We start from the raw sequence: 55382 nt of genomic DNA on the forward strand, positions 1-55382 counted from the left end.
TCGCGCAGCCGCAACACCAAATCCTCATAGACACCCTGGCTCCAGCGCGCCAGCTCCGTCACCGCGTCGGGGTAACGCCAGGGATAGAGCGGCGACAGTATGCCGCCACCGGCCCAGGACGACGCCCGCCCCACCGCCCCCTGTTCCAACAGGCGCACCTTCGCGCCGGCGGCCGCCAGTTCCCGCGCCGACAACAGGCCAATAATCCCGCCACCTACCACCACGCAATCAGACAACTCGGACACTCCCATCAATCCTGCGGTCATTGCCTTGCAACAACCGACCTACAACAGCAGCCGCAGGGTAAAACAATCCACCGCCGACCGGTAGCTCATCGGCCCCGTCCACCCGTCGCGCCAACCGCGCCGCCCGTCGACTGCCCATTCCACCGCCGAACCACTGTGCTAGTGTTCTGCTCATGAAAAACGTACGCGGATTTACCATGGTCGAGCTGATGGTCACCCTGGTGGTGCTGGCCATCGTACTTTCGCTCGCAGTCCCCAGCTTCAACTCCTTGATCCAGGACAACCGCATGACAACACGTGCGAACGACGTGGTCACGGCACTGAATCTAGCGCGCAGCGAGGCCATCAAGCGTGGCGCAAACGCCACTGTCACAGCGACGGGCGGCAACTGGAATAACGGCTGGACCGTTGCGGCCGACGGCACTGATCTTCGTGTATTTCCCGCCGTCGCCGGCACCATAACCATCACGGGGAACGCAGCCGCCATCACCTATCGCGGCAGTGGCATGGCCAGTCCACTGACCGTTACGGTCTGCGATAGCGGCCGTACCGGCGAAACCGGCCGCCAAATAACCGTCGCGGCTGCCGGCCGGGTAACCATGGCCAATTTCGTGTGTAACTAACGACCCGATGAGACAGACACCGACCATGAATCGTCAGAATCCGCGCATAGGGCAGCAAGGCTTCAGCCTGATGGAGGTCTTGGTCACGGTGCTGATCCTGGCCATCGGCCTGCTCGGCCTGGCCAGCTTGCAACTCAACGCCCTGCGCAACAACACCAGCGCCCAGGAACGCTCGCAGGCCACCGTCCTTGCCTATGAAATGGCCGACCGCATGCGCAGCAACCGCGTATCGGCCCTGGCGGGGGCTTATGATATCGGCTTGGGGGTTGCCGCCGGGACACCCACGGACTGTGCTACGGCGGCATGCTCACCCGCCCAGCTGGCAGGGTTCGATACCGCACAATGGAAAGATGATGTGGCCCGGCTACTCCCCGCCGGAGATGCTGCGGTCGGCACCGATGCCGGCGGCGTCGTCACCATCACCATCCAATGGCTCGACGATCGTGCCTCTGACGCTACCGTCACGTTCACGATGAGCACGGTACTGTGATCATGAAACAGCGGGCAATTATCCATCAAAACGGCCTCAGCCTCATCGAAATGATGGTGGCCATCGCCATCAGCCTGATCCTCCTGGCCGGCGTCATCCAGATTTTTCTCGGTAGCAAACAGAGCTACCGCCTCAATGAAAACATGTCGCGCATCCAGGAAAGTGGTCGCTTCGCCATGGAGTTTCTGGCCCGGGATATGCGCATGATTGGCTATCAGGGGTGCGCCAGCCTGGATTCCGTACAACCCAATATCATCGCTGATCCTCCTCCGCCGGGAGGCTTTAGCAACGACGTCGTTGTTACGGGCATGGATAATGTTGCCAACATCAGTATCGGTGGGCTCCCGGTCACAGACGGCACCGACATAGTCAACATCCGTCGTGGCGGTGGCTGTCAAGCACGACTGACGGGCAACATGGCGGCCAACAACGCCAACATCCAGCTCATCGCCAACCCAGCATGCTTTTCCGCTGGTGATATCTTGCTGATTACCGACTGCAAGGATGTCGATATCTTCCGCGCCAGCAACGTTTCGCAAGGCGGCGGCAGCATTACCATTGCCCACGCTCAAAACGTCAACATAACCAACTTTCTTTCCAAGGCCTATAACACCGAGGCCTTCGTGATGAAGTTCATGGATTTCAATTATTTTATTTCTGGTGAAACACTGTACCGCGACACCCAGCCACTGGTCGATGGGGTGGTCAACATGCAGATACTCTACGGTATAGACACCGACAATGATCGCGCTCCCAATCAATACGTCGCGGCGGGCGCCGTAGCGGATTGGAGCACCGTGGTCGCCCTGCGTGTCAGCCTGTTGCTGGCCGGTCCTGACAACGGCGTAGTGCCCGCTGCCCAAACCGTCTTCTACGATGGACTGGATCAAGTCATGCCCGATCGGCGCCTGTACCGAACCTTCACCAACACTGTCGGCATTCGCAACCGCCTGCCCTGAGGTATGACGACATGGCCCCGCTTAACAAAACCCGCTTTCCGCAGTACACGCCGGTCTATCGCGCCCAGACCAGGCAAAAGGGCGCCACACTGGTTGTCGCACTGATTATCCTATTGCTTATGACCATCATCGGCACCGTCGCCATGCAGGGGACAACCCTGGAAGAACGCATGGCCGGTAACACCCGCGACATGAATCTTGCCTTTCAAGCCTCCGAGGCCGCATTGCGCGCCGGCGAAGGCTGGCTGAATAGCACCGCCAATCTGGCAAGCGCCGAAACCGCTACCCCGTTGCGTTGCCCCCTCAACTGTCCGGATCCGGAGAACTGGAATGGCGCCACCCCTGCGCCCACCGGCTCGGTGGCCGGCATCGGCTCTGTCGCGGCAGACCCTGTATATCATGTCGGACCACCCGTCCTGATACGCGTCAATCCAGGCGCCCTGCCACCAAAGTTTCGCAAGCGTTATGAAGTTACGGCCTACGGTGTGGGTGGCAGCGCAGCGACTATCGCCATCGTGCAATCGTCCACCATCGATCCCTAATCTCGCATTACCGGGGCCATCTAACGCCGACCCCCGATTCAAAGCGCGTTTTCAAGGAGAAGCACCATGAAGACCCCTATCACCCATCTCCGTCGTCTCAAGGGGCTGACCCTGGGTCTGGCCCTGGGCCTCGCCACCCTCGCCCCGGCGCAGGCCCAGGTCGATATCGCCAGCTCGCCGCTGTTCGTCACCTCGAGCATCGAGCCGAACATCATGTTCGTCCTCGACGACTCCGGTTCCATGCATTGGGAAAATATGCCGGACGAGCATATTTCGAACGAGTCGTACTACATGTACGGACGCATAGACAACCTATACAGCACTGGCAACTACACCAACCGCGCCCCCAGCTTTGCAGATACCCATGTGTATGGTGCGTTCACCCGTACACCGCAATTCAATACCGTGTACTACAACCCAGCCATCACCTACACCCCTTGGCCCCAGGCCGCCAACAACGGCACGCTAATGCCTGCTGCCGTCCCCACGGCGGCCTTCCACAACCCGCTACGCCCTGCACTTGGTACACGTAATCTGACTGCGAACAACACGAGAAACTCTAGCTGGGCTAACTGTACCGGCATCACCCGTAACGCGGTTACCAATGTTTTTTCGTTCTCCGGTTGCACAACCTTCACTGCCAGTCAGACCTTCTATCCGGCCGTTTACTTTTGGCACGATGGCAGTGCCAATTACGCCTGGGCCAATTTCACCAGAGTTGAAATCCGCAACACTACCCCCACGTACACCGGCCATGGCCGCGAAAACCGTTCTGACTGCGCTGCCGCACCGACCTGTACCTATGACGAGGAAATCCAGAACTTCGCCAACTGGTACACCTACTATCGCTCTCGCATCCTGGCCGCCCGTGGGGGCATCAGCCGTGCCTTCGCCCAGCAGGGCGAGGGCATGCGTGTGGGTTATGCCACTATCAACGCCGGTAGTTCTACCGTGGATGGTGTTTCCACCGCCAAAATCGTACGTGGCGTGAGGCGATTTGCCAGCACGGCCAGAACAGACTTTTTCAACCTGCTTTATGATCGCGATATCCCCGCGTCAGGTACACCACTGCGCCAAACATTGCAGGCAGTCGGCAACTATTTCAGCCGCACCGATAACCGTGGCCCATGGGGCGCCAATCCGGGCACCAATGACACCACACCACACCTACAATGCCGCCAGAGTTACTCCATCCTGATGACCGACGGTTATTGGAACGGCCCCGATCCCTCCCCCTCCATCGGCAATTCCGACAATAGTAACGGCCCGATCCATACTGCACCGGATGGCAGCACATTCCAGTACATCCCCAAAGACCCGTACCGGGATGGACGGACCAATACGCTGGCCGATGTCGCCATGCAGTATTGGAAAACCGACCTGCGTACGGACCTCGCCAACGAGGTCCCCACCAGCCCGCAGAATGAGGCCTTCTGGCAGCACATGGTTACCTACGGCGTGGGCCTGGGCGTAACTGGCTCAGTCGACCCGCAGGAAGCCTGGGATGCAGTGGCCAACGGAACGGCCATCAGCTGGCTGGATCCCTATTCCACTAATCCAGCCAAAATTGACGATTTGCTGCACGCCGGCATCAATTCGCGCGGCGGCTTCTTCAGTGCCGGCGATCCGGAGACCTTTGCCACAGAGCTTAGCGGCGTACTGGACGCCATCGTGGCCCGCGTGGAGAGTTCTGCCACGGCCGCCGCCGCCAGCTCGGCATTCCTGCACACCGGCACCAAACTCTATACCGCCGGCTTCCGTAGCGGCGACTGGTCCGGCATGCTGTCCGCACACAACATCAATCCTGACGGAAATCTGGGCGGATTGGCGTGGGATGCGGAAACACAATTGCGGGCGACAACACCTGCCGCACGCAATATTTTCACGCGCAACAGTACCACCAACACCACCGTTGCCCTCGAGTTGGCCAACCTGAGCACCGCGCAGCAGACTGCACTCAACCGCTCTTTGACCAATACTGTGGACGGCTTAGGCGCCAACCGTATCGACTGGCTGCGCGGCAACGACACGGCCCACGTCTCCTTCCGCAGCCGTTCGGGCAGTGGCGAGTTGCGTCGTATGGGTGACATCATCAACTCCAATCCCCAGTTTTCCGGCAACATCGACTTTGGCTATCGTCTGCTGCCGGGTACCGAGGGTACGAGTTACATCACCTTCCGTACCACCGCTCCCATCACCACTCGCCCGGACATGATCTATGTGGCGGCCAATGACGGCATGCTGCACGCCTTCCACGGCGATACGGGCGCAGAAATCTTTGCCTACATGCCTAGCTCCCTGCTCCTGCCGGAAGGGGCGGATACGTTTGCCCGCATCAACCGCCTGATGGATCCCAACTATACCCATCGCTATTTCATGGATGGTACGGCGGCGGTCAGCGACGCCTACGCCACCTCCTGGGCCAACGGCGGTAGCGGCGGCTGGCGTACCGTGCTGGTGGGATCCATGGGTGCCGGCGGACGTACCGTCTACGCACTCGATGTCACCAATCCCACCGCCACGGGCAACAAGGTGCTGTGGGAGTTCAACGATGCGGATCTCGGTTACAACGTCGGTCAACCCGCCATCGTGCGCATGAACAACGGTGATTGGGCCGCCGTGTTTGGTAATGGCTACAACAGCGACAATCATCGTGCCGTGCTGTACATCGTGCGCCTGCGCGATGGCGCGTTGTTGTCCAAAGTGAATACCGGCGTCGGCAGCGCCGCCGCTCCCAACGGGTTGGCCTCGCCGCTGGCCTCCGACTGGACCGAGGATGATCTGATTACCCGCCGCATCTACGCTGGCGACCTGCAAGGCAATCTGTGGCGCTTTAACGTATCCGCTACCAACGCCAACTCCTGGAACCTCGCGGGTAACCGCATGGTTCTGTTCCAGGCCAGGGATGCCGGGGGAACACCGCAGCCCATCACCACACGGCCTGGCGCACGCCCGCTGCTGAATGTTGAATACAATCCGCTGATGATCGTGTTCGGTACGGGTAGTTTCTTCCGCGATCAGGACAGCACCTCAACCCAGGTGCAGACGCTGTACGGCGTCATCGATACCGCGACCCTGGTCAATCGCAACGAGTTGCTGCAACAGGAGATTACTTGGCAGGGCAATGTCACGTTTGACAGCTACAACTACACCGTACGCTCGGTGTCCAGCAATGATGCCTCGGTGACCCATAAGGGCTGGTATCTCGACCTTATATACGCCGGTAATGCCGAGGGTGAGCGCGTGATCAGTGCACCCACCTTCCCGACCGGGCTAACCCAGAATCGGGTCCGTTTCAGCACCTTGATCCCGAACGAAGACCCCTGCAGCAGCGGCCGCAGCGGCTTCATCATGGACCTCATGCTGGCCGATGGCGGCGCCAACCAGTTCGCTGTGTATGACCTGAACCGGGATGGCTACTTCACCGCCAATGAAAACTACAGTGGCCTGGGTGGTGGTACCGGTGAGGAACTGGTCACCATCCGCGATGCTGGTATAGAGCGTGGCTATCTAGGCGACGGTACGGTCTTGCCGCCCATGAGCATCGGCGGTAAGGAGGGGCGCGAGTCCTGGCGACAGCTGCGCCCGGCCATTGATGATTAATCTGGAGCTTGGCGCGGAAACCATACGCACACACGGTGTCATTGAGGATACATATCATGGTCAAATTGGGGATCGCACTAGCCGCACTGCTCTGCTTCATATCGGTGAGCGTGCTGGCGCAACCGAAGCTGCTAGGCGAGTTGGAAGCCTCGGACAGCAAACAACGCATCATTCAGGTAGGTGGTGAGTCGTTTAATGTTGCTAGAGGCGTCAAGGTAACGGCGGAAGACGGTCGGATTGTCGACCCATTCTTGCTGCGGGCGGGTCAGCCCATCGGGCTTTCGTGGCGTGAGTCAGATACCACCAGGACGATTACACATATCTATGTATTTGATCGGTTGCCACAATAGGAATGTATTACTCAGCCCACTCTTAAGGTGTAGGTCTCATGAAAAACAGACAGCGCGGATTCACCCTGATTGAATTGATGATCGTCGTGGCCATCGTCGGCATACTCGTCGCCATCGCCTACCCTGCCTACACGGAGCAAATACGCAAATCGAGACGCGCCGATGCGCAAGCTGCCCTGATGGGGCTTGCCAACGCCATGGAACGCCATTTCACGGCCAACAGCACTTATGCGACCGCAGCAGATGGCGCGGGGGTTCCACTGGTTTATGCGACTCAGGTTCCCATTGACGGAGGCACCGCCTATTACAACCTGCGTGTCACTGCCGCCAACGGTACGACTTACACACTACAGGCCACAGCCGTCGGCAGCATGGCCAGTGACGCGGATTGCGGCAATCTGACCCTCACATCGACGGGCGTTCGCGGCAAGTCAGGCTCGAAAGACTTGGATTACTGCTGGCGGCGTTAAAGGGTATCGTTCTGCGCAGGGGCTTGGTGAGCGCAGCTACGCCAGGCGTAGACCAACAACCTGTCGAGTAACAAGAACCGGGCCGCAAGGCCCGGTTTCTTTTCAAGCAGCGCAAAATTGGCAAACATCCTGCGGCAAGATCAGCCCTTGCGCAGTTCCTTGGGCAGCGGAAAGGCATGACTCTCCGTCACGCCGGCGTCTATTGCGAACTCATCGGCCCCTAGGGCACGCAGACGATCAAGCACCTGCTGCACCAGTATTTCCGGTGCCGAAGCGCCGGCAGTGACCCCGATTACGCTTTTTCCCTGCAACCACTCTGCCCGCAGTTCGTCAGCGGTATCGATGAGATAGGCTGGCGTGCCGCTGCGCGCAGACACCTCGCGCAGGCGGTTGGAATTGGAGCTGTTGGGTGAGCCGACCACCAGCACCACGTCGCACTGTGCCGCCAATCTCTTCACCGCATCCTGCCGATTCTGGGTGGCATAGCAGATATCGTCCTTGCGCGGCCCCTGGATGGCCGGGAAACGCTCGCGCAGGGCGCCGACTACGGCGGCGGCATCATCCACCGAAAGCGTCGTCTGGGTAACATAGGCCAGGTGCACCGGATCCTTCACCCGCAGTTTGGCGACATCAGCGGCATTCTCCACCAGATAGATAGCGCCCTTGTCGCCCCCTTCGTACTGTCCCATGGTGCCCTCCACCTCGGGATGTCCAGCATGGCCAATCATGATCACCTCATGGTGGGCATGGGCGTGACGGTCCACCTCGATATGCACCTTGGTCACCAGGGGACAGGTGGCGTCGAATATGCGCAGGCCGCGCCGCTGCGCTTCCTGCTGTACGGCGCGGGGCACGCCGTGAGCGCTGAATATGACCGTGGCGCCATCCGGCACCTCGTCCAGTTCCTCCACGAACACGGCGCCCTTGGCACGCAGGTCATCCACCACATAACGGTTGTGCACCACTTCGTGGCGCACATAGATGGGTGAGCCGAACAACTCCAGCGCGCGCTCAACGATGTCGATGGCGCGATCGACGCCGGCACAGAAGCCGCGTGGACTGGCGAGAATGACCTTCACGACGCCACCGCCAGGATTTCCACCTCGAAGGTCAATGTGTGTCCCGCCAGAGGATGGTTGAAGTCCACCGTCACCCGCGCCTCGTCGATCTCGATCACCGTGCCCGGCACCTCGTCGCCTGCGGGCGTGGCAAAACCTACGATCACGCCCGGCGCCAAGTCCATCTCAGCGGGAAAATCGTCGCGTGGCATCACATGCACTGCCTCCGCGGCGGGATAACCGAAACATTGTTCCGGGCTGACGCTGTATGTGGCGCGCTGACCGGCCTGCATGCCGAGTAAAACGTGTTCCAGTCCTTCCAGCATGGTGCCATCACCCAGGGCAAAGGCCAGCGGCTCACCGTCGCGGCTGCTGTCCGCCTCGGTGCCGTCCTCCAGGGTAATGGTGTAGTGCAGCGTGACGTGGCTGCCAGGGGCGATTACCGGGGCCGTATTCATACGCGACTCCAACGAGTTATGTGCAGCAGAGTATAGATGGGCAACCAGACCTCACCAGGCAGCTATGACTTGTGCTCACCACGAAAGGCGTCGACCAGCAACATAATGGCCCCGACACTGATGGCAGAATCGGCCACATTGAAGGCGGGCCAGTGCCAGTCACCATAGTAGACGTCGACGAAATCCACGACGTAGCCCAAGGTGACGCGATCCCACACGTTACCCAACGCGCCGCCGAGCACCAGCGCCAAGGCCACCGCCAACCACAACTGGTTGCGCCGCAATTGGCGCAGCCACCAGGCCAGCGCCACGCTCACCGCGATGGCGACGGCGACGAAGAACCAGCGCTGCCAGCCCCCGGCCTGGGCGAGAAAACTGAAGGCGGCACCGGAATTGTGCATCAGGGTCAGGTTGAACAGCGGCAGCACCGGCACCGGTTCGTGCAGCACCAGATGGGCGCTGGCCAGTGCCTTGGTGATCTGATCGAGCGCGATCACCGCGACGGAAAGCCACAACCATTTCAGCATCGCCTACCTCAAACTGCCGCAGAATGGGTTGGTGAACAGGTTCACGCGAAACGCCGCACTTCACCGCTACCGGCGACGTTGTCGATACAGCGACCGCACAGCTCCGGATGCTCGGCGTGGCTACCCACATCCTCGCGCAGGTGCCAGCAGCGTACGCACTTCTGATGCGCCGACGGTGTCACCCGCACCCACATCTCATCCTTGCCGGTCAGAGTGAAATGCACCGCATCGGCCGGCGGCATATCCGCCAGATGGATACGGGCGTAGGAGGTGATCAGCACGAAACGTAGCTCATTGCCCAACTTGGCGAGGGCATCGTGGAGTTCGCGGCCGCACCACAGATCCACCTCCGCCTCGAGGCCGGAGCCGATGCCGCCGGCCACACGCACTCGCTCCAGCTCCTTGTACACCAGTTCACGCACCTCCATCACCAGCGCCCAGTACTCCATGCCCATGCCCTGCTCGTCGCCCAGTGCAGGGAAGTCATACCAAGTGGCGAGGAACACCGACTCGCCGCGCCGCCCCGGAACCGCCGCCCAGATCTCCTCGGCGGTAAAGCTGAGGATCGGCGCCAACCAGCGCGTCAACGCCTCGACGATGTGATACAGCGCAGTCTGCGCGGAACGGCGCGCCAGCGAGTCACGCTGGGTGGTGTACTGGCGATCCTTGATGATATCCAGATAGAAGGCACCCAGGTCCACCGAACAGAAGTTGTGCACCTTCTGGTAGATGAGGTGGAACTCGTAGTCGTCATAGGCCTGTACCACTTCCTGCTGCAACTGCGCCGCACGCGCCACCGCCCAGCGATCCAGCGGCAACAGCTCGCTGGCCGCGATGGTATCGCGTGCCGGATCGAATCCGGCCAGGTTGGCGAGCAGGAAGCGCGCCGTGTTGCGGATACGGCGGTAGGCATCGGCGGTGCGCTTGAGGATTTCGTCGGAGACGGTCATCTCACCGCGGTAGTCGGTGGACGCCACCCACAGGCGCAGGATGTCGGCGCCGAGACTGCTCACCACCTTCTGCGGCGCCACCACATTGCCCTTGGACTTGGACATCTTCTGGCCCTTGGCATCGACGGTGAAGCCGTGGGTCAGCACCTGTTCATAGGGCGCGCGGCCGTGGATGGCGACCGCGGTGAGCAGCGAGGACTGGAACCAACCGCGGTGCTGATCGGAGCCTTCCAGATACAGGTCGGCCGGCCAGCGCAGATTATCGCGCCGCTCCAACACGCAGGCATGGGTTGCACCGGAATCGAACCATACATCCAGCGTGTCGGTCACCTTATCGTAGTTGGCCGCCTCGGCGCCGAGCAATTCAGCGGCATCGAGATCGAACCAGGCATCGATACCCTTTTGCTCCACGCGCCTGGCCACCTCCTCGATCAGGCGCGAGGTATCCGGATGCAGTGCGCCGGAGGTCTTGTGCACGAACAGGGCAATGGGCACGCCCCAGGTGCGCTGGCGCGAGATGCACCAGTCGGGCCGCTTGTCCACCATGCCCTCGATACGCGCCTGGCCCCAGTTCGGGATCCAGCGCGTCGCCTTGATGGCATCCATGGCGCCGTTGCGCAGGCCATTCTGCTCCATGCTGATGAACCATTGCGGCGTGGCGCGGAAGATGATCGGCGTCTTGTGACGCCAGCAATGCGGATAGCTGTGGCGCAGGGCATGGGCATGCACCAGTGCGCCGCGCGTGCGCAGCACCTCCAGCACCGCATCGTTGGCCTTGAACACGTGCTGGCCTTCGAACAGCGGCGTACCGGGTAGGAACTTGCCGTCACCGCCCACCGGATTGTCCACCTTGAGGTTGTAGCGCGAACCGACCACGTAGTCTTCCTGGCCATGACCCGGCGCCGTATGCACCGCACCGGTACCGGCCTCGAGGGTGACATGCTCGCCGACAATGATCGGCACCTCGCGCGCGTAGAACGGGTGTTGCAGTTTCAAGCCTTCCAGCGCGGCGCCCTTGCAATAGGCGATGACACGATAGTCGGCCACGCCGTAGCGCGCCATGGCATCCTTCACCATCGGCTCGGCCAGCACCAGCCGCTCCGGGCTATGCTCGCCGACGCCGTCGCACTGCACCACGGCATAATCGAATTCGGCGTTGAGCGCCACCGCCTGATTGGCGGGCAGGGTCCACGGCGTGGTGGTCCAGATCACCACGCTGATCGGCCCCTTACCCTCATGCTCAGCCACATGATGGGCGCGCGCCATGAAGGCCACTTCATCCAGCACGGCGAAACGCACATCGATGGCCGGCGAGGTTTTGTCCTCGTATTCAACCTCGGCCTCGGCCAGGGCCGAGCCGCAGTCCACGCACCAGTGCACAGGCTTGGAGCCCTTGTGCAGATGGCCGCGTTCGATGATGCGGCCGAGGGAACGGATGATGTCCGCCTCGAACTTGAAGTCCATGGTGAGATAGGGATTGTTCCAGTCGCCGAACACACCAAGGCGCTTAAAATCCTCGCGCTGGCCGTTCACCTGCTCCGCGGCATACTCACGGCAGGCCTTGCGAAAGGCCGCCGGCGTCACCGCCACACCGGCCTTGCCGATACTCTTCTCCACCTGCAGTTCGATGGGCAGGCCGTGGCAGTCCCAACCCGGCACGTACGGCGCATCGAAGCCGCTCAGGGTGCGCGCCTTGACGATGATGTCTTTCAGTACCTTGTTCACCGCATGACCAATATGGATGCTGCCGTTGGCGTAGGGCGGACCGTCATGCAGGATGAACTGGTCGCGGCCCCGCCCCGCCTGGCGCAGCTTGCCGTACAGGTCCATCGTCTCCCAGCGCTTGAGCATGTCCGGCTCGCGCTTGGCGAGATCGCCGCGCATGGGGAAATCGGTTTCCGGCAGGTTCAGTGTGTGCTTGTAGTCGCTCACGGTATGTCACTCATTGCTTGCCGGCAGACGTGGTGTCCTGCCAGGAGAAAAATTCGCGCGCCTGTTGCGCGTCCAGTTGTATCTGTTGCTTCAAGGCATCGAACGACTCGAAGCGCTGCTCGTCACGTATCTTGTGCAGAAAATCCACGTACACGTGGCGACCGTAGAGGTCGCCGTTGAAATCGAACAGGTGCACCTCCAGCAACGGCCGCAATCCCTGTACTGTCGGCCGCACGCCGACGTTGGCTACGCCACGCCACGGCTCCCCCTCGACGCCGAACAGTTCCACCGCGAACACGCCGCTGATGGGCGAGGCCTTGCGGTGCAGGCGGATGTTGGCGGTGGGAAAACCGATGGTGCGGCCGCGCTTGTCGCCGTGGGCCACACGGCCGCACATGCGGTAGGGCCGCCCCAGCAACTGCTCCGCCTGCTCCATCTCGCCGCGTGCCAGTGCCTGGCGGATGCGCGTGCTGGATACCCGCTCGCCGGCCAGGGCGAAGGTGTGCATGTGCGCCACCTGAAAACCATATTTCTCGCCCGCCGCCTGCAGCAGGGAGAAATCACCACGCCGCCCAGCACCGAAGCGGAAGTCGTCGCCCACCACCAGATAGCGCACACCGAGCCCCTTGACCAGGATGCGTTCGATGAACTCCTCCGCCGGCAGCGTCGCCAGCAGACGGTTGAACGACAGACACAGCACCCGATCCACCGAAAAACGGCGCAGCGCCAGCAGTTTCTCGCGCAGCCGCGTCAGCCGCGGCACCGCATTGTTCGGCGCGAAATATTCCTGCGGCTGCGGCTCGAAGGTGATCACCGTGGTGGGCACGCCGTACTCGTCGGCCTTCTCCGCCAACTGCCCCAGCACCGCCTGGTGGCCGAGGTGCACGCCATCGAAATTGCCGATCGTGGCGACGCAGCCGTGGTGACGGGAGGAGAGATTGTGCAGGCCGCGAATAAGCTCCATGACGGACAACGGAAAATTAAGGGGGAATGATTATAAAGGAGTTTGCCGTCAACCGCGCCCCAGCAGTTGCCGCGGTCGCACGCCGAGCAGCAACAGCACGACGCAATAGACGGCGGCACCGAGCGGCACCCACAGCAGCAACTGCCCCACCCGCACCGCGGTATCCCACACAACCCACTGCTCGAGACTGCCCAGCCCCCACCACAGCAGCGCCCCCATGGCCAGCGCCGCCAGCAGCACCTGGCCGACGAGCCGCCCCCAGCCGGGCTGGGCGCGATAGACGCCGTCGCGGCGCAGGTGGTGGAACAGCAGGCCGGCATTGAGGTAGGCCGCCAGCGAGGTGGCCAAGGCCAGACCGGCATGCGGTCCCTCCCAGCCGGCCAGCACCATGGGCACCACCAGACTCAGGTTGAGCACCATGTTCGCCGCCATGGCGTAGATGCCGACACGCACCGGCGTGCGCGTGTCCTGGCGGGCATAAAAACCGGGGGCCAGCACCTTCACCAGAATGAAGGCGGGCAGGCCGGCACCAAAGGCCATCAGGCTGAGGGTCGCCATGCGCACATCGTGCGCGCCGAACTCGCCATGCTGGAACAGGGTGGTGAGCAGCGGTCCGGCCAGCAGGATCAGGCCCACGGTGGCCGCCGTGCCGATGAGCACCACCCAGCGCAAGGCCCAATCCAGGGTGCGGGCGAAGGCCTCCGGGTCGGCGGCGGCGTGTTTCTGCGACAGGCTGGGCAGGATCACCGTCGCCAGGGCGATACCGAACACGCCGAGGGGAAACTCCACCAGCCGGTCGGAGTAATACAGCCAGGACACGCTGCCGCTGACCAGAAAGGAGGCGATGATGGTGTCGAGCAGCAGATTGATCTGCACCACCGAGGAGCCGAAGATGGCCGGCAGCATCAGCTTGAGGATGCGCTTCACGTCCGGGTCATTCCAGCCCCAGCGTGGCCGCGGCAACAGGCCAAGACGGGCCAGGAACGGCAACTGGAACAGCAACTGCACAACACCAGCAGCAAACACGCCCCAGGCCAGCGCCATGATGGGCGTCTCGAACAGGGGCGCCGCCCACCAGGCGGCGGCGATCATGCACACATTCAGCCACACCGGGGTAAAGGCCGGCACCGCGAAGCGGCCGTAGGTGTTGAGGATACCGCCCGCCAGGGCGGTGAGGGAAATGAACAGCAGGTAGGGGAAGGTGATGCGCAGCATCTCGCTGGTGAGCGCAAACTTCGCCGGCTCGTCCAGAAAACCCGGCGCAAACAGCGTCACCAGCCCCGGCGCCGCCAGCAGCGCGATGGCCGTGATCAGCACCAGGACCAGCCCCAGCGCACCGGACACATCGGCCACCAGCCGCCGCACCTCGGCCTGGCCGCGCTGGGTCTTGACCTCGGCCAGCACCGGCACGAAGGCCTGGGAAAAGGCCCCCTCGGCAAACAGGCGACGCAGGAAGTTGGGGATCTTGAAGGCGACGAAGAAGGCATCGGTGCCGCTGCCGGCGCCGAACACGTTGGCGAACACCATGTCGCGCAACAACCCGAGCACCCGCGACAGCAGGGTCATCACGCCCACTACCGCGGTGGATTTCAACAACTTGGCGCTCATGGTGGGCTGATTTCGGCCTATTCCGCAAAAGCGGCTATACTACCGCGCCGACCCGCCGCTCCGCCAATTTTCTCGTGCCGTGGCATTGACAGCGGGGGCCAAAAAAAGCATATTATGCGCCCTTCGACTTTTTGACCGTTTTTCGGGAGTACCGTCTTGGCCAATTCCGCACAAGCAAAGAAGCGCGCGCGTCAGGCTGAAAAGCACCGCGAGCACAACACCGCCCAGCGTTCCGCTATGCGTACCTTCGTCAAGAAGGTGCTGAAGGCGATCGGCAGCGGCGACAAGGCCCAGGCCGAGGCTGCCTACAAGGAAGCCGTTCCCGTGGTGGACAAGATGGCCGGCAAGGGCCTGATCCACAAGAACAAGGCCGCCCGCTACAAGAGCCGCCTGAACACCCGCATCCGCGCCCTGTAAGTTTCAGCGCATGCGCCATAAAAAAGCCGGTCTCTGACCGGCTTTTTTGTTTGTGCTTCTGGCAAGACGGGCGCCCGCCGCACGGGCATGAATCAAACCAGGATCAGGTTGTCGCGGTGGATCAGCTCCTCTTCATCCACATAACCGATCAATTCCTGGATACGACTGGTGGGCTGCCCCATCAGCTTGGCGGTTTCCTCCGCGCTGTAATTCACCAGCCCGCGTGCCACCTCCTGGCCCTGTTCGTCCACGCAGGACACCATCTCGCCACGCAGGAAGCGCCCCTCTACTGCCTTCACGCCCACCGCCAGCAGACTGCGGCCTGAGTCGCGCAGCACGCGCACCGCACCGGCATCGAGAATCAGCTTGCCGCGCAATTGCAGGTGGCCGGCCAACCAGCGCTTGCGCGCCACCATGGGCTCCAGATCGGGGGTGAACAGGGTGCCCAGCAGCTCGCCACCGATGATGCGATCCAGCACCTTGTCCTCACGCCCGTAGGCGATCACTGTTTCGGTACCGGAACGGGCGGCGAGGCGTGCGGCGCGCACCTTGGTCAGCATGCCGCCGCGGCCCAGGGCGCCGGCACTGCCGCCGGCCATGGACTCCAGCGTCGGATCGCCGGCCTGCACCTCATGCAGCAGTTTCGCGTCGGGATTGTTGCGTGGGTCCTTGTCGTACATGCCGGCCTGATCGGTGAGGATCACCAGCAGGTCGGCCTCGACCAGATTGGCGACCAGGGCCGCCAGGGTGTCGTTGTCGCCGAAGCGGATCTCGTCGGTGACCACGGTGTCGTTCTCGTTCACCACCGGCACCACGCCCAGTTCCAGCAGGGTGCGCAGGGCACTGCGGGCGTTGAGGTAGCGTTTGCGGTTCGACAGGTCGTCGTGGGTGAGCAGGATCTGCGCGGTGTGCAGGCCGAAGTTCTTGAAGCGTGACTCGTAGGCCTGCACCAGACCCATCTGCCCCACCGCCGCCGCCGCCTGCAATTCGTGCAGTGCCTGCGGCCGCTTCTTCCAGCCCAGCCGGGCCATGCCCTCCGCCACCGCGCCCGACGATACCAACACCACCTCGATGCCACGCTGGCGCAGGGCGGCCATCTGCTCCACCCAGGCGCTGATGCCGTCGAGGTTGAGACCGCGTCCGTCGTTGGTCAACAGGGCGCTGCCGATCTTCACCACCCAGCGTTTGGTCTGGGCAAGTTGCTGGCGTCGGTTCATGACTTTAAGAAGTGCTTACTCCGGTTCAGGAGCGGAATCGTTCGGTTCAGTCGCTACCGGCGGCGGCGCGGGCGGCAGCAGCTTGGCCCGCTCCTCCTCCAGATGTTCCATGATGCGGTAGGTTAGCTCGCGGGTTCCTTCGGCGGCAATGGCCGCCACACGGAACACCGGTCCGTTCCAGCCCAGACGCTGCACGATGTCACTGCAGTACTCGTCGCGCAGCTCTTCCGGGATCAGATCCAGCTTGTTGATCACCAGCCAGCGCTCGCGCGCCGCTAGTTCCGGATTGAATTTCTCCAATTCGCGCTCGATGACCTTCACCGCCGCTACCGGATCGGAATCATCCGGCGGCAACACATCCACCAGGTGCAGCAACAGATGGGTGCGCGCCAGGTGCTTGAGGAACTGGATACCCAGGCCCGCGCCTTCCGCAGCACCTTCGATAATGCCCGGGATGTCAGCGATGACAAAGCTGCGGTGCAGACCCACGCTGACCACGCCTAGGTTGGGATACAGGGTGGTGAAGGGATAGTCGGCCACACGCGGACGGGCCGAGGAGACCGCACGGATCAGGGTGGACTTGCCAGCGTTGGGCAGGCCGAGCAGGCCTACGTCCGCCAATACCTTCAGCTCCAGACGCAGGTTGCGGATCTCGCCCGGCGTGCCCGGCTTGGATTCACGCGGCGCACGGTTGACGCTGCTCTTGTAGCGCAGATTGCCGAGACCGTGGAAGCCGCCCTGGGCCACCTTGAGCAGTTGACCCGCCTCGACCAGGTCACCCAGCATCTCGCCGGTATCCTCGTCGTACACCTCGGTACCCACCGGGACATTGATGATCAGATCGGGGGCACTGGCACCGGTCTTGTTGTTGCCATAACCGGGCTCGCCATTCTGTGCCTTGAAACGGCGCTCGAAACGGAAGTCGGCCAGGGTATTGAGGCCGCCATCGGCACACAAAAATACGCTGCCGCCGTCGCCGCCGTCGCCGCCATCCGGGCCGCCGAAGGGGATATATTTTTCGCGACGAAAGCTGACACAGCCGTTGCCGCCCTTGCCGGCCTCGACGCGTATGGTGGCTTCGTCAACGAATTTCATGATGGGGAGATATCAAGTTTCAGGTTGCAAGGTAGTAACAGGGGCGGGCGGATGGGGCCTTTTCTTGTCACTAGCGACTTACAAAACAAAAAACCCCGCCATGAGAGACGGGGCTTTCTGCGCTGCCATCCACTGCCGTTTTACTCGGCGGTGATGACGCTCACGAACTTGCGGTTGTTCGGCCCCTTGGTCTCGAACACCACACGGCCATCCGCCTTGGCGAACAGGGTGTGGTCCTTGCCACAACCGACGTTCAGGCCCGGGTGGAAGTGGGTACCGCGCTGACGCACCAGGATGTTGCCGGCGGTAACCAGCTGGTCACCGAAACGCTTCACGCCGAGGCGCTTGGCGATGGAATCGCGGCCATTACGAGTGGAGCCGCCTGCCTTTTTATGTGCCATTGCTATTTACTCCCGCGTTCAACCGGCCTTGATGCCGGTGATCTGCAGCTCGGTGTAGTACTGACGGTGGCCCTGCTGCTTGCGATGGTGCTTGCGGCGACGGAACTTGATGATCATCACCTTGTCGTCGCGTCCCTGGGACTTGACGCTGGCGGTCACCTTGCCACCGGTCACATAGGGCGCGCCGATCTTGATGTTGTCGCCGTCGGAGACCATCAGGACCTGCTCGAATTCGATGTTGCCACCCGCATCCACGGGGAGCTTTTCCACTTTAAGGGTCTGACCTTCGGTCACCCGGTACTGCTTGCCGCCGGTTACGAATACCGCGTACATGACTAAATCTCCACAAGACCAACCCGTCCCCGGGCCGGAACCTAATCGAAAGACCGGCGATTTTAGCGACTTCACCCCCGCAGGTCAAACACTCTGTGGGGCCAAAAAGCGACTGCAGCCGGCGGGCGGGAAGTATAGCGCCTCGCAACGTGGCTTGACACTCCCCCGGGCCTTACCTAGCATGCCCTGCTTCACTTTACTTCACTTCCCAAAGACCCCAAACCGCCCGCCATGGAAATCCAAGACGTTCTGGACCTGATTGCCGACGACAAGCAGGCCGTCGACCGGCTGATCCAGGCCCGTCTGGCCTCCAATGTGGTGCTCATCGACCAGATCAGCCACTACATCATCAACAGCGGCGGCAAGCGCCTGCGCCCGGTGCTGGTGCTGCTGGCGGCCCGCGCCCTGGGTTACCAGGGCACGCACCACATCGACCTGGCGGCAGTGGTCGAATTCATTCACACCGCCACCCTGCTGCACGACGATGTGGTGGACGCCTCCGAGCTGCGCCGCGGCCAGCAGAGCGCCAATGCGGTATTCGGCAACGAGGCCAGCGTGCTGGTGGGCGACTTCCTCTACTCCCGCGCCTTCCAGATGATGGTGGATGTGGGCAGCATGCGGGTGATGCAAATCCTGTCCGATGCCACCAACACCATCGCCGAGGGCGAGGTGCTGCAACTGCTCAACTGCCACGACCCGGACACCACCGAAGAGCGCTATATGGACGTGATCCATTACAAGACCGCCAAGCTGTTCGAGGCGGCCTGCCAGCTGGGTGCCGTACTGGCCGGACGGCCGGCCGATGAGGAACAGGCCATGGCCCGCTATGGCATGCACCTCGGCACCGCCTTCCAGCTGATTGACGACGTACTGGACTACAGCGCCTCCAGTGAACAGCTGGGCAAGAACATCGGCGACGACCTGGCCGAGGGTAAGCCCACCCTGCCCCTGATCTACGCCATGCGCCATGGCAGCCCGGAACAGGCCGCGCTGATCCGCAGCGCTATCGAAAACGGCGGCCGGGAAAACATGGCGGAGATCACCGCGGCCATTGAATCCACCGGAGCCATCGCGTACACTTCGCGCTCCGCACGGCAGGAAGCCGATCGCGCCTTGGCCGAGCTGGCGAATTTCCCGGATTCGCCCTACAAACAGGCCCTGGCAGCGCTGGCGGAATTCTCGGTCGCTCGCGCGTACTGATTTGATTTTCGGGGTGTAGCTCAGCCCGGTAGAGCACTGCGTTCGGGACGCAGGGGCCGTAGGTTCAAATCCTATCACCCCGACCAACACCGTCGTCTTGGCCTTCCCTGGCCGTTGCGACACAAGTCCATCCGTGGACACAAAAAACCCGCTGTCTTGCGACAGCGGGTTTTTTATTTCCGGTCCGATGAAACCCATGCCGCGGGGGACGCCAGCGGCACGGGGCTTGCGCCGACTAGAACGGGATATCGTCGTCGAAATCGTCGAAGTTACTGCCGCCACTGCTGGCAGGGGCGCTCCGCCCCCCCTGCGCCTGCTGGCGTGCCGGTTGCGGCGCCGCCGCCTCCTGCTCCTGGTTGAAATCGGCGCTGGAGGCACCGCGGCCGCCGGCGCTGCCGAGCATCTGCATTTCGTTGGCGACGATCTCGGTGGTGTAGCGGTCCTGGCCACTCTGGTCCTGCCACTTACGGGTCTGCAGACGGCCCTCGATATATATCTGGGAACCCTTTTTCAGGTACTCACCGGCGATCTCGCCCAGACGACCGAACATCACCACCCGGTGCCATTCGGTACGGTCCTGCATCTGGCCGGTCTGCTTGTCCTTCCACTGATCCGTGGTGGCGATGGTGATGTTGGCGATGGCGCCGCCGTTGGGGGTGTAGCGCACTTCGGGGTCACGGCCCAGATTGCCGACCAGAATTACTTTGTTCACGCCTCGTGCCATGCTGCTGTCTCCGCTAAAACCTTGGTTGATTGTGTGCCCGTTCCCTGGGCCTGAGCCAGGATTGTATCAGGACTCCGGCAGCGAATACCGCTCCAGGGCCGCACGATCCAGCTGCTGGTCGTCGACCTTCAGGTAAGCCACACCTTCCGCGCCATTCACCACGGCCTCCGTCACGCCACGCACCCCGCGCAGCTCGCTGGCGAGCACGGCAGCCTGGGCCGGGTCCAGAACCCCGACCTTGAGGAGATGGCTGGCCAGGTAACGCGGCTGGCGCATGCCCAGGGCCGCCAGCCACCACAGGCCCAGGGCCGCGGCACAGAACAGGAACACGCTGTGCAGGCCATAGTGGCCGTGGAGCCAACCGCCGCTGGCGCCGCCGATGAAGGCGCCGACGAACTGTGAACTGCTGTACACCCCCATGGCAGTACCGCGGGCGTCGGCCGGGGCAAACTTCGACACCAGCGACGGCAGCGTGGCCTCCAACAGGTTGAAGGCGGTGAAGAACAACAGCAGCAACAGTGCAAGGCTGCCCAGACCGTCACCCAGCGTCCCCATGCCCGCCATGGCCAGCGCCAGCGCCGCGATCGCGCCCAGCAGCACCTGTTTCAGCTTACGCTTCTTCTCCGCCACGATGATGAAGGGAATGGCCAGGGTAATGGCCAGCACCATCACCGGCAGGTACAGCAGCCAGTGCCGCGCCGGGGCAAAGCCGATGTCACGCAACACCAGCGGCACCACCACGAAACTGGCCGTAAGCACCATGTGCAGCATGAAAATGCCGAAATCGATGCGCAGCAACTGGCCATCGCGCAGGATGCGGCCAAACTGTCCGGCCACCGGCTCGGCATCCGGGTGCCGCTGCGTGACCTGGGGGTTGGGTACGACGACAAACAGCAGGGCGATACCGCCCAGGGCCAGGGCGGCGGTGAGCCAGAAGATACCCGGCACACCAAACCACTGATTGAGCACAGGACCCAGCACCATGGCCACCACAAAGGACAGACCGATGCTCATGCCAATGAAGGCCATCGCCTTGGTGCGGTGCTCCTCACGGGTGAGATCGGCCACCAGCGCCATCACCGCCGCCGCCACCGCGCCAGCGCCCTGCAGGGCGCGGCCGATGATGACGCCCTGGATGGAGTCGGCTGTCGCCGCCACCACGCTGCCCACGGCGAAGATCACCAGGCCGGCGGCGATCACCGGCTTGCGGCCTAGGCGGTCGGAGGCCATACCGAAGGGGATCTGCAACAACGACTGGGTCAGGCCGTAGATACCGATGGCCACACCGATGAGCAGCGGCGTGACATCCTCCAGGTGTTCGGCATACAGGGCAAACACCGGCAGGATCATGAACATGCCGAGCATGCGCACGGCGAAAATACCGGCCAGCGCGGCGGCGGCGCGGCGCTCCAGCGCCGTCATGGAAGTTGAAATCATTGCTAGGTGGTTTCCTGACCCTGCGTAACCGTATTTATTACAGGGTATTGCTTTGCGTCGTGGAATGGCTCGGGCGTATATTAACAAGTTCTTTTGCACCCGGAAAACGGCATGGACACTATACGCATACGCGGCGCGCGCACGCACAATCTGCAAAACATCGACATCGAGTTGCCGCGCGACAAGCTCATCGTCTTCACCGGCCTATCCGGTTCCGGCAAATCCTCTCTGGCCTTCGACACCATTTACGCCGAAGGCCAGCGTCGCTACGTGGAGTCCCTCTCCGCTTATGCGCGCCAGTTTCTCTCCATGATGGAAAAGCCCGATGTGGATCACATCGAAGGGCTGTCACCGGCCATTTCCATCGAGCAGAAATCCACCTCACACAATCCGCGCTCCACCGTCGGTACCGTCACCGAAATCCATGACTACCTGCGTCTGCTCTACGCCCGCGCCGGTGAACCGCGCTGCCCCGAGCACGACACCGTGCTGGAGGCACAGACCGTCAGCCAGATGGTGGACCAGGTGCTGGCGCTGGCGGAAGGCACGCGCCTGATGCTGCTCGCCCCCATCGTGCAAGATCGCAAGGGCGAACACCTGCAACTGCTGGATGAATTGCGTTCCCAGGGCTTCGTGCGCGCCCGCATCAACGGTGAGGTGGTCGAACTGGATGCGGCACCAAAACTGGACCTGCGCCGCAAACACACCATTGAGGTGGTGGTGGATCGTTTCAAGGTGCGCGCCGATGTGGCGCAACGTCTAGCCGATTCGTTCGAAACCGCGCTCAAGCTGGCCGATGGTATCGCCCGCGTAGTGTTCATGGACGGCGAACAGGACGATCTGATGTTTTCCGCCCGCTTCGCCTGTCCGCTGTGCGGCTATGCCCTGAGTGAACTGGAGCCGCGCCTGTTCTCGTTCAACAATCCTGCCGGTGCCTGCCCCACATGCGATGGTCTCGGCGTAAAACAGTTCTTCGATCCGGCGCGCGTAGTGGTGCATCCCGAACTGAGTCTGGCCGAAGGTGCGATCCGCGGCTGGGATCGTCGCACCGTCTATTATTTCCAGTTGCTCAGCGCGCTCGCCGATCATTACGGCTTTGACATCGACACGCCGTTCAACCAGCTCACCGCCGAGGTGCAGCAGGTGATCCTCTACGGCAGCGGCGAGGAAGAGATCGAGTTCACCTATTTCTCCGAGCGCGGCTTCAGCCGCCAACGCCGTGAACCCTTCGAGGGTGTGCTGCCCAACATGGAGCGACGCTACCGCGAAACCGACTCCAATGTCGTGCGCGAGGAGCTGGCCAAGTACCTGAGCCAGAAACCCTGTCCCGACTGCCACGGTACGCGCCTCAACCGCTCGGCACGCTACGTGTATGTGGCCGGCATGAGCCTGCCCGAGGTCTCCGCCATGGCGGTGGGCCGCGCGCGCGAATTTGTCAGCACCCTGACCCTGCCCGGACGGCGCGGCGAGATCGCTGCCAAGATCCTTGCCGAGATCGGCGCCCGCCTCACCTTCCTGGTCAACGTGGGACTGGATTACCTGTCACTGGATCGCAGCGCCGACACCCTCTCCGGCGGCGAGGCGCAACGCATCCGCCTTGCCAGCCAGATCGGTGCCGGCCTGGTGGGTGTGATGTACATCCTCGATGAACCGTCCATAGGTCTGCACCAGCGTGACAATGAGCGACTGCTGGAGACGCTGACCCGCCTGCGCGACCTCGGCAATACCGTCATCGTCGTAGAGCACGACGAAGATGCCATCCTGCGTGCCGACCATGTGGTAGACATCGGTCCCGGGGCCGGCGTGCACGGCGGCCGCATCGTGGCCCAGGGCACGCCCAAGCAGGTGATGGCCAACAGGGATTCGCTCACCGGCCAGTATCTCTCCGGTGCCCGGCGCATCCAGGTGAGCGGCGGCCGTACCGCACCCGATCCGCAGCGGCAACTTGCCATTCGTGGCGCCAGTGGCAACAATCTCAAAGGCGTGAATGTCGACATCCCCGTTGGCCTGCTCACCTGTGTCACCGGCGTGTCCGGCTCGGGCAAATCCACCCTGATCATCGACACCCTTTACCGCCACGCCGCGCTGGCCCTGAACGGCAGCGGCGAAGACCCCTCACCCTGCGCCGAAATCCTCGGCCTGGACCAGTTCGACAAGGTGGTGGACATCGATCAGAGTCCGATTGGTCGCACGCCGCGCTCCAACCCGGCCACCTACACCGGCCTGTTCACCCCCATCCGCGACCTGTTCGCCGGTACCCAGGAGGCGCGCGCCCGCGGCTACAACCCTGGCCGCTTCTCGTTCAACGTCAAGGGCGGCCGCTGCGAGGCCTGCCAGGGCGACGGCCTGATCAAGGTCGAGATGCACTTCCTGCCCGACATCTACGTGCCGTGCGACGTGTGCAAGGGCAAGCGCTACAACCGCGAAACGCTGGAGGTTCGCTACAAGGGCAAGAACATCTACGAGGTGCTGGAGATGACGGTGGAGGATGCGCGCGTGTTCTTCGATGCGGTGCCACCCATCGCGCGCAAGCTGCAGACCCTGATGGACGTGGGACTCACCTACATCAAGCTGGGCCAGAGCGCCACCACCCTGTCCGGCGGCGAGGCCCAGCGCGTCAAGCTGGCCCGTGAGCTGTCCAAACGTGACACCGGCAACACCCTCTACATCCTCGACGAACCCACCACCGGCCTGCACTTCCACGACATCCAGCAGTTGCTCGATGTGCTTCACCGCCTGCGCGAGCACGGCAACACCATCGTGGTGATCGAGCACAACCTGGATGTGATCAAGACCGCCGACTGGCTCATCGACATGGGTCCGGAGGGCGGCGACAAGGGCGGCACCCTGGTCACGGCCGGCACGCCGGAACAGGTGGCCGCGTGTCCAGACTCACACACCGGTCGCTTCCTCAAACCACTGCTGGAACGGGAACGCCCAGCGCGCAAGAAAAAATAGAGGCTTAAGGGTGGCAGATATCTAGGGAAGATATGAATAAGTCCATCCTGGACTTCTCAGCCCACGCGAATCGAACAGTGTGCTTTTCGATTCGCGTCATGTGCCAACGATTTATGGTCGTTGGAACATGGCGGCACATCCCTGTGTCGCGGAAGCTCTGAACTTATTCAGGGCTTCCCCGGGCGCGGTCGTTGTCCAGTCGGATGCGCGCCCCGATGGCAAGACCGAGCTGCTGGGCGGCGCTGCCCTGATTTACGGCCAGCTCGATCAGGCCATTGGCGTTTTCGTACCAAAAGGCCGCGCCCGACGCCACGGCGCCGAAGGTGCGGGCATAGCGTAGTTGCCGTCCACCCGCGCTGATGAGGGTGGCGGGAGATACCGTGGCCGCGCGCAGCCCGGTCATGGCATTGCCGAAGTGGTCGACATAGATCGCCTCGGCCAGATCATCGGGCCAGTCGTTGTGCGAACACGCCATCGACTCACCCGGAGGCGTCTCACCGCGCGCCAGCCGGGCCGCTACCGGGGCGAACAGATCACGGCCGTGGAAGCTGGCAGAGAGATGCGACGGCCGCCACGTAATCTCCCAGCAACGACAGGCGGTGGCACGGCGCCGCACCAGCTCGAACAGGCCGTTGTCCGGGCCGACATACCAACGACCATCAGCCTGCAACATCACCGGGCGACGTGCTGCCGTGCCGACCCCCGGGTCGACCACTGCGAGAAAAACGCTGCCGGCGGGAAATTCGTTCGTATACGCTGCCAGCAGATAGGCGCTGGCGCGCGGATTACAGCGCGGCGCATCGTTGAACAGGGTGACCACCGGCACGCCAGGCGCCTCGCGATACAGCACCGCCTGCATCTGCCCCATATACGGACCGGTGGGTCCGAAATCGGTCATCAATACCAGCATCATTGCCCCCCTGGCCACCACTCCCACACAAACAAAAAAGCCGGGCAGAGCCCGGCTTCTTCTCAGCGCAAAACCAACACGCTTATTCCTCGCTAGCCTCGACCACCTCGCCGGCCTGTTCCGGACGGTCGACCAGCTCGACGATGGCCATCGGCGCAGCGTCACCGGCACGGTAACCGCACTTGAGGATACGCAGGTAACCGCCCGGACGGGCCTGGTAGCGCGGACCCAGCTCATTGAACAGCTTGGTCACCACATCGCGGTCGCGCAGACGGGCGAAGGCCAAGCGGCGCTTGGCAACGGAATCTACCTTGGCCAGGGTGATCAGCGGCTCGGCAACGCGGCGCAGCTCTTTTGCCTTCGGCAAGGTGGTCTTGATGATCTCGTGCTGCAGCAGCGAGGCCGCCATATTCTTCAGCATGGCCTTGCGGTGGCTGCTGTTGCGGCTCAGTTGCCGACCAATATTACGATGACGCATGGGCGTATCCTTAAAATCCTAGACTAACGTTGCTGAGGTCACGCAGCCGGCTCAAGCGCCGACCTTGTCTTCATCCTTTGCTCGCAGGCTTGCCGGCGGCCAATTCTCCAGGCGCATGCCCAGGGACAGGCCACGGGAGGCCAACACGTCCTTGATCTCGGTAAGCGACTTCTTGCCGAGATTCGGCGTCTTGAGCAGCTCTACTTCGGTGCGCTGAATCAGGTCGCCGATGTAGTAAATATTTTCCGCCTTCAGACAGTTGGCCGAACGTACGGTCAGTTCCAAGTCGTCCACCGGACGCAGCAGAATCGGGTCGATGGCGGGCTCCGCCACATCTTGACGCGACTCCTTCTTGCCCTGCAGGTCGACAAAGGCCGACAGCTGCTCCTGCAGTATGGTCGCAGCACGGCGAATCGCTTCATCCGGCTCGATGGTGCCATTGGTTTCCAGCTCAATGATCAGCTTGTCCAGATTGGTGCGCTGTTCCACACGGGCGCTGTCCACCGTGTAGGACACACGGCGCACCGGGCTGAAGGAGGCATCGATCTGCAGACGGCCGATGGGACGGCTCTCATCTTCGCTGTTGAAGCGCTGGTTGGCCGGCTGGTAGCCACGCCCGGTATTGACCTTCAGCGTCATATTCAGCTCACCGGACTTGGTCAGGTGGGCGATAACATGTTCCGGGTTCAGCACTTCTACACTGTGATCCAGCACGATATCGCCGGCGGTCACGGGGCCAGGCCCTTTCTTGCTCAACTTCAGCACGGCTTCATCGCGGCCGGCCATGCGCAGGGCAACCCCCTTCAGGTTGAGCAGGATTTCAATGACGTCTTCCTGCACACCTTCGATGGTGGTGTACTCGTGCAGCACGCCATCAATTTCGACTTCAACGATTGCGCTGCCGACCATGGACGACAGCAAAATGCGACGCAGCGCGTTACCCAGGGTATGACCAAAACCGCGCTCGAGCGGCTCCAAGGTCACCTTGGCGCAGGTGTCGCTGATCTTCTCCACGCCCACCAGGCGCGGCTTGAGCAATTCTCCAACTGAGCCCTGCATGTACAGTCCTCTCTCGTATCTGCTGGACCGAATTCCAACCGGTGCCACCCCCTACTTCCGCAGGAGGCGGCCCACCCCGCCCCTTACTTGGAGTAGAGCTCGACCACCAGCTGTTCCTGAATCTCCGCGGGCAGCTCGCTGCGCTCCGGCTTGGCCTTGTAGACGCCCTGTAGCTTGTTCACGTCCACCTCAATCCATTCCGGGAAACCACGCTGCTGGGCCAGCTCAACGGCAGCCTTGACGCGCAGCTGCTCCTTGGCACGGGCAGCAATGGCAACGACGTCGCCCGGCTTGACCACATAACCCGGGATGTTCACCTTGTTGCCGTTGACGGTCACGCCGTTGTGACGAACAAGCTGGCGCGCCTCGGTGCGGGAGACGCCAAACCCCATGCGGTACACGACATTGTCCAGACGCGACTCCAGCAACTGCAGCAGGTTTTCACCGGTGTTGCCCTTGATACGGTCGGCTTCGGCGTAGTAGCTGCGGAACTGACGCTCCAGCACGCCGTAAATACGACGCATCTTCTGCTTCTCACGCAGCTGACGTGCGTAATCGGACAGACGGGAACGGCGCTGGCCATGCTGACCCGGCGGGAACGGGCGATTTTCGATCGCGCACTTGCTACCGAAGCACTTCTCGCCTTTGAGGAACAGCTTCTCGCCTTCGCGGCGGCACTGGCGACACTTGGAACCGATATACCTAGCCACTTTGTTCTCCTGCTTACACGCGACGCTTCTTGGGCGGACGGCAACCGTTGTGCGGAATCGGCGTCACGTCGGAAATGCTCATAATCTTGAAGCCCTTGGCATTCAGGGCACGCACAGCGGATTCACGACCGGGGCCGGGACCCTGCACACGCACTTCCAGGTTCTTCATACCGAACTCCAACGCCTTGGCGCCGCAGGTCTCCGCCGCCACCTGCGCGGCAAACGGGGTGCTCTTGCGCGAACCACGGAAGCCGGAGCCGCCAGAGGTCGCCCAGCACAGGGCATTACCCTGGCGATCGGTAATAGTAACGATGGTGTTGTTGAAGGAAGCGTGAACGTGGGCGATACCGTCCACTACATTCTTCTTTACCTTCTTACGTGTACGTGAAGCCGCTGCTGCTTTTGCCATGTGTAAGTCCTAGTTAACAGCCATGTCCGGGCCGGAGCACGGACGGTTGCCGATTACTTCTTGATAGCGCGACGCGGGCCCTTGCGGGTACGCGCATTGGTACGGGTACGCTGACCGCGCACCGGCAGTCCGCGACGATGACGCAGGCCGCGGTAGCAACCCAGGTCCATCAGACGCTTGATATTCATGGAAATCTCGCGGCGCAGGTCGCCTTCCACGGTGAACTTGGCGACCTCGGTGCGCAAACCCTCAACTTCCGCCTCGCTCAGGTCCTTGACCTTGGTTTCGGGGCGAACGCCAGCGGCGATACAAATCTTCTGGGCACGGGTGCGGCCGATACCATAGATTGCGGTAAGCGCAATCACGGCGTGCTTCTGCACCGGGATGTTAATGCCAGCTATACGGGCCATCGAGCCTATCCTCAGCTATAAAACGGACGCCACCACCCCAAGGCGGTGAAACGCGCAATGTTACTGTTGAAACCTTGCTTGGTCAAGCGCCAGCCACAGGGACCGGCGCAGTTTACCTTACCCCTGGCGCTGCTTGTGGCGGGCGTCGGAGGAACAAATCACCCGAACCACGCCCTTGCGGCGCACAATCTTGCAGTTACGGCAAACCTTCTTGACAGATGCCTGAACCTTCATCGTCGTTCTCCCAAATAAAAATGCCAGGCCGGTTTAGCGGGGGAAACCTGCGCCACCGTGCCCCTTAAGATTCGCCTTCCTCATCAGCCCCTCGTACTGGTGGGACATCAAGTGCGCCTGAACCTGCGCCATGAAGTCCATAGTCACCACCACGATAATCAGCAGCGAGGTACCGCCGAAGTAAAACGGTACGTTCCAGTACAGAATCAGGAACTCCGGCAGCAGACAGACCAAGGTGATGTAAATCGCGCCGGCCAGGGTCAGCTTGCTCAAAATACCGTCGATATAGCGGGCAGTCTGCTCACCGGGACGGATCCCGGGAACAAAGGCACCCGACTTCTTCAAGTTCTCCGCCGTGTCCTTGGGGTCGAACATCAGGGCGGTATAGAAGAAGCAGAAAAACACTATGGCTGCTGCGTAGAGCCCCACGTACAGCGGTTGCCCCGGCGACAGGGTAGCCGCCATGTCGGACAACCAGCCCATACCCTCGGCACTACCGAACATCCCACCCAGCGTGGCTGGGAAAAGGATGATACTGGAGGCGAAGATCGGCGGAATCACACCGGCCATGTTCACCTTCAGCGGCAGATGGCTGGTCTGCCCTGCGTACATCTTGCGGCCCTGCTGACGCTTGGCATAATTCACCGTAATACGCCGCTGACCACGCTCCACGAACACCACAAAGGCAGTGACCGCCAGGGCGCCAGCGAACAGCACCAGAATCAGCAGCGCATTGAGCTCGCCGGTACGGGCCAACTCCAGCGTACCGCCGATGGCGGAGGGCAAGCCGGCCACAATACCTGCGAAAATGATCATCGAGATGCCGTTGCCGATGCCGCGCTCGGTAACCTGCTCACCCAACCACATCAGGAACATGGTTCCGGTCACCAGGGTCACCACAGTGACAAAACGGAACGCGATGCCCGGATCGATAACCAGCGGCAGGTTACCCGCCCGCTGACTCTCCAGCATGATCGCCACGCCAATACCCTGGAAAGTGGCCAAGGCCAGCGTACCGATGCGGGTATACTGCGTAATCTTGCGCCGCCCGGCCGCGCCTTCCTTGTTCAGCTGCTCCAGGTATGGCGATACCTTGGTGAGCAACTGCATGATGATCGATGCCGAGATGTACGGCATGATACCGAGCGCAAATACGCTCAAACGCTCAAGTGCACCACCGGAGAACATGTTGAACATGTCCAGGATGGTGCCACGCTGCTGCTCGAACAATGCCGCCAATGCCACCTGATCGATACCCGGGACCGGGATGTGCGCACCGATACGGAAAACCAACAACGCCCCCAGCAGAAACAGGAGGCGTTGTTTGAGTTCGGTCAGCTTCCCTCCGCCGAGGGCGCCGGCCATCGCGGCACGACTGGCAGCCACTATTCTTCGACCTTGCCGCCAGCCGCCTCGATGGCTGCGCGCGCGCCCTTGGTCACGGCGACGCCCTTGACGGTGACAGCCTTCTCGACCTTACCGGAGGCAATCACCTTGACGCGCTTGATCTCCTGACCGATCACGTTGGCAGCCTTCAGGCCCAGCAGGTCAACCACGTCGCCCGCCACCTTGGCCAACTCATGCAGGCGAACTTCGGCGCTGTCGGCAGCCTTGAGCGAACGGAAGCCAATCTTGGGCAGACGGCGCTGCAGCGGCATCTGACCGCCTTCGAAACCAACCTTGTGGAAGCCGCCAGCACGCGCCTTCTGACCCTTGTGGCCGCGACCAGAGGTCTTACCAAGGCCGGAGCCGATACCGCGACCGAGGCGCTTGCCAACCTTCTTGGCCCCTTCACCGGGCTTAAGCGTATTCAGGCGCATATTCAAGCTCCTTCAACCTTCAACAGGTAGGACACCTTGCTGATCATGCCGCGGGTGCACGGAGTGTCCTCAACTTCGACCGTATGATGCATACGACGCAGGCCAAGACCAGTGACGCACGCCTTGTGAGAGGCGAGGCGACCATGGGCGCTGCGAACCAGCGTAACTTTCAACGTATTCTTCTGTGCCATGGCTTATTCCAGAATTTCTTTCACCGACTTGCCACGCTTGGCGGCAGCCTGCTCGGGAGAAGACATTGCCGCCAGCCCGTTCATGGTGGCGCGCACCACGTTGTTCGGGTTGCTCGAACCAATGCACTTGGCCAACACGTTGTGTACGCCGGCCATTTCCAGCACGGCACGCATGGCGCCGCCGGCGATGATGCCGGTACCTTCGGAGGCCGGCTGCATGAACACCTTGGCAGCGCCGTGACGGGCGGTCACCGGATGCTGCAGGGTGCCGTTGGCCACGGCTACCTGGGTCATGTTCTTGCGCGCCTTTTCCATCGCCTTGGCGATGGCAGCCGGCACTTCACGTGCCTTGCCGGTGCCGATGCCGACCTTGCCCTGGCCGTCGCCAACGACAGTCAGTGCGCTGAAGGCAAACTGACGACCGCCCTTGACGGTCTTGGACACACGATTGACCGCGATGAGCTTCTCGTTCAGGCCATCGGTGCTCGGAGTTACGTCAAATCCCGCCATAATCTAACCCTTAGAATTCCAGACCGTTTTCGCGAGCGGCATCAGCCAACGCCTTGACGCGACCATGATATTTGAAGCCGGCGCGGTCGAAAGCGACCTGCGTGATACCGGCCGCCTTGGCCTTCTCCGCCACGGCCTTGCCTACGGCGACAGCCGCTTCGATATTGCCGGTGGACTTCAGGCCGCTCTTGATGCCAGCCTCCAGCGTGGAAGCAGCAGCAACAACCTCGGAACCATTGGGCGCGATGACCTGCGCGTAGATATGGCTCGGAGTACGATGGATACAGAGGCGATAGGCACCCAGTTCCCGAATCTTGGAACGGGCACGCAGAGCGCGGCGCAAACGGGCAGTTTTTTTGTCGTTCATAGCTTAAGACCCTACTTCTTCTTGGCCTCTTTGCGGATGATCTTCTCACCCGCGTACTTGATACCCTTGCCCTTGTACGGCTCGGGGGGGCGATAGGCGCGAATGTCCGCGGCCACCTGCCCTACCTTTTGCTTATCGGAACCCTTGACCACGATCTCAGTCTGGCTCGGGGTTTCGATGGTGATACCTTCCGGCGCGTCATACTTGACCGGATGAGAGAAACCGAGGGTCAGATTCAGGGTCTTGCCCTGAGCCTGAGCGCGGTAACCCACGCCGACCAGCTCCAGCTTGCGCTCGAAGCCCTGGGTAAGGCCGCGGAAGATATTGGCCACCAGCGCGCGGGTGGTACCCACCATGGCGACGTTGGCTGGAGTCTGGCTGTGCGGGGCAAAGCGCAGCTCGTTACCTTCCATCTTGATGCTGACGTCACCGCGCACCATATGAGTGACGGCACCCTTGCTACCCTTGATGTTGAGCGCCTGTCCTTCGACGGCCACCTGCACACCGGCAGGGATCACAACAGGATTGAGAATTCTTGCCATGTCACGCCACCCTTAAGAGACAAAGCACAGGACTTCGCCGCCGTGGCCAGCCTTGCGGGCGGCACGGTCGGTCATCAGACCGGCTGAAGTGGAAACAATGGCGATACCCAGACCGCCGCGCACCTTCGGCAGCTCATTCTTGGCCTTGTACTGACGCAGGCCAGGACGGCTGATGCGGCGCAGCTCTTCGATGACCGGCTTGCCCTGGTAATACTTGAGGGCGATCTTCAGCACCGGCTTGCCGGCGGAGGCATCCACCGAGAAATCGGTGATATAGCCTTCGTCTTTCAGCAGCTGGGCGATATTCACCTTCAGCTTGGAGGAAGGAATCGAAACCTCATGCTTCTGCGCACCCAGGGCATTGCGGATGCGCGTCAGCATATCGGCTATCGGATCAGTCATACTCATTGTATCGATATCCCTTAGTTAAGTAATTCTTACCAACTGGCCTTGCGCAGACCAGGCACGTCACCACGCATGGTGGCTTCACGCAGCTTGTTGCGGCCCAGGCCGAACTTGCGATAGAAACCGTGCGGGCGACCGGTCAGGCTGCAGCGATTGTGCTGACGCACCGGACTGGAATCACGCGGCATCTTCTGCAACTGCAACTGCAGGGCGTCGCGCTCTTCAAAGCCGAGATCCGGATTCTGCAGCTTGGCCTTGATGTCGGCGCGCTTGGCGGCGTACTTGGCTACCAGCTTGGCGCGCTTCAGCTCGCGCATCTTCATGGAGGTCTTCGCCATGACTTGTGCCCCTTAAGACTTGAACGGGAAGTTGAAGGCACGCAACAGGGCGCGGCCGTCATCATCATTAGTGGCGGTGGTGGTGATGGTGATATCCATGCCACGCAACGTGTCGATCTTGTCGTAATCGATTTCCGGGAAAATGATCTGTTCCTTCACGCCCATGCTGTAATTACCCTGGCCGTCGAAAGACTTGGCGCTCACACCGCGGAAGTCTCGCACGCGAGGGATCGCAATGCTGATCAGCCGATCCAGAAACTCATACATACGATCGCCCCGAAGGGTCACCTTGCAACCAATGGGCCAGCCTTCACGAATCTTGAAGCCTGCGACGGATTTGCGCGCCTTGGTGGCAACCGGCTTCTGACCGGCAATCTTGGTCATGTCAGCCAGGGCGTGCTCCAGCACCTTTTTATCGGCGGCAGCTTCACCCACACCCATGTTCAGGGTGATCTTGGTGATACGCGGCACCTGCATGACGTTGGCATAGCCGCGCTCCTGCATCAGCTGCGGCACAACCGTATCTTTGTAAAACTGCTTCAGTCTAGCCATCATTGCCTACCCGACTCACGCGTCCACGACTTCGCCGTTGGACTTGAAGAAACGAACCTTGCGGCCGTCCTCGAGAACCTTGATCCCGACCCGATCGGCCTTGCCCGTCGCGCTATTGAACAGGGCGACATTGGACACGTGGATGGAAGTTTCCTTCTCCACGATACCGCCGGGGGCACCCTTGAGGGGATTCGGCTTCTGGTGCTTCTTCACCATGTTCACGCCCTCGACCACGACACGGTCGGTCGGCAGAACACGCAGCACATTGCCGCGACGCCCCTTATCCCGGCCGGTAAGGACGACTACTTCGTCACCTTTCTTAATCTTGCGCATCATCTCTACTCTCTGCCTTACAGCACCTCAGGTGCCAGCGACACGATCTTCATGAAACGCTCGCCACGCAGCTCACGGGTCACGGGCCCGAAGATACGGGTGCCGATCGGCTCAAGCTTGTTGTTGAGCAGCACGGCAGCGTTGCCATCAAAGCGAATCAGGGAGCCGTCGGAACGGCGCACGCCCTTGGCGGTACGTACCACCACGGCATTGTAGACCTCCCCCTTTTTGACCTTGCCACGGGGGATGGCTTCCTTGATGCTTACTTTAATAACGTCGCCAATACTGGCGTAACGGCGGTGCGAACCGCCCAAAACCTTGATGCACTGGACCACACGGGCGCCGCTGTTGTCGGCCACATCCAGTTTTGTCTGCATCTGTATCATGGTTGTGTCTCCACACAATCACACTGGCCGGGAATCTGAAGGGGGCGCATATTAACACCAAACGGCGCCAAGCCCAAACCTTTTTTATCTGGGCTCCGGCGCCATCCCTACCGGCAGGGTGACGGATTATCAGTCTTCAGCTAGCCTTCTCAACCACCTTGACCAGGCGCCAGGTCTTGCTCTTGGAGAGCGGACGGCATTCCTCGATGGTCACCACATCCCCTTCCTTGCACTCGTTCTGCTCGTCATGGGCATGCAGCTTGGTGGAACGCTTTACATACTTACCGTAAATCGGGTGCTTGACGCGGCGCTCGATCAGGACGGTAATGGTCTTGTCCATCTTGTCGCTGGTGACGCGGCCGGTGACGGTACGCATCACTTTGGTTTCTTCGCTCATTCTGCCTTACCTGCCTTCTGTTCCAGAATGGTCTTGACCCGGGCGATATCACGGCGCACGGCCTTCACGCGGTGCGGCTGGGACAACTGACCGGTGCCCTTCTGCATACGCAGGTTGAACTGCTCACGCAGCAGGCCGAGCAACTCCTGATTCAGTTCCTCGACACCCTTCTGCCTCAAATCATTCGCTTTCATCACAGCACCGTACGGGTTACAAATGCGGTTTTCAGGGGCAGCTTGGCAGCTGCCAGGCGGAACGCCTCGCGGGCAATATCCTCACCCACCCCTTCCATTTCATACAGCATCTTGCCGGGCTGGATCTGGGCCACCCAGTACTCGACATTACCCTTACCGTTGCCCATACGTACTTCCAGGGGCTTCTGGGTAATCGGCTTGTCCGGGAACACACGGATCCAGATCTTGCCGCCACGCTTGACGTGACGGGTCATGGCTCGACGGGCGGCCTCGATCTGGCGGGCAGTGAGACGACCGCGCTCGACGCTCTTGAGGCCGAACTCCCCGAAGCTCACCTTGTTGCCGCTATTGGCCAGACCGCGGTTGCGGCCCTTATGCTGCTTGCGGAATTTTGTGCGTTTGGGCTGAAGCATCTTCCCTACTCCTCAAAATCAGTGGGCCGCGGCCTTTTCGGCCGCTGCGCCGGCGGCTTCGCCGCGGTCAAACACTTCGCCCTTGAAGATCCACACCTTGACGCCGATGACGCCGTAAGTGGTGTTGGCTTCGGCCACGCCGTAGTCGATGTCCGCACGCAAGGTATGCAGAGGCACGCGGCCTTCACGCACCCACTCACTGCGGGCAATCTCGGCGCCGTTCAGACGGCCACCAACATTGATCTTCACGCCCAGAGCGCCCAGACGCATGGCGTTCTGCACGGCGCGCTTCATGGCGCGGCGGAACATGATGCGGCGCTCCAGCTGCTGGGCGATGCTCTGCGCCACCAGGGTGGCATCCAGCTCGGGCTTACGCACTTCCTCGATGTTGATGTGCACGGGCACCTTCATCATCTCGGACACTTCCTGGCGCAGACGCTCGATATCCTCACCCTTCTTGCCAATCACCAGACCGGGACGGGCAGTATGGATGGTGATGCGGGCATTACGCGCGGGGCGCTCAATCTGCACGCGGCTGATGGATGCCTGAGCCAGCTTTTTCTGCAGGAACTCACGAACCTTGAGATCCATGTGCAGAAACTCCGGGAAGTTCTTGCTGTCGGCGTACCACTTGGAGGTCCAGTCCTTGGTGATGCCCAGGCGGATTCCGGTCGGGTGAACTTTGTGTCCCATTGCTGCCTCTCTGTTACTTTTCCGCGACCATCACGGTGATGTGACTGGTACGCTTGCTGATCCGGTTGCCACGGCCCTTGGCGCGCGCCTGCATGCGCTTGAGAGTCGGACCCTCGTCAACGTAGATCTTGGACACCTTCAACTCGTCGATGTCCGCACCCTCGTTGTGCTCGGCATTGGCGATGGCCGATTCGAGAACCTTCTTCACCATTTCCGCTGCCTTCTTCTGGCTGAAGGTCAGGGTCTGCAGAGCACGCTCCACAGGCATACCGCGGATCAGGTCGGCGACCAGGCGGCACTTCTGCGGCGAAATCCGCGCGTAGCGCAATTTTGCTGCCACTTCCATCGTCATCACCTCTTATTTCTTCGCCTTCTTGTCGGCCGCATGGCCGCGGAAGGTACGGGTCGGCGCGAATTCGCCCAGCTTATGGCCAACCATGTTGTCGGTAACCATAACCGGCACGTGCTGACGGCCGTTATGGATGGCGATGGTCAGGCCGACCATGTCCGGCAGAATCATCGAACGGCGCGACCAGGTCTTGATCGGCTTCTTGACATTGCTGGCAGCGGCCACTTCGACCTTCTTCGCCAGATGGTGATCGATGAAAGGGCCCTTTTTTACAGAACGCGGCATTACAGTTGCCCTCTTCCGTTATTTCTGGTTACGGCGGCGCACAATCATGCCGTCCGTACGTTTGTTGTTGCGGGTCTTGTAACCCTTGGTCGGCACACCCCAGGGCGTGCAGGGGTGACGGCCACCGGAGGTACGGCCTTCACCACCACCGTGCGGGTGGTCAACCGGGTTCATCACGACACCGCGCACCGTCGGGCGCACGCCCAGCCAGCGCTTGGCACCGGCTTTGCCCAGCTTGCGCAGGTTGTGCTCGCTGTTGCCGACTTCGCCGATGGTGGCGCGGCATTCAGCATGCACCTTGCGCATTTCGCCGGAACGCAGGCGCAGGGTGGCGTAGCCGCCTTCACGGGCCACCAGCTGCACGGCGGCACCGGCGGAGCGGGCCAACTGCGCACCCTTGCCGACCTTGAGTTCGACGCAGTGCACGGTGGAACCGACCGGGATGTTGCGCAGCGGCAGGCAGTTGCCGGCCTTGATGGGAGCGGCAGAGCCGGACATGATTTCGTCGCCGGCAGTCAGACCGCGCGGAGCGATGATGTAACGACGCTCGCCATCCGCATACTTGATCAGGGCGATGTGCGAAGTACGGTTCGGATCGTATTCCAGGCGCTCTACGGTACCGGCGATGCCGTCCTTGTTGCGCTTGAAATCAATCACACGGTAATGCTGCTTGTGCCCGCCGCCCTGGTGACGCGTCGTAATACGGCCGGCGTTGTTGCGGCCGCCATTCTTGGACTTTTTCTCCAGCAACGGCGCGTGCGGCGCACCCTTGTGCAGATCGGGGTTCACCACCTTGACGACAAAGCGGCGTCCGGGGGAGGTCGGTTTGAGTTTAACAATAGCCATTTTCGACGTCCTTCAAACGTTATTCCCCACCCATGAAGGAGATCTCTTGACCTTCCTTCAGGGTGACGTACGCCTTCTTCCAGTCACTGCGCTGGCCCATACGCTGGCCGAAACGCTTGACCTTGCCCTTGACAGTGCTGACACGCACGGCATCAACGCTGACATTGAACAGATGTTCAACCGCCGCCTTGATCTCCGGCTTGCTGGCATCGGTCACGACGCGGAACACATACTGGTTATTGGCATCGGCGATGACGCTGCTCTTCTCCGACAGGTGCGGGGCCAGCAACACTTTCAACAGACGTTCCTGGTTCATGCCAGCATCTCCTCTACCTGCTTCAGCGCCGGTACCGTAATCAATACCTTCTCGAAACCGACCAGACTTACCGGATCCACGTGACGCGCCATGCAGACCTCTACGTCATGCAGATTACGGGCGGACAGGTACAGGTTGTCGCCCAGTTCATCGGTCACGATCAGCGCATTGTTGATGCCCATGGACTTCAGCTTCTCAACCAGCTGCTTGGTCTTGGGGGCTTCCATCTCGAACTTGTCAACAACGACCAGACGCTCCTGACGCACCAGCTCGGCCATGATCGAGCGCAGGGCGGCACGGTACATCTTCTTGTTGACCTTCTGGCTGAAATCGCGGGGCTTGGCCGCGAAAATCTTGCCGCCGCCACGCCACAGCGGGCTGGAGCTCATACCGGCACGGGCACGGCCGGTGCCCTTCTGACGCCACGGCTTGGCGGTGGTGTGGCTGACCTCGGCGCGAGTCTTCTGCGCCTTGGTACCGGCACGACCACCGGCCAGATAGGCGGTTACGACCTGGTGTACCAGCGCTTCGTTGAAGTCTTCACCGAACATCAGATCGGAGACCTCGACGGATTTGGTGGAAGCGCGGCCAGTCGGCGTAGTCAATTTGATTTCCATCGTCTAACCCCCTTAGGCCTTCACGCTGGCGCGCACGATGAGATTGCCGCCGCGCGGGCCCGGTACAGCGCCCTTAACCAGCAACAGGTTGCGCTCGGCATCCACGCGCACGACCTCAAGGCATTGCACGGTGCAGCGCTCGTTACCCATGTGACCGGTCATCTTCTTGCCCTTGAACACACGACCCGGGGTCTGGTTCTGGCCGGTGGAACCGGGAACGCGGTGCGAACGGGAGTTGCCGTGGGTGGCATCCTGGGTACGGAAGTTGTGACGCTTCACGGTACCGGCATAGCCCTTACCGATGGAGGTGCCAGTAACGTCGACGCTCTGGCCGGCGGCGAAGATGTCGACCTTGATTTCATTGCCCGGGGCCAGTTCAGCGCCTTCGCCCTCGGCGAGACGGAACTCGGACAGGGTACGACCCGCCTCAACGCCGGCCGCGGCAAAGTGACCGGCCATCGGCTTGGTCACGCGCACGGCGCGGCGGGTGCCGACGGTCACCTGCACGGCACGGTAGCCGTCGGTTTCCAGGGTCTTGATCTGGGTGACGCGATTGGGTTCAACCTCAATCACGGTGACCGGGATACTGACGCCGTCTTCAGTAAAGACACGGGTCATACCGGCCTTGCGTCCGATAACACCTATTGCCATTGTTATAACCTCTATCTATGCCGATTACGATTGACCGGCACCTATTTGCAAGTAACGGGAGCCGGCAACACACCGGCCCACCGCATCAGCTCAGCTTGATCTGCACATCCACGCCGGCAGCGAGATCAAGCTTCATCAGTGCGTCGACCGTCTTGTCGGTCGGGTCGACGATTTCCATCATCCGCTTGTGGGTGCGCAGCTCATACTGATCACGCGCATCCTTGTTGACGTGCGGAGAAACCAGCACGGTAAAGCGCTCGTTTTTGGTCGGCAGCGGGATCGGACCCTTGACCTGCGCACCGGTACGCTTGGCGGTATCGACGATCTCCTTGGCCGACTGGTCGATCAGGCGATGGTCGAAAGCCTTGAGGCGAATACGAATCTTCTGGTTTGCCATGTCTATTACTCGATGATCTTGGCAACCACGCCGGCGCCGACAGTACGGCCACCTTCGCGGATTGCAAAGCGCAGACCTTCTTCCATTGCGATGGGAGAAATCAGCGATACCTTCATGTTCACGTTGTCACCCGGCATCACCATCTCCACGCCTTCCGGCAGGTCGCACGCACCGGTCACGTCCGTGGTACGGAAGTAGAACTGCGGGCGGTAACCGTTGAAGAACGGGGTGTGACGGCCGCCTTCGTCCTTGCTCAGCACGTACACTTCGGCGTCGAACTTGGTGTGCGGCTTGATGCTGCCCGGCTTGCACAGAACCTGGCCGCGCTCCACTTCGTCACGCTTGGTGCCGCGCAGCAGCACGCCGACGTTGTCACCGGCCTGACCCTGGTCCAGCAGCTTGCGGAACATTTCCACGCCGGTCACGGTGGTCTTGGTGGTCGGGCGAATGCCCACGATTTCCACTTCCTCACCCACCTTCACCACGCCGCGCTCGATACGGCCGGTCACCACGGTGCCGCGCCCGGAAATGGAGAACACGTCTTCGATCGGCATCAGGAAGGCGCCGTCGATGGCACGCTCCGGTTCCGGAATGTAGGTGTCCAGGGCGTTGATCAGCTTCTCAATCGCCGGCACGCCGATGTCGGAGGTATCACCTTCCAGCGCCTTCAGCGCCGAACCCACCACGATCGGGGTGTCATCGCCCGGGAAGTCGTAGGAGGACAGCAGGTCGCGCACCTCCATCTCGACCAGTTCCAGCAGTTCCGCGTCGTCCACCATGTCGGCCTTGTTCATGAACACGACGATGTACGGCACGCCGACCTGACGGGCCAGCAGGATGTGCTCGCGGGTCTGCGGCATCGGGCCGTCGGCAGCCGACACCACCAGGATCGCGCCGTCCATCTGCGCCGCGCCCGTGATCATGTTCTTCACGTAGTCGGCATGACCCGGGCAGTCCACGTGGGCGTAGTGGCGGTTCGCGGACTCGTACTCCACGTGCGCAGTAGAAATAGTGATACCACGGGCCTTTTCTTCCGGCGCCGCATCGATCTGGTCGTAGGCCTTCGCCTCACCACCGAACTTCTTCGCCTGCACCACCGTCAGGGCCGCGGTCAGCGTCGTCTTGCCATGGTCCACGTGACCAATCGTACCGACGTTTACGTGCGGCTTCTTACGCTCGAATTTTTCCTTGGACACGGTCGTTACCCTCTAAATAGCTGAATACTGGTTTGGTTGGTTCGTCAGGCGGACTTCTTGATGACCGCCTCGGTCACGTTCGCCGGAGCATCCTGGTACTTCTTGAACTCCATGGAGTAGGTGGCACGGCCCTGGGTCTGCGAACGCAGCGAGGTCGAGTAACCGAACATCTCGGACAGCGGCACCTCGGCGCGCAGCACCTTGATGCCGGCATTGTCTTCCATGCCCAGAATCATGCCGCGGCGGCGATTCAAATCGCCCATCACGTCGCCCATGTACTCTTCCGGCGTTTCCACCTCGACCGCCATGATCGGTTCGAGCAGGACGGCACCCGCCTTCAGCGCACCTTCCTTGAAGCCCATGGAACCGGCGATCTTGAACGCCATTTCGTTGGAGTCCACGTCGTGGTAAGAACCATCGAACAGGGTGACCTTGACGTCCACCACCGGGAAGCCGGCGATAACGCCGTTCTTCATCTGTTCCTGGACGCCCTTGTCCACGGCCGGGATGTATTCCTTCGGTACCACACCACCGACGATGCCGTTGACGAATTCATAACCCTTGCCGGGCTCCTGCGGCTCCAGCTTGAGCCATACATGACCGTACTGGCCACGACCGCCGGACTGGCGCACAAACTTACCTTCTTGTTCCACCGCCTTGCGGATGGTTTCGCGGTAGGCCACCTGGGGCGCACCAATGTTGGCCTCGACCTTGAATTCACGCTTCATGCGGTCGACGATGATTTCCAGGTGCAGTTCACCCATGCCGGAGATGATGGTCTGACCGGACTCTTCGTCGGTGCGCACGCGGAAGGACGGGTCCTCCTGCGCCAGCTTGTTCAGGGCCAGGCCCATCTTTTCCTGGTCGCTCTTGGTCTTCGGCTCCACAGCGATGGAAATTACCGGCTCCGGGAATTCCATCCGCTCCAGAATGACCGGCTTGTCCAGGGAGGACAGGGTGCTACCGGTAATAACGTCCTTCAGGCCGACACAGGCCACGATCTCACCGGCACGCGCCTCCTTCAGCTCATCACGCTGGTTGGCGTGCATCTGCAGCATACGGCCGATACGTTCCTTGCCGCCGCTCTGCGAGTTGTACACGCTGTCGCCGGTCGACAGTACGCCGGAATAGACGCGCACGAAGGTGAGCGAGCCGACGAACGGATCGGTCATGATCTTGAAGGCCAGCGCAGCAAACGGCTCGTCATCGCTGGACAGACGCTCCACCGGTTCACCGGTGTTGGCGTCAACACCCTTGATCGCCGGCACTTCCGGGGGCGACGGCAGGTAATCGATGACGGCGTCGAGCATGGCCTGCACGCCCTTGTTCTTGAAGGCGGAGCCGCACAGCATCGGGAAAATCTCCAGATTGATGGTGCGCTTGCGCAGAGCCTTCTTGATCTCTTCCTCGGAAAGGTCGCCTTCCTCGAGGTACTTGTTCATCAGATCTTCTTCGGCCTCGGCGGCCGCCTCGACCATCTTCTCACGCCATTCGGCGGCGGTCGCCTGCAACTCGGCCGGGATGTCGGCGTACTCGAAGGTGGTGCCCTGATCCGCGTCGTTCCAGACGATGGCCTTCATCTTGATCAGGTCGACCACGCCCTTGAAACCTTCCTCGGCACCGATGGGGATCTGAATCGGCACGGGGTTGGCGCGCAGGCGCTCCTTCATCTGACGCACGACCTTGAAAAAGTCAGCGCCGGCGCGATCCATCTTGTTGACGAAGGCGATACGCGGCACATGATATTTGGTCGCCTGGCGCCACACGGTTTCCGACTGCGGCTGCACGCCGCCTACGGCGCAGTACAGCATGCAGGCGCCGTCCAGCACACGCATGGAACGCTCCACCTCGATGGTGAAGTCCACGTGCCCCGGGGTATCGATGATGTTGATACGGTGCTCGGGGAACTGCTGGGCCATACCCTTCCAAAAGCAGGTGGTAGCCGCGGAGGTAATGGTGATACCACGTTCCTGCTCCTGCTCCATCCAGTCCATCGTCGCGGCGCCGTCGTGCACCTCGCCAATCTTGTGGCTGACGCCGGTATAGAAAAGCACGCGCTCGGTGGTGGTGGTCTTACCGGCGTCGATGTGCGCGGAAATACCGATGTTGCGGTAACGCTCGATGGGGGTGGTACGGGCCACAGCTAAATCCTCTTCTACTTACCAGCGGTAATGGGCGAAGGCCTTGTTGGCCTCGGCCATGCGATGCGTGTCTTCACGCTTCTTCACGGCAGTGCCCTTCTGCTCATAGGCATCCATGATCTCGCCGGCCAGACGCAGGCCCATGGACTTCTCGCCACGCTTGCGGGCGGCATCCACCAGCCAGCGCATGGCCAGCGCCATACCGCGGTCATTACGTACTTCGATGGGCACCTGGTAGGTGGCACCACCGACACGACGGGATTTGACCTCGACCATCGGGCGGATGTTGCCCAAAGCCTTTTCGAACATGACCAGGGGCTCGGCCTTGCTCTTCTCGGCGATGCGATCCAGGGCGCCGTAGACGATCTTCTCGGCAACGGCCTTTTTGCCGCTCAGCATCAGGATATTGATAAAGCGGGACAGCATCTTGTTGCCGTACTTCGGATCCGGCAACACATCGCGCTTGGTGGCACTCGTTCTTCTGGACATACCCGTAATTCCTTAAACGATTAGGACTTCGGACGCTTGGCGCCGTACTTGGAACGACCCTGCTTGCGATCCTTGACGCCGGAGGTGTCGAGGGTGCCGCGCACGGTGTGGTAACGCACACCCGGCAGATCCTTCACACGACCACCGCGAATCAGGACCACGGAGTGTTCCTGCAGGTTGTGGCCTTCACCGCCGATGTAAGTGGTCACTTCAAAGCCATTGGTGAGGCGCACGCGGGCAACCTTACGCAGGGCCGAGTTCGGCTTCTTCGGGGTGGTGGTGTATACACGGGTGCACACACCGCGCTTCTGCGGGCAGCTGTCCAGCGCAGGAACCTTGCTCTTCTCTACGGGGCGTACCCGCGGCTTGCGTACCAATTGGTTAATCGTCGCCATTTGTCTCTTCGACTCCAGCCAAAATAAGCAACAGGCCGGCAAAACACCGGCCTGTGAAAAAGAAGCGGGATTCTAAGAACACGGAGGGGCTATGTCAATAGCAACCCCGCCGTCTCCGGTCCTTCCGCCGTATTTAACTACTCGCCGCTGCCGGTTTCGGCCGCCACAACCGGGGCGACCTCTTCGGTAGTCGGCATCTCGCCGGTCAGCTGATACCGCTTGCGCCGGCGCTCGTTGTGGTAGGCCAGGCCGGTACCGGCCGGGATCAGGCGTCCCACGATGACGTTTTCCTTCAGGCCGCGCAGTTCATCCATCTTGCCGGTGACCGCTGCATCCGTAAGGACGCGGGTGGTTTCCTGGAAGGACGCCGCGGAAATGAAGGACTCGGTGGACAACGAGGCCTTGGTGATACCCAGCAACTCGCGGTCGTAGGTGGCAGGCATCTTGCCCGCCCCCATGATCACCTCGTTCTCCTCCTGCACCCGGGCCAGTTCCAGCTGTTCACCCTGCAGGAACTTGGTGTCGCCGCCTTCCTTGATGGTGACCTTGCGCAGCATCTGCCGCACGATGACTTCGATGTGCTTGTCGTTGATCTTCACGCCCTGCAGACGGTAGACGTCCTGCACTTCGTTGACGATGTAGTTAGCAAGCGCTTCCACACCCTGCAGACGCAGAATATCGTGCGGCGTCGGTTCGCCTTCGACGATGACTTCGCCCTTCTCCACATGCTCGCCCTCGAACACGGTGACGTGGCGCCACTTCGGAATCAGCTCCTCATGCGGCTCGCTGCCGTCGGTCGGGGTGATGATCAGGCGCTGCTTGCCCTTGGTTTCCTTGCCGAAGCTGAGGGTACCGGAGATCTCCGCCAGGATGGCCGGCTCCTTGGGCTTGCGGGCCTCGAACAGGTCGGCCACGCGGGGCAGACCGCCGGTGATATCACGGGTCTTGGACGATTCCTGCGGGATACGGGCGACGACGTCACCCACACCCACCTCGGCACCGTCGGCCAGGTTGACGATGGCGCCGGCGGGCAGGAAGTAGTTGGCGGGCAGTTCGGTGCCCGGGATGAACACGTCATTGCCCTTCTCATCCACCAGCTTGACCATCGGACGCAGGTCTTTGCCAGTCGAGCCGCGCTGCTTGGGATCGGTGACCACCAGGCTGGACAGACCGGTGACTTCGTCGGTCTGGCGGTTGATGGTGACACCATCGACGAAGTCGGTGAAGCGCACGCGGCCGGCGATTTCCGTAATAACCGGATGGGTATGGGGATCCCAGGTAGCCACCACCTGGCCGCCCTTCACCGCATCGCCGTCGCCCACGCTGATCACCGCGCCGTAGGGCACCTTGTAACGTTCGCGCTCACGCCCGTTCTCGTCCAACACGGTCAGTTCGCCGGAACGGGATACCGCCACACGGTTGCCAGAGGCATGCTCGACCAATTTGATGTTGTGCAGACGTACCGCGCCGTTGTTCTTCACGGCGATGTTGTTGACTGCCGCCGAACGGGAGGCGGCGCCACCGATGTGGAAGGTACGCATGGTGAGCTGGGTACCCGGCTCACCGATGGACTGGGCCGCGATGACACCCACCGCCTCGCCTACGTTGACGCGATGGCCACGGGCCAGGTCACGGCCATAACAGGCGGAGCAGACACCATAACGGCTTTCGCAGGTAATCGGCGAACGCACATACAGGTGGTCGATGGACATATCCTCCAGCTTCGCCACCCACTTTTCGTCCAGCAGGGTGCCACGCGGGATGGCGACCTCGTCACTGCCGGAAACAAACACATCCTCGGCAGTCACACGGCCCAGCACGCGCTCACGCAGCGGCTCCACCACGTCGCCACCTTCGATCAGAGACTGCATGGTGATGCCCTGGCTGGTGCCGCAATCGTCTTCGGTGACGACCAGGTCCTGCGCCACGTCGACTAGACGGCGGGTCAGGTAACCGGAGTTGGCGGTCTTCAGCGCGGTATCAGCGAGACCCTTACGGGCACCGTGCGTGGAAATGAAGTACTGCAGAACCGACAGACCCTCACGGAAGTTTGCCGTGATCGGGGTCTCGATGATGGAACCGTCCGGCTTCGCCATCAGGCCGCGCATACCGGCCAGCTGACGGATCTGGGCGGCGCTACCACGGGCGCCGGAGTCGGCCATCATGAACACCGAGTTGAAGGACGGCTGACGCACGGTCTCGCCCTTGGCGTTGACCACCTCCTCCGAACCCAGCTTGTCCATCATCGCCTTGGCGACCTGGTCGTTGGTGCGAGACCAGATGTCGACCACCTTGTTGTAGCGCTCGCCGTTGGTGACCAGACCGGAGATGTACTGGTTCTCGATCTCCTTCACCTCGCTATCGGCACGGCCCAGGATATCGGCCTTCTCGTCCGGGATCACCATGTCTTCCAGACCGAACGACACGCCGGCACGAGTGGCGTAGCGGAAACCGGTATACATCAGGTGGTCGGCGAAGATCACCGTGTCCTTCAGGCCGAGGCGGCGGTAGCAGGTGTTGATCAGCTGCGAAATCGCCTTCTTGACCAGCGGACGGTTGACCAGCTCGAACGGCAGGCCGTCGGGCACGACGTCGAACAGCAGCGAGCGACCGACCGTGGTGTCCTTCAGGCTGATCTTTTCCTCACGCTCGCCCTGCTCATTGAACAGCACTTCGCGGATACGCACCTTGATGCGGGCCTGCAGTTCCACATTGCCGGTCTGATAGGCACGCAGCACCTCGGCGGTATCGGCAAAGACCATACCCTCGCCCTTGCCGTTGATGCGATCACGGGTCATGTAATACAGGCCCAGCACCACGTCCTGCGACGGCACGATGATCGGCTCGCCGTTGGCGGGCGACAGGATGTTGTTGGTGGACATCATCAGGGCGCGCGCTTCCAACTGGGCTTCCAGCGACAGCGGCACATGCACGGCCATCTGGTCACCGTCGAAGTCGGCGTTGAAGGCGGCGCAGACCAGCGGATGCAGCTGAATGGCCTTACCTTCGATCAGCACCGGCTCAAAGGCCTGGATGCCAAGACGGTGCAGGGTCGGGGCACGGTTCAGCAGCACGGGATGCTCGCGGATCACCTCAGCGAGAATATCCCACACCTCCGGACCTTCGCGCTCGACCATCTTCTTGGCCGCCTTGATGGTGGTGGCCAGGCCGCGGCGCTCCAGCTTGGAGAAGATGAAGGGCTTGAACAGCTCCAGCGCCATCTTCTTGGGCAGACCGCACTGGTGCAGGCGCAGGGTCGGACCCACCACGATGACGGAGCGGCCGGAGTAGTCGACACGCTTGCCGAGCAGGTTCTGACGGAAGCGGCCCTGCTTGCCCTTGATCATGTCGGCCAGGGACTTGAGCGGACGCTTGTTGGAGCCGGTGATGGCGCGGCCGCGACGGCCATTGTCCATCAGCGCATCCACCGCTTCCTGCAGCATGCGCTTTTCGTTGCGCACGATGATGTCCGGCGCCGCCAGATCCAGCAGGCGCTTGAGACGGTTGTTGCGATTGATGACGCGACGATACAGGTCATTCAGATCGGAGGTGGCGAAACGGCCGCCTTCCAGCGGCACCAGCGGACGCAGCTCCGGCGGCAGCACCGGCAGCACGGTCATCACCATCCACTCCGGCTTGTTGCCGGACTCGAGGAATGCCTCGATCAGCTTCAGGCGCTTGGTGTACTTCTTCAGTTTGGTCTCGGAGTTGGTGGTCGGCAACTCTTCGCGGATCTTGGTGGCCTCGGCCTGCAGGTCCATGCTGCGCAGCAGCTGGTAGATGGCCTCGGCGCCCATGCGCGCGTCGAACTCGTCACCATATTCCTCGATGGCGTCCAGATAGGCCTCGTCCGACAGCAGCTGGCCGCGTTCGAGCTGGGTCATGCCCGGATCGATCACCACGAAGCCTTCGAAATACAGCACGCGCTCGATGTCGCGCAGGGTCATGTCGAGCAACAGGCCCATGCGGGACGGCAGGCTCTTCAGGAACCAGATGTGCGCAGTGGGGCTGGCCAGCTCGATGTGGCCCATGCGCTCGCGGCGTACCTTGGCCAGGGTCACTTCCACGCCGCACTTCTCGCAGATCACGCCGCGGTGCTTGAGGCGCTTGTACTTGCCGCACAGGCACTCGTAATCCTTCACCGGGCCAAAGATCTTGGCGCAGAACAGGCCGTCACGCTCCGGTTTGAAGGTGCGGTAGTTGATGGTCTCCGGCTTTTTAACTTCGCCGAAAGACCACGAGCGGATCTTGTCTGGCGACGCCAGTCCGATGCGGATGGCGTCAAAGTCTTCAATCGGGCCTTGCTGCTTCAGAAGATTCAGAAGGTCTTTCACCGTGTGTCTCCTCAGTTGTCCGTCGCTTGCCGTTCGCTACAGCCGCCCGTAATACCGGGCGCCGCTCGCGTCGGACTAATCTTGTTCCAGCTCGATGTCGATACCCAGGGCACGAATTTCCTTGATCAACACATTGAAGGATTCCGGCATGCCGGCCTCCATGCGGTGATCACCGTCCACGATGTTTTTGTACATCTTGGTGCGGCCGTTCACGTCGTCGGACTTCACCGTGAGCATTTCCTGCAGGGTATAGGCGGCACCATAGGCTTCCAGCGCCCACACTTCCATCTCACCGAAACGCTGGCCGCCGAACTGGGCCTTGCCGCCCAGCGGCTGCTGGGTCACCAGGCTGTACGGGCCGGTGGAACGGGCGTGCATCTTGTCATCCACCAGGTGGTTCAGCTTCAGCATGTACATGTAACCCACCGTCACCTTGCGGTCGAAGGCATCGCCGGTACGGCCGTCGAACAGCGTCGTCTGGCCAGACTCGGGCAGGCCGGCCAGGCGCAGCATCTGGCGGATTTCCTCCTCGTGCACACCGTCGAACACCGGTGTTGCCATCGGCACGCCCTTCTTCAGGTTCATGCACAAGGCGATGATTTCCTCGTCACTGAAGCTGTCGAGGTCTTCCTTCTTGCCGCTGGTGTTGTAGATCTGGTCGAGCAACTTGCGCAGCTCGTCGACCTTGGCCTTCGCCTCGATCATGCGGCCGATCTTCAGGCCCAGGCCGCGCGCGGCCCAGCCCAGATGGGTCTCCAGCACCTGACCAACGTTCATACGCGACGGTACGCCAAGCGGGTTCAGCACGATATCGACCGGGGTGCCGTCGGCACTGTAGGGCATGTCCTCCACCGGAACGATCATGGAGATGACACCCTTGTTACCGTGACGACCGGCCATCTTGTCACCGGGCTGGATACGGCGTTTGACGGCGAGGTACACCTTCACCATCTTCAGCACGCCCGGGGCCAGGTCATCACCCTGGGTCAGCTTGCGCTTCTTGTCCTCGTACTGCTCCTCGAAGCTCTTGCGCAGCTGCTTGATCTGTTCCGCCACCACTTCCATCTGGGCATTGGCGTCTTCTGCCTTGAGGCGGATCTCGAACCACTTCTCCGTCGGCACTTCGGCCAGATAGGATTTGGTGATCTTGTCGCCAGCCTTCAGCTTGTTGGGACCACCGGCAGCGACCTTGCCCACCAGCATCTTCTCCACGCGCTGGAAGATGTCATCTTCCATGATGCGGCGTTGGTCCATCAGGTCCTTGCGCACCTGGGCCAGACCTTCTTCCTCGATGGCTTTGGCACGACTGTCCTTCTCCAGACCATCGCGGGTGAATACCTGCACGTCGATGACGGTGCCGTTCATGCCGGAGGGCACGCGCAGCGAGGTGTCCTTCACGTCGGAGGCCTTCTCACCGAAGATGGCGCGCAGCAGCTTCTCTTCCGGGGTGAGTTGGGTTTCGCCCTTCGGCGTGACCTTGCCCACCAGGATGTCGCCGGAGGTGACTTCGGCACCGATGTAGACGATACCGGCCTCGTCGAGACGGGCCAGGGCGCTCTCGCCCACGTTGGGGATATCGGCGGTGATTTCCTCGGGGCCGAGCTTGGTGTCACGGGCCACGCAGGTCAGCTCTTCGATATGGATGGTGGTGTAGCGATCCTCTTCCACCACGCGCTCGGACACCAGGATGGAGTCCTCGAAGTTGTAGCCGTTCCAGGGCATGAAGGCGACCAACATGTTCTGGCCCAGGGCCAGCTCGCCCAGGTCGGTAGCAGAGCCGTCGGCCAGCACGTCGCCGCGCGCAATCACGTCACCGGTGTTGACCAGCGGACGCTGGTTGACACAGGTGTTCTGGTTGGAGCGGGTGTACTTGGTCAGGTTGTAGATGTCCACACCCGACTCGCCGGCCTCGGTCTCGTTGTCGTTGACGCGCACCACGATGCGGCTGGCGTCCACCGAGTCCACCACGCCGCCACGACGCGCCACCACGGAGGTGCCGGAATCGATGGCCACGGCGCGCTCCATGCCGGTACCCACCAGCGGCTTCTGCGGGCGCAACGTCGGCACGGCCTGGCGCTGCATATTGGAACCCATCAGCGCGCGGTTGGCGTCGTCGTGCTCCAGGAACGGAATCAGCGACGCGGCCACCGAGACGATCTGCTTGGGCGAAATGTCCATGTAGTTGACCTTGTCGCGCGGCGACAGGGTGAACTCGTTCATGTGACGGCAGGACACCAGATCGTCCACCAGGTTGCCCTTGGCATCGACCTTGGCGTTGGCCTGGGCAATGACGAACTCGCCCTCGTCGATGGCCGACAGGTATTCGTATTCGTCGGTCACCTTGCCATCCACCACCTTGCGATAGGGGGTTTCCAGGAAACCGTAATCATTGGGACGCGAGAACACAGCCAGCGAATTGATCAGACCGATGTTCGGACCTTCCGGCGTCTCGATGGGGCACAGACGGCCGTAGTGGGTCGGGTGCACGTCGCGCACTTCGAAACCGGCGCGCTCGCGGGTCAGGCCGCCAGGACCCAGCGCGGAGATACGGCGCTTGTGGGTGATCTCCGACAGCGGGTTGTTCTGATCCATGAACTGTGACAGCTGCGAGGAACCGAAGAACTCCTTGATCGCAGCCGACACCGGCTTGGCATTGATCAACTCCTGCGGCATCAGTCCTTCGGACTCGGCCAGCGACAGGCGCTCCTTCACGGCACGTTCCACGCGCACCAGGCCGATACGGAACTGATTCTCAGCCATTTCACCCACGGAACGGATACGGCGGTTACCAAGGTGGTCGATATCGTCCACTACACCGTTGCCATTACGGATATCGATCAGCACCTTGAGGACATCAATGATGTCTTCCTTAGACAGCACGCCACTGCCGGTGACCTCTTTGCGGCCGACGCGACGGTTGAACTTCATGCGGCCAACAGCGGACAGGTCGTAACGATCTTCACTGAAGAACAGGCCCTGGAACAGGTTCTCGGCCGCTTCCTTGGTGGGAGGCTCGCCTGGACGCATCATGCGGTAGATCTCGACCAGCGCCTCCAACTGGGTGCGGGTCGGATCGATGCGCAGGGTGCTGGAAATAAACGGACCGTGATCCAGATCGTTGGTAAAGATCGTGCGGAAGCTGGTCACACCCGCCTGACGCATCTTGTCCACTACATCCAGGGTCAGCTCGTCGTTGGCCTGGGCCAGAACTTCGCCAGTCAAGGTATCGACCACATCGTGCGCCAGGGCCTTGCCGGCGGCAAACTCGTAGGGCACGTCGAGAGTCTTCACCTCGGCCTTGGCCATCTCGCGGGTATGACGCGCGGTGATACGGCGACCGGCCTCGACCAGCACCTTGCCCTTGATGGTGATGTCGAAATCGACGGTCTCGCCGCGCAGGCGTTCGGGCACCAGATCGACGGTCAAACCGTCCTTGCCGAAGGTAAACGTGTCGGTTTCAAAGAACATCCCGAGGATGTCCTCGTTGCTGTAGCCCAGGGCACGCAGCAGGATCGTCGCCGGCAGCTTACGGCGACGGTCGATACGTACGAATACGCTGTCCTTGGGATCGAATTCGAAGTCGAGCCAGGAGCCGCGGTAGGGAATCACGCGGGCAGAGAACAGCAGCTTGCCGGAAGAATGCGTCTTGCCCTTGTCATGCTCGAAGAACACGCCGGGGGAACGGTGCAGCTGGGAAACGATGACACGCTCCGTGCCATTGATGACGAAAGTGCCATTTTCGGTCATGAGCGGCAGCTCGCCCATGTACACTTCCTGCTCCTTGATATCCTTGACCGGCTTGGTGCCTGCAGGGGCATCCTTGTCGTAGATCACCAAGCGCACCTTGACGCGCAGCGGCGCGGCGTAGGTCATGCCGCGCAACTGGCATTCCTTGACGTCGAATACGGGGGTACCGAGGCGATAGCTCACGTACTCCAGCGCGGCATTACCCGAGTAACTGGTGATCGGGAATACCGAACGGAAGGCGGCGTGCAGACCCTGTTCACGCAGCGCCTCGGGCGCGGCATCAGGCTGCAGAAAACTACGATACGATTCCAGCTGAATGGCCAGAAGGTACGGGATATCCAGGATGCTGGGGCGTTTGCCGAAATCCTTGCGGATGCGTTTCTTCTCAGTAAACGAGTAGGCCATCAGAGTTCCTCAGCTTCGCTCATGTAGGTCCAGCAACCGCGCCGGATAGGATCCTTGCAGGCATTGCGGTTGCCGGGGGTGTTCGCTTCCGCTGCCCAGCGGAAAAAGGCCGGTGGCATATCAGCCACCAGCCGGTGTTACTTAAAGTAAAACAGCGCCATCCCTGGCGTTACGAATGAACCCATCAGGTTCCCCGTTGCTAGTCCGATAATGTCAGGTTCCCCCGACGCACGTCGTTCGTTATGGACTTCGCTTACTTCAGCTCGACCTTGGCGCCGGCTTCTTCCAGCTGCTTCTTGATGTCTTCGGCTTCGGCCTTGGACGCGCCTTCCTTCACGGTGGAAGGCACGCCTTCGACCATGTCCTTGGCTTCCTTCAGACCCAGGCCGGTGATGGCACGAACGGCCTTGATCACGTTGACCTTGTTGTCGCCGAAGCTGGTCATGATGACGTTGAACTCAGTCTGCTCCTCAGCGGCAGCAGCTCCACCGCCGGCGGCGGGGCCGGCAGCAACGGCTACAGCAGCGGTAACACCAAACTTCTCTTCCATCGCCTCGATGAGGTCAACGACCTCCATCACGGTCATGTTGGCAACGGCTTCCAGGATGTCTTCTTTGGTAACGGCCATGATACTAACCTCTGTAATTTCTGTTATCGACTGCATTCACGCAGCGGATTGAATGGTTTCCGGTTCCGAACTCAGGCAGCAGCGCCGGCCTTCTGATCGCGCACAGCGGCCAGAGTCGCGGCAAGCTTGCCCACGGGAGCCTTCATCACAGCCATCAACTGGCTGATAGCCTGCGGCTTGTTCGGGATACGAGCCAGGCGCGCCAGTTCGGCAGCCGGCAACAGCTTGCCGCCGATGGAAACAGCCCGGACCACCAACTTGTCGTTGCCCTTGACGAACTCGCTGATCACGCGACCAGCACCGCCCGGATCTTCCTGCGAAAACGCCACCATCAGGGGACCGGTCAGGGACTCCTGCAGACAAGCGAATTCGGTGCCTTCAACAGCACGGCGGGCCAGCGTGTTCTTGACCACGCGCACATACACACCTTCCTTACGCGCCTTGGTGCGCAGGTCGGTCATTTGAGCGGCGGACAGACCGGCATACTCCGCCACGACGACGGAGTGAGCCTTGCCAGCGACTTCGGCGACTTCGGCTACGATGGTCTTCTTTTGTTCAAGATTGAGAGCCACGCGAAATCACCTCTTCTCGTTACATAACGTGTACGGAGTGGGACAAGATACATCCCCTTCCGCACCACCCTTGATGGAGCCGGTCAACAACACCGGTTCCGCCTCACGGTGGCCCTCACAGGGGAACCTGACAGGGTGACACCGTCTACGCAGGCACCTCAGGGAGGCATTAAGCTTGCGCACCTGCGGTCTTCGACGTGCACCGGCGTTACTGCCGGCGGTCAAAAGTCATTACAAAGTGTTAGTGCAATCAGGCCAGTGAGGACTGATCCAGCACAATACCCGGGCCCATGGTGGTGGACACGGTGATCTTCTTCATATAGCTGCCTTTGGCGGTGCTCGGCTTGGCCTTCTGCAGGTCGGCGAGCAATGCCTGGAGATTTTCCTTCAGCGCGTTGGGTGCAAAGCCCACCTTGCCGATGGAGCAGTGGATGATGCCGGCCTTGTCGGTACGGTAGCGCACCTGACCGGCCTTGGCATTCTTCACGGCATCAGCGACGTTGGGGGTCACGGTACCAACCTTGGGGTTCGGCATCAGACCGCGCGGACCGAGGATCTGGCCGAGCTGACCGACGACGCGCATGGCGTCCGGCGAAGCGATGACCACATCGAAATCCATATTGCCGGCCTTCACCTGCTCAGCCAGGTCGTCCATACCGACGATATCGGCACCGGCGGCCTTGGCGGCCTCGGCGTTGGCCCCCTGGGTGAACACGGCGACACGCACGGTCTTACCGGTGCCATTCGGCAGTACGGTGGAACCACGCACCACCTGATCGGACTTGCGCGGATCGACGCCCAGGTTCACCGCCACATCAATAGATTCGACAAACTTGGCCTTGGGCAGCTCGTTCAACAGAGTGAATGCCTCTTCGGCAGCATAAAGCTTGCCGGGCTGCAGCTTCTCACGCACAGCCTTCATACGCTTGGTCAACTTGGCCATGGCTTATACCCCTTCCGTCTCGATGCCCATGCTGCGCGCACTGCCCGCGATGGTACGCACAGCGGCGTCCATGTCGGCGGCGGTCAGATCGGCCATCTTGGTTTTGGCGATTTCTTCCAGCTGGGCACGGCTTACCTTGCCCACCTTGTCACGATTCGGCACCTTGGATCCGGAGGTGATGCCAGCAGCCTTCTTCAGCAGAATGGAGGCCGGCGGGGTCTTGGTGACGAAGGTGAAGCTGCGGTCGCTATAGACCGTAATCACCACGGGAATGGGCAGACCCGGCTCAATACCCTGGGTCTGGGCGTTGAACGCCTTGCAGAACTCCATGATGTTAACGCCGCGCTGACCGAGAGCGGGGCCGACCGGGGGGCTGGGGTTGGCCTGTCCGGCCTTTACCTGCAGCTTGATATAAGCATCAATCTTCTTAGCCATGAGCTACTCCTAAGTGGGTGCAAGCGCCTTACGGCTCCCCTGTTACTGAATGTAAAAACGACCTAAGTCGCTACTACGCAATCAACCTTTCTCTATCTGACTGAACTCCAGGTCCACCGGAGTGGAGCGACCGAAGATCAGCACGGCAACGCGCAGGCGGTTCTTGTCGTAATCGACCTCTTCCACCACACCGTTGAAATCGTTGAACGGCCCATCGACGATGCGTACCACCTCGCCCGGCTCGAACAGCACCTTCGGCCGCGGTTTCTCGGTACCTTCCTGCACACGATCGAGAATCGCCTGGGCCTCTTTCTCGGTGATTGGCGCGGGACGATCGGCAGTACCGCCGATAAACCCCATCACACGCGGCACATCCTTGACCAGATGCCACGTCTCATCGGTCATTTCCATCTGCACCAGCACATAGCCGGGGAAAAACTTGCGATCGCTCTTGCGCTTCTGACCTTCGCGCATCTCGATCACTTCCTCGGTGGGCACCAGGATCTGACCAAACTTGTCTTCGAGGCCGGCGCGCTTCACGCGCTCTTCCAGCGAGCGCTTGACCTGGTTCTCATACCCGGAATAGGCATGGACTACATACCAACGCAAAGCCATTCCTCTACTCCCTTAACCCGTCAGCGAGCGCACCATCATGGCGAGCAAGGCGTCGAAGGCCCACATCAGCAGGCCCATGACCGTCACCATCGCCAGGATCACGAGGGTG

Annotated in this window: 64 protein-coding genes and 1 tRNA gene (2 of these 65 cut by a window edge); 11 read left to right on the plus strand and 54 right to left on the minus strand. The window is 61.5% G+C overall.

What is annotated here, in order from left to right; all coding sequences use genetic code 11:
* Positions 1 to 245, minus strand: partial view of a glycine oxidase ThiO gene (gene thiO / locus ACMV8A_RS05810; RefSeq protein ID WP_495324823.1) — the start only. The gene continues 841 nt to the left of window position 1, outside the view; the window shows 245 of its 1086 coding nt (coding positions 1-245); its start codon is at positions 243 to 245; its stop codon lies beyond the left edge, outside the window.
* A 173-nt stretch (positions 246 to 418) separates the two neighbouring features.
* Between thiO and ACMV8A_RS05815 the strand changes: the two genes are divergently transcribed.
* The 7 genes from ACMV8A_RS05815 to ACMV8A_RS05845 all read left to right on the plus strand — a co-directional run bounded on the left by ACMV8A_RS05815 (position 419) and on the right by ACMV8A_RS05845 (position 7282).
* On the plus strand, positions 419 to 868 hold the full coding sequence (locus ACMV8A_RS05815; protein WP_495324824.1) for a GspH/FimT family pseudopilin: 450 nt from the start codon (positions 419 to 421) through the stop codon (positions 866 to 868).
* A 25-nt stretch (positions 869 to 893) separates the two neighbouring features.
* Positions 894 to 1358 (plus strand): type IV pilus modification protein PilV, encoded by a 465-nt coding sequence (gene pilV, locus ACMV8A_RS05820; protein WP_495324825.1) that lies wholly within the window; start codon positions 894 to 896, stop codon positions 1356 to 1358.
* A 2-nt stretch (positions 1359 to 1360) separates the two neighbouring features.
* Entirely contained in the window at positions 1361 to 2317 is a 957-nt protein-coding gene (locus tag ACMV8A_RS05825) for a PilW family protein (RefSeq protein WP_495324826.1), read from the plus strand.
* A gap of 11 nt (positions 2318 to 2328) precedes the next feature.
* Positions 2329 to 2859, plus strand: a complete 531-nt coding sequence (locus ACMV8A_RS05830; RefSeq protein ID WP_495324827.1) for a pilus assembly PilX family protein — start codon at positions 2329 to 2331, stop codon at positions 2857 to 2859.
* A gap of 66 nt (positions 2860 to 2925) precedes the next feature.
* Entirely contained in the window at positions 2926 to 6462 is a 3537-nt protein-coding gene (locus tag ACMV8A_RS05835) for a pilus assembly protein (RefSeq protein ID WP_495324828.1), read from the plus strand.
* Positions 6463 to 6518: 56 nt separating this feature from the next.
* Complete coding sequence (locus ACMV8A_RS05840) at positions 6519 to 6812, plus strand: hypothetical protein (RefSeq protein WP_495324829.1); 294 nt, start codon at positions 6519 to 6521, stop codon at positions 6810 to 6812.
* A gap of 38 nt (positions 6813 to 6850) precedes the next feature.
* The gene (locus ACMV8A_RS05845) at positions 6851 to 7282 is read left to right on the plus strand and encodes a type IV pilin protein (protein WP_495324830.1); all 432 of its coding nucleotides are present in this window, start codon (positions 6851 to 6853) and stop codon (positions 7280 to 7282) included.
* 140 nt (positions 7283 to 7422) lie between these two features.
* Here the strand turns inward: ACMV8A_RS05845 and ispH are convergent, their stop codons facing one another.
* From ispH to murJ, 6 genes are all read right to left on the minus strand, one after another.
* Entirely contained in the window at positions 7423 to 8361 is a 939-nt protein-coding gene (ispH, locus tag ACMV8A_RS05850) for a 4-hydroxy-3-methylbut-2-enyl diphosphate reductase (RefSeq protein ID WP_495324831.1), read from the minus strand.
* Positions 8358 to 8798 carry an FKBP-type peptidyl-prolyl cis-trans isomerase gene (locus tag ACMV8A_RS05855; protein ID WP_495324832.1) on the minus strand — a complete coding sequence of 147 codons (441 nt, stop codon included), beginning with the start codon at positions 8796 to 8798 and terminating at the stop codon, positions 8358 to 8360. The genes ispH and ACMV8A_RS05855 overlap by 4 nt, the downstream gene beginning before the upstream one ends.
* 62 nt (positions 8799 to 8860) lie before the next feature.
* Positions 8861 to 9325: a signal peptidase II gene (gene lspA / locus ACMV8A_RS05860; protein ID WP_495324834.1), complete on the minus strand. Its 465-nt coding sequence runs from the start codon at positions 9323 to 9325 to the stop codon at positions 8861 to 8863.
* A gap of 41 nt (positions 9326 to 9366) precedes the next feature.
* Complete coding sequence (ileS, locus tag ACMV8A_RS05865) at positions 9367 to 12207, minus strand: isoleucine--tRNA ligase (RefSeq protein WP_495324835.1); 2841 nt, start codon at positions 12205 to 12207, stop codon at positions 9367 to 9369.
* A gap of 10 nt (positions 12208 to 12217) precedes the next feature.
* Positions 12218 to 13171: a bifunctional riboflavin kinase/FAD synthetase gene (gene ribF / locus ACMV8A_RS05870; RefSeq protein ID WP_495324836.1), complete on the minus strand. Its 954-nt coding sequence runs from the start codon at positions 13169 to 13171 to the stop codon at positions 12218 to 12220.
* 48 nt (positions 13172 to 13219) lie between these two features.
* Positions 13220 to 14779, minus strand: coding sequence for a murein biosynthesis integral membrane protein MurJ (gene murJ, locus ACMV8A_RS05875; protein ID WP_495324837.1), 1560 nt, complete (start codon positions 14777 to 14779; stop codon positions 13220 to 13222).
* Between the two features lie 156 nt (positions 14780 to 14935).
* Here murJ and rpsT point away from each other — a divergent pair, with 156 nt between their 5' ends.
* The gene (rpsT, locus tag ACMV8A_RS05880) at positions 14936 to 15196 is read left to right on the plus strand and encodes a 30S ribosomal protein S20 (protein ID WP_495324838.1); all 261 of its coding nucleotides are present in this window, start codon (positions 14936 to 14938) and stop codon (positions 15194 to 15196) included.
* Between the two features lie 92 nt (positions 15197 to 15288).
* Here the strand turns inward: rpsT and proB are convergent, their stop codons facing one another.
* The 4 genes from proB to rplU form a co-directional block, all read right to left on the minus strand.
* The gene (proB, locus tag ACMV8A_RS05885; RefSeq protein WP_495324839.1) at positions 15289 to 16413 is read right to left on the minus strand and encodes a glutamate 5-kinase; all 1125 of its coding nucleotides are present in this window, start codon (positions 16411 to 16413) and stop codon (positions 15289 to 15291) included.
* 15 nt (positions 16414 to 16428) lie between these two features.
* The gene (gene cgtA, locus ACMV8A_RS05890) at positions 16429 to 17508 is read right to left on the minus strand and encodes an Obg family GTPase CgtA (RefSeq protein WP_495324840.1); all 1080 of its coding nucleotides are present in this window, start codon (positions 17506 to 17508) and stop codon (positions 16429 to 16431) included.
* Between the two features lie 140 nt (positions 17509 to 17648).
* Positions 17649 to 17909 (minus strand): 50S ribosomal protein L27, encoded by a 261-nt coding sequence (gene rpmA, locus ACMV8A_RS05895; protein WP_495324841.1) that lies wholly within the window; start codon positions 17907 to 17909, stop codon positions 17649 to 17651.
* Between the two features lie 18 nt (positions 17910 to 17927).
* Positions 17928 to 18242 (minus strand): 50S ribosomal protein L21, encoded by a 315-nt coding sequence (rplU, locus tag ACMV8A_RS05900; protein WP_495324842.1) that lies wholly within the window; start codon positions 18240 to 18242, stop codon positions 17928 to 17930.
* A gap of 231 nt (positions 18243 to 18473) precedes the next feature.
* On the opposite strand from rplU, the gene ispB reads away from it, so the two are divergent.
* Entirely contained in the window at positions 18474 to 19442 is a 969-nt protein-coding gene (ispB, locus tag ACMV8A_RS05905) for an octaprenyl diphosphate synthase (RefSeq protein WP_495324843.1), read from the plus strand.
* A 9-nt stretch (positions 19443 to 19451) separates the two neighbouring features.
* Positions 19452 to 19528 (plus strand) — tRNA-Pro (locus ACMV8A_RS05910).
* Between the two features lie 149 nt (positions 19529 to 19677).
* Here the strand turns inward: ACMV8A_RS05910 and ssb are convergent.
* Both ssb and ACMV8A_RS05920 read right to left on the minus strand, forming a co-directional pair.
* On the minus strand, positions 19678 to 20166 hold the full coding sequence (ssb, locus tag ACMV8A_RS05915; protein WP_495324844.1) for a single-stranded DNA-binding protein: 489 nt from the start codon (positions 20164 to 20166) through the stop codon (positions 19678 to 19680).
* 66 nt (positions 20167 to 20232) lie between these two features.
* Positions 20233 to 21603, minus strand: coding sequence for an MFS transporter (locus ACMV8A_RS05920; RefSeq protein WP_495324845.1), 1371 nt, complete (start codon positions 21601 to 21603; stop codon positions 20233 to 20235).
* 111 nt (positions 21604 to 21714) lie between these two features.
* On the opposite strand from ACMV8A_RS05920, the gene uvrA reads away from it, so the two are divergent.
* A complete protein-coding gene (gene uvrA / locus ACMV8A_RS05925) occupies positions 21715 to 24561 on the plus strand; it encodes an excinuclease ABC subunit UvrA (RefSeq protein ID WP_495324846.1) in 2847 nt (948 codons plus the stop codon).
* A gap of 163 nt (positions 24562 to 24724) precedes the next feature.
* Here the strand turns inward: uvrA and ACMV8A_RS05930 are convergent, their stop codons facing one another.
* The 41 genes from ACMV8A_RS05930 to secE form a co-directional block, all read right to left on the minus strand.
* A complete protein-coding gene (locus ACMV8A_RS05930) occupies positions 24725 to 25474 on the minus strand; it encodes an SAM hydrolase/SAM-dependent halogenase family protein (RefSeq protein ID WP_495324847.1) in 750 nt (249 codons plus the stop codon).
* Positions 25475 to 25553: 79 nt separating this feature from the next.
* Entirely contained in the window at positions 25554 to 25949 is a 396-nt protein-coding gene (rplQ, locus tag ACMV8A_RS05935; RefSeq protein ID WP_495324848.1) for a 50S ribosomal protein L17, read from the minus strand.
* 51 nt (positions 25950 to 26000) lie between these two features.
* Positions 26001 to 27008: a DNA-directed RNA polymerase subunit alpha gene (locus ACMV8A_RS05940; RefSeq protein ID WP_495324849.1), complete on the minus strand. Its 1008-nt coding sequence runs from the start codon at positions 27006 to 27008 to the stop codon at positions 26001 to 26003.
* A gap of 83 nt (positions 27009 to 27091) precedes the next feature.
* Positions 27092 to 27718 (minus strand): 30S ribosomal protein S4, encoded by a 627-nt coding sequence (gene rpsD / locus ACMV8A_RS05945; RefSeq protein ID WP_495324850.1) that lies wholly within the window; start codon positions 27716 to 27718, stop codon positions 27092 to 27094.
* Positions 27719 to 27731: 13 nt separating this feature from the next.
* The gene (rpsK, locus tag ACMV8A_RS05950; RefSeq protein WP_495324851.1) at positions 27732 to 28127 is read right to left on the minus strand and encodes a 30S ribosomal protein S11; all 396 of its coding nucleotides are present in this window, start codon (positions 28125 to 28127) and stop codon (positions 27732 to 27734) included.
* 53 nt (positions 28128 to 28180) lie between these two features.
* Complete coding sequence (gene rpsM / locus ACMV8A_RS05955; RefSeq protein WP_495324852.1) at positions 28181 to 28537, minus strand: 30S ribosomal protein S13; 357 nt, start codon at positions 28535 to 28537, stop codon at positions 28181 to 28183.
* Positions 28538 to 28654: 117 nt separating this feature from the next.
* Complete coding sequence (rpmJ, locus tag ACMV8A_RS05960) at positions 28655 to 28771, minus strand: 50S ribosomal protein L36 (protein WP_239289393.1); 117 nt, start codon at positions 28769 to 28771, stop codon at positions 28655 to 28657.
* Positions 28772 to 28804: 33 nt separating this feature from the next.
* The gene (gene secY, locus ACMV8A_RS05965) at positions 28805 to 30136 is read right to left on the minus strand and encodes a preprotein translocase subunit SecY (protein WP_495324853.1); all 1332 of its coding nucleotides are present in this window, start codon (positions 30134 to 30136) and stop codon (positions 28805 to 28807) included.
* A gap of 20 nt (positions 30137 to 30156) precedes the next feature.
* Entirely contained in the window at positions 30157 to 30591 is a 435-nt protein-coding gene (gene rplO, locus ACMV8A_RS05970; protein WP_495324854.1) for a 50S ribosomal protein L15, read from the minus strand.
* A 2-nt stretch (positions 30592 to 30593) separates the two neighbouring features.
* Positions 30594 to 30782: a 50S ribosomal protein L30 gene (gene rpmD, locus ACMV8A_RS05975; protein ID WP_495324855.1), complete on the minus strand. Its 189-nt coding sequence runs from the start codon at positions 30780 to 30782 to the stop codon at positions 30594 to 30596.
* Positions 30783 to 30785: 3 nt separating this feature from the next.
* Entirely contained in the window at positions 30786 to 31292 is a 507-nt protein-coding gene (gene rpsE / locus ACMV8A_RS05980; RefSeq protein WP_495324856.1) for a 30S ribosomal protein S5, read from the minus strand.
* 10 nt (positions 31293 to 31302) lie between these two features.
* Complete coding sequence (gene rplR, locus ACMV8A_RS05985; protein ID WP_495324857.1) at positions 31303 to 31659, minus strand: 50S ribosomal protein L18; 357 nt, start codon at positions 31657 to 31659, stop codon at positions 31303 to 31305.
* A gap of 11 nt (positions 31660 to 31670) precedes the next feature.
* Positions 31671 to 32201, minus strand: coding sequence for a 50S ribosomal protein L6 (gene rplF / locus ACMV8A_RS05990; RefSeq protein ID WP_495324858.1), 531 nt, complete (start codon positions 32199 to 32201; stop codon positions 31671 to 31673).
* 12 nt (positions 32202 to 32213) lie between these two features.
* Entirely contained in the window at positions 32214 to 32609 is a 396-nt protein-coding gene (rpsH, locus tag ACMV8A_RS05995) for a 30S ribosomal protein S8 (RefSeq protein WP_495324859.1), read from the minus strand.
* A 29-nt stretch (positions 32610 to 32638) separates the two neighbouring features.
* On the minus strand, positions 32639 to 32944 hold the full coding sequence (gene rpsN / locus ACMV8A_RS06000; protein WP_495324860.1) for a 30S ribosomal protein S14: 306 nt from the start codon (positions 32942 to 32944) through the stop codon (positions 32639 to 32641).
* 12 nt (positions 32945 to 32956) lie between these two features.
* A complete protein-coding gene (gene rplE / locus ACMV8A_RS06005; protein WP_495324861.1) occupies positions 32957 to 33496 on the minus strand; it encodes a 50S ribosomal protein L5 in 540 nt (179 codons plus the stop codon).
* Positions 33497 to 33511: 15 nt separating this feature from the next.
* The gene (gene rplX, locus ACMV8A_RS06010; protein WP_495324969.1) at positions 33512 to 33829 is read right to left on the minus strand and encodes a 50S ribosomal protein L24; all 318 of its coding nucleotides are present in this window, start codon (positions 33827 to 33829) and stop codon (positions 33512 to 33514) included.
* Positions 33830 to 33846: 17 nt separating this feature from the next.
* Positions 33847 to 34215: a 50S ribosomal protein L14 gene (gene rplN / locus ACMV8A_RS06015; protein ID WP_495324862.1), complete on the minus strand. Its 369-nt coding sequence runs from the start codon at positions 34213 to 34215 to the stop codon at positions 33847 to 33849.
* 136 nt (positions 34216 to 34351) lie between these two features.
* Positions 34352 to 34612: a 30S ribosomal protein S17 gene (gene rpsQ / locus ACMV8A_RS06020; RefSeq protein ID WP_495324863.1), complete on the minus strand. Its 261-nt coding sequence runs from the start codon at positions 34610 to 34612 to the stop codon at positions 34352 to 34354.
* Positions 34609 to 34806, minus strand: coding sequence for a 50S ribosomal protein L29 (gene rpmC / locus ACMV8A_RS06025; protein ID WP_495324864.1), 198 nt, complete (start codon positions 34804 to 34806; stop codon positions 34609 to 34611). Before rpmC ends, rpsQ begins: the two co-directional genes overlap by 4 nt.
* Positions 34806 to 35219 carry a 50S ribosomal protein L16 gene (rplP, locus tag ACMV8A_RS06030; protein WP_495324865.1) on the minus strand — a complete coding sequence of 138 codons (414 nt, stop codon included), beginning with the start codon at positions 35217 to 35219 and terminating at the stop codon, positions 34806 to 34808. Before rplP ends, rpmC begins: the two co-directional genes overlap by 1 nt.
* 18 nt (positions 35220 to 35237) lie before the next feature.
* Positions 35238 to 35912: a 30S ribosomal protein S3 gene (rpsC, locus tag ACMV8A_RS06035; protein ID WP_495324866.1), complete on the minus strand. Its 675-nt coding sequence runs from the start codon at positions 35910 to 35912 to the stop codon at positions 35238 to 35240.
* A gap of 13 nt (positions 35913 to 35925) precedes the next feature.
* Positions 35926 to 36258 carry a 50S ribosomal protein L22 gene (rplV, locus tag ACMV8A_RS06040; RefSeq protein ID WP_495324867.1) on the minus strand — a complete coding sequence of 111 codons (333 nt, stop codon included), beginning with the start codon at positions 36256 to 36258 and terminating at the stop codon, positions 35926 to 35928.
* A gap of 12 nt (positions 36259 to 36270) precedes the next feature.
* Positions 36271 to 36546, minus strand: coding sequence for a 30S ribosomal protein S19 (rpsS, locus tag ACMV8A_RS06045; protein ID WP_495324868.1), 276 nt, complete (start codon positions 36544 to 36546; stop codon positions 36271 to 36273).
* An 18-nt stretch (positions 36547 to 36564) separates the two neighbouring features.
* Positions 36565 to 37392, minus strand: coding sequence for a 50S ribosomal protein L2 (gene rplB / locus ACMV8A_RS06050; protein ID WP_495324869.1), 828 nt, complete (start codon positions 37390 to 37392; stop codon positions 36565 to 36567).
* Positions 37393 to 37411: 19 nt separating this feature from the next.
* Positions 37412 to 37708, minus strand: coding sequence for a 50S ribosomal protein L23 (gene rplW, locus ACMV8A_RS06055; protein ID WP_495324870.1), 297 nt, complete (start codon positions 37706 to 37708; stop codon positions 37412 to 37414).
* Positions 37705 to 38325 carry a 50S ribosomal protein L4 gene (gene rplD, locus ACMV8A_RS06060; RefSeq protein WP_495324871.1) on the minus strand — a complete coding sequence of 207 codons (621 nt, stop codon included), beginning with the start codon at positions 38323 to 38325 and terminating at the stop codon, positions 37705 to 37707. The genes rplW and rplD overlap by 4 nt, the downstream gene beginning before the upstream one ends.
* A 12-nt stretch (positions 38326 to 38337) precedes the next feature.
* On the minus strand, positions 38338 to 38976 hold the full coding sequence (gene rplC, locus ACMV8A_RS06065) for a 50S ribosomal protein L3 (RefSeq protein ID WP_495324872.1): 639 nt from the start codon (positions 38974 to 38976) through the stop codon (positions 38338 to 38340).
* A gap of 85 nt (positions 38977 to 39061) precedes the next feature.
* Positions 39062 to 39373: a 30S ribosomal protein S10 gene (gene rpsJ, locus ACMV8A_RS06070; RefSeq protein WP_495324873.1), complete on the minus strand. Its 312-nt coding sequence runs from the start codon at positions 39371 to 39373 to the stop codon at positions 39062 to 39064.
* 5 nt (positions 39374 to 39378) lie between these two features.
* Complete coding sequence (gene tuf / locus ACMV8A_RS06075; protein WP_495324874.1) at positions 39379 to 40569, minus strand: elongation factor Tu; 1191 nt, start codon at positions 40567 to 40569, stop codon at positions 39379 to 39381.
* Positions 40570 to 40613: 44 nt separating this feature from the next.
* On the minus strand, positions 40614 to 42710 hold the full coding sequence (gene fusA / locus ACMV8A_RS06080) for an elongation factor G (RefSeq protein WP_495324875.1): 2097 nt from the start codon (positions 42708 to 42710) through the stop codon (positions 40614 to 40616).
* Positions 42711 to 42728: 18 nt separating this feature from the next.
* Complete coding sequence (rpsG, locus tag ACMV8A_RS06085) at positions 42729 to 43199, minus strand: 30S ribosomal protein S7 (RefSeq protein ID WP_495324876.1); 471 nt, start codon at positions 43197 to 43199, stop codon at positions 42729 to 42731.
* A 20-nt stretch (positions 43200 to 43219) separates the two neighbouring features.
* Positions 43220 to 43594, minus strand: a complete 375-nt coding sequence (gene rpsL / locus ACMV8A_RS06090; protein ID WP_495324877.1) for a 30S ribosomal protein S12 — start codon at positions 43592 to 43594, stop codon at positions 43220 to 43222.
* A 137-nt stretch (positions 43595 to 43731) separates the two neighbouring features.
* On the minus strand, positions 43732 to 47928 hold the full coding sequence (gene rpoC, locus ACMV8A_RS06095) for a DNA-directed RNA polymerase subunit beta' (RefSeq protein WP_495324878.1): 4197 nt from the start codon (positions 47926 to 47928) through the stop codon (positions 43732 to 43734).
* A gap of 75 nt (positions 47929 to 48003) precedes the next feature.
* Entirely contained in the window at positions 48004 to 52080 is a 4077-nt protein-coding gene (gene rpoB / locus ACMV8A_RS06100; protein WP_495324879.1) for a DNA-directed RNA polymerase subunit beta, read from the minus strand.
* Positions 52081 to 52333: 253 nt separating this feature from the next.
* Complete coding sequence (gene rplL / locus ACMV8A_RS06105) at positions 52334 to 52708, minus strand: 50S ribosomal protein L7/L12 (RefSeq protein ID WP_495324880.1); 375 nt, start codon at positions 52706 to 52708, stop codon at positions 52334 to 52336.
* A 71-nt stretch (positions 52709 to 52779) separates the two neighbouring features.
* Positions 52780 to 53280 (minus strand): 50S ribosomal protein L10, encoded by a 501-nt coding sequence (gene rplJ, locus ACMV8A_RS06110; RefSeq protein WP_495324881.1) that lies wholly within the window; start codon positions 53278 to 53280, stop codon positions 52780 to 52782.
* Positions 53281 to 53530: 250 nt separating this feature from the next.
* Positions 53531 to 54223, minus strand: a complete 693-nt coding sequence (rplA, locus tag ACMV8A_RS06115) for a 50S ribosomal protein L1 (protein WP_495324882.1) — start codon at positions 54221 to 54223, stop codon at positions 53531 to 53533.
* Positions 54224 to 54226: 3 nt separating this feature from the next.
* Positions 54227 to 54658 (minus strand): 50S ribosomal protein L11, encoded by a 432-nt coding sequence (gene rplK, locus ACMV8A_RS06120; protein WP_495324883.1) that lies wholly within the window; start codon positions 54656 to 54658, stop codon positions 54227 to 54229.
* Positions 54659 to 54739: 81 nt separating this feature from the next.
* Positions 54740 to 55273: a transcription termination/antitermination protein NusG gene (nusG, locus tag ACMV8A_RS06125; RefSeq protein ID WP_495324884.1), complete on the minus strand. Its 534-nt coding sequence runs from the start codon at positions 55271 to 55273 to the stop codon at positions 54740 to 54742.
* A gap of 12 nt (positions 55274 to 55285) precedes the next feature.
* Positions 55286 to 55382, minus strand: partial view of a preprotein translocase subunit SecE gene (gene secE / locus ACMV8A_RS06130; protein ID WP_495324885.1) — the 3' portion only. Its footprint extends 242 nt past the window's final position; 97 of the gene's 339 nt are visible here — the last part of the coding sequence; its start codon lies off the right edge, out of view — the gene reads right to left on this strand; it ends in the stop codon at positions 55286 to 55288.

The sequence above is a fragment of the Sulfurivermis sp. genome (assembly GCF_059410345.1).

Coding starts and splice junctions, on each gene's coding strand:
- ACMV8A_RS05815 (WP_495324824.1), top strand. CDS start 419: ATGAAAAACGTACGCGGATTTACCATGGTCGAGCTGATGGTCACCCTG.
- pilV (WP_495324825.1), top strand. CDS start 894: ATGAATCGTCAGAATCCGCGCATAGGGCAGCAAGGCTTCAGCCTGATG.
- ACMV8A_RS05825 (WP_495324826.1), top strand. CDS start 1,361: ATGAAACAGCGGGCAATTATCCATCAAAACGGCCTCAGCCTCATCGAA.
- ACMV8A_RS05830 (WP_495324827.1), top strand. CDS start 2,329: ATGGCCCCGCTTAACAAAACCCGCTTTCCGCAGTACACGCCGGTCTAT.
- ACMV8A_RS05835 (WP_495324828.1), top strand. CDS start 2,926: ATGAAGACCCCTATCACCCATCTCCGTCGTCTCAAGGGGCTGACCCTG.
- ACMV8A_RS05840 (WP_495324829.1), top strand. CDS start 6,519: ATGGTCAAATTGGGGATCGCACTAGCCGCACTGCTCTGCTTCATATCG.
- ACMV8A_RS05845 (WP_495324830.1), top strand. CDS start 6,851: ATGAAAAACAGACAGCGCGGATTCACCCTGATTGAATTGATGATCGTC.
- ACMV8A_RS05855 (WP_495324832.1), bottom strand. CDS start 8,798: ATGAATACGGCCCCGGTAATCGCCCCTGGCAGCCACGTCACGCTGCAC.
- lspA (WP_495324834.1), bottom strand. CDS start 9,325: ATGCTGAAATGGTTGTGGCTTTCCGTCGCGGTGATCGCGCTCGATCAG.
- ribF (WP_495324836.1), bottom strand. CDS start 13,171: ATGGAGCTTATTCGCGGCCTGCACAATCTCTCCTCCCGTCACCACGGC.
- murJ (WP_495324837.1), bottom strand. CDS start 14,779: ATGAGCGCCAAGTTGTTGAAATCCACCGCGGTAGTGGGCGTGATGACC.
- proB (WP_495324839.1), bottom strand. CDS start 16,413: ATGAACCGACGCCAGCAACTTGCCCAGACCAAACGCTGGGTGGTGAAG.
- cgtA (WP_495324840.1), bottom strand. CDS start 17,508: ATGAAATTCGTTGACGAAGCCACCATACGCGTCGAGGCCGGCAAGGGC.
- rpmA (WP_495324841.1), bottom strand. CDS start 17,909: ATGGCACATAAAAAGGCAGGCGGCTCCACTCGTAATGGCCGCGATTCC.
- rplU (WP_495324842.1), bottom strand. CDS start 18,242: ATGTACGCGGTATTCGTAACCGGCGGCAAGCAGTACCGGGTGACCGAA.
- ispB (WP_495324843.1), top strand. CDS start 18,474: ATGGAAATCCAAGACGTTCTGGACCTGATTGCCGACGACAAGCAGGCC.
- ssb (WP_495324844.1), bottom strand. CDS start 20,166: ATGGCACGAGGCGTGAACAAAGTAATTCTGGTCGGCAATCTGGGCCGT.
- ACMV8A_RS05920 (WP_495324845.1), bottom strand. CDS start 21,603: ATGATTTCAACTTCCATGACGGCGCTGGAGCGCCGCGCCGCCGCCGCG.
- uvrA (WP_495324846.1), top strand. CDS start 21,715: ATGGACACTATACGCATACGCGGCGCGCGCACGCACAATCTGCAAAAC.
- ACMV8A_RS05930 (WP_495324847.1), bottom strand. CDS start 25,474: ATGATGCTGGTATTGATGACCGATTTCGGACCCACCGGTCCGTATATG.
- rplQ (WP_495324848.1), bottom strand. CDS start 25,949: ATGCGTCATCGTAATATTGGTCGGCAACTGAGCCGCAACAGCAGCCAC.
- ACMV8A_RS05940 (WP_495324849.1), bottom strand. CDS start 27,008: ATGCAGGGCTCAGTTGGAGAATTGCTCAAGCCGCGCCTGGTGGGCGTG.
- rpsK (WP_495324851.1), bottom strand. CDS start 28,127: ATGGCAAAAGCAGCAGCGGCTTCACGTACACGTAAGAAGGTAAAGAAG.
- rpsM (WP_495324852.1), bottom strand. CDS start 28,537: ATGGCCCGTATAGCTGGCATTAACATCCCGGTGCAGAAGCACGCCGTG.
- rpmJ (WP_239289393.1), bottom strand. CDS start 28,771: ATGAAGGTTCAGGCATCTGTCAAGAAGGTTTGCCGTAACTGCAAGATT.
- secY (WP_495324853.1), bottom strand. CDS start 30,136: ATGGCCGGCGCCCTCGGCGGAGGGAAGCTGACCGAACTCAAACAACGC.
- rplO (WP_495324854.1), bottom strand. CDS start 30,591: ATGCGCCTGAATACGCTTAAGCCCGGTGAAGGGGCCAAGAAGGTTGGC.
- rpmD (WP_495324855.1), bottom strand. CDS start 30,782: ATGGCACAGAAGAATACGTTGAAAGTTACGCTGGTTCGCAGCGCCCAT.
- rpsE (WP_495324856.1), bottom strand. CDS start 31,292: ATGGCGGGATTTGACGTAACTCCGAGCACCGATGGCCTGAACGAGAAG.
- rplR (WP_495324857.1), bottom strand. CDS start 31,659: ATGAACGACAAAAAAACTGCCCGTTTGCGCCGCGCTCTGCGTGCCCGT.
- rplF (WP_495324858.1), bottom strand. CDS start 32,201: ATGGCAAGAATTCTCAATCCTGTTGTGATCCCTGCCGGTGTGCAGGTG.
- rpsH (WP_495324859.1), bottom strand. CDS start 32,609: ATGAGTATGACTGATCCGATAGCCGATATGCTGACGCGCATCCGCAAT.
- rpsN (WP_495324860.1), bottom strand. CDS start 32,944: ATGGCGAAGACCTCCATGAAGATGCGCGAGCTGAAGCGCGCCAAGCTG.
- rplE (WP_495324861.1), bottom strand. CDS start 33,496: ATGGCTAGACTGAAGCAGTTTTACAAAGATACGGTTGTGCCGCAGCTG.
- rplX (WP_495324969.1), bottom strand. CDS start 33,829: ATGCGCAAGATTAAGAAAGGTGACGAAGTAGTCGTCCTTACCGGCCGG.
- rplN (WP_495324862.1), bottom strand. CDS start 34,215: ATGATACAGATGCAGACAAAACTGGATGTGGCCGACAACAGCGGCGCC.
- rpsQ (WP_495324863.1), bottom strand. CDS start 34,612: ATGAGCGAAGAAACCAAAGTGATGCGTACCGTCACCGGCCGCGTCACC.
- rpmC (WP_495324864.1), bottom strand. CDS start 34,806: ATGAAAGCGAATGATTTGAGGCAGAAGGGTGTCGAGGAACTGAATCAG.
- rplP (WP_495324865.1), bottom strand. CDS start 35,219: ATGCTTCAGCCCAAACGCACAAAATTCCGCAAGCAGCATAAGGGCCGC.
- rpsC (WP_495324866.1), bottom strand. CDS start 35,912: ATGGGACACAAAGTTCACCCGACCGGAATCCGCCTGGGCATCACCAAG.
- rplV (WP_495324867.1), bottom strand. CDS start 36,258: ATGGAAGTGGCAGCAAAATTGCGCTACGCGCGGATTTCGCCGCAGAAG.
- rpsS (WP_495324868.1), bottom strand. CDS start 36,546: ATGCCGCGTTCTGTAAAAAAGGGCCCTTTCATCGATCACCATCTGGCG.
- rplB (WP_495324869.1), bottom strand. CDS start 37,392: ATGGCTATTGTTAAACTCAAACCGACCTCCCCCGGACGCCGCTTTGTC.
- rplW (WP_495324870.1), bottom strand. CDS start 37,708: ATGAACCAGGAACGTCTGTTGAAAGTGTTGCTGGCCCCGCACCTGTCG.
- rplD (WP_495324871.1), bottom strand. CDS start 38,325: ATGGAAATCAAATTGACTACGCCGACTGGCCGCGCTTCCACCAAATCC.
- rplC (WP_495324872.1), bottom strand. CDS start 38,976: ATGGCAATAGGTGTTATCGGACGCAAGGCCGGTATGACCCGTGTCTTT.
- rpsJ (WP_495324873.1), bottom strand. CDS start 39,373: ATGGCAAACCAGAAGATTCGTATTCGCCTCAAGGCTTTCGACCATCGC.
- rpsG (WP_495324876.1), bottom strand. CDS start 43,199: ATGTCCAGAAGAACGAGTGCCACCAAGCGCGATGTGTTGCCGGATCCG.
- rpsL (WP_495324877.1), bottom strand. CDS start 43,594: ATGGCGACGATTAACCAATTGGTACGCAAGCCGCGGGTACGCCCCGTA.
- rpoB (WP_495324879.1), bottom strand. CDS start 52,080: ATGGCCTACTCGTTTACTGAGAAGAAACGCATCCGCAAGGATTTCGGC.
- rplL (WP_495324880.1), bottom strand. CDS start 52,708: ATGGCCGTTACCAAAGAAGACATCCTGGAAGCCGTTGCCAACATGACC.
- rplA (WP_495324882.1), bottom strand. CDS start 54,223: ATGGCCAAGTTGACCAAGCGTATGAAGGCTGTGCGTGAGAAGCTGCAG.
- rplK (WP_495324883.1), bottom strand. CDS start 54,658: ATGGCTAAGAAGATTGATGCTTATATCAAGCTGCAGGTAAAGGCCGGA.
- nusG (WP_495324884.1), bottom strand. CDS start 55,273: ATGGCTTTGCGTTGGTATGTAGTCCATGCCTATTCCGGGTATGAGAAC.